This window comes from Methylobacterium sp. 22177, assembly GCF_052045615.1.
Lineage (GTDB): Bacteria > Pseudomonadota > Alphaproteobacteria > Rhizobiales > Beijerinckiaceae > Methylobacterium > Methylobacterium radiotolerans.
Genome location: NZ_JBQEPK010000044.1, coordinates 1 through 43,536 on the forward strand (window position 1 = coordinate 1; position 43,536 = coordinate 43,536).

Consider the following 43,536-nt stretch of genomic DNA (forward strand, 5'->3'; position numbering starts at 1 on the left):
TGGACGATCAGGCCGAGACTGGAAAAGCCCTTGCGCATGTCGGTGTGGCCGGTGGCCAGCCAGACCCGGACATTGGCCGGCAGCGGGATCATCGGCCCTCCAGGGCATCGAGCACCCGGCGCAGCGCCGCGGCATCGACATCCCGGTCGACCTTGAGACGACGGCCGCCGCCGAGATCGATCTCGATGACACCGGTCTTGCGCCGTGCGCGACGGGGCTGGGCCGCAGCACCCGGATCATCCGACCGCGGCGCCAAAACCGCCGACGACGGCTCCGGAGTGATGGCCACGGGGACGAACACCGGAGCCTGCCCGTCCCCGCCCAGACGGCCTTGCCGAGCCTGGCGTCGCCACGTGAACAGCAGGCCCTGAGCGATCCCGTTCCGGCGGGCCACCGAACACACCGACACGCCGGCCTCGTACGAGGCTTCGACGATCCGCGCCTTGTCCTCGAACGACCAACGCCGCCGTCGTTCGATCCCCTCCAGTACCTCGACCCGCATCATCCTGACCCGCCGACCTTAACGCCAGCATTAAGGTCAGGCTTCAGCCGAGCGCGCGATGCCTCCGGGGGCGGCCTTCACCGGACGCGTACGCCCATCGACAGGTCTGAGCCAGAGCATCACGCGCCCCAGGATGGAATTGCTGGGCAGAGCAGCGCGGTTGATCTAGTTGAGCAAACTGCGACGTTCGTTCGTCAGCTGCGTGAGCGCGCAGGTCCCGACCCGCAACCAATCGACAAGGTCTTCATAGACGCGCTCTACGAGCAAGACCTGAGCCTAAAACCGAACATTGCGGCCGTGAAGCGTCGCCGACAGATACGCGAGCTCTAACGATTGTTCGACTCACAGAATGACGTGAGCGCTATGGTGAAGCAGGCAAACCGCCCTTCGCATAAGTGGGCATATGGAACACGGCGCGACAGCGAGCTGCTTTCGACCCACCTCGGTCGCTCAGTCGATTGGGATGCCATCTCGCAAGCGGACGCAACTGAGGGCAACCAGCCGTTCACTCAGGAGTAGTGGCCAAGTCATCCGTTCCCTCGTCGGCCTCATCGGCCCCATCCTGTCGCGAGAGAAAGTGCCGAATAAACTCACTTAAGGGCGGCTGGAGGCGCTGGCCGCCCAAATCCGCTGCACGGCGCGCAACCATATCCCAAAAGTGCGGGCCACCGCACGGCTCCATCGAACCGGCGCGTCAGGACGACTTTCCGAGTAGCCCCCTAATCCAAGTCATGCCACCGTTGTCCAGACGCGAGACCCAAAGAGTGTTTCCACACGACCGGGTTTCAGTTTGAAACGTGAAATCCCCACGGCTGGCGAAGCCAACAAGATACTTGGCGCCGTTGATTTCGGCCATGACAGCCGAGCCTGAATCGCCCTGGCAAACGAGGTTGTATTCGGGAACTGGTGGTTTGTCGCCCGGCGCCAGCACCAGCATGCCATCCTCGTCGATTGCCGTGTTCCGGGACTCTGGAGCGGGGACACGAAGCGCGAACTTCCGATGTGTCTGCGACCCCGACATATACATAAGGTTCAGGATCCGTCGCTGGATCAGCAGGTCGCCCGCCTTTCCCCGGAACGGACCGTATCCCTGTTCAAGATAGGCGTTCTCGGCGTAGCCGAAGCGACGGCCTGCGGGGCTTTCGTCGAGATTGGCGATACCGTCCGCATCTGGATTGGTCGCTTGCTCAATACGGATTGCTGCTAGATCTGTATCAGTGGAGTCTCCACCGCGGCTGGGTGGGAAGGCAAAGGCCTGCTCCGACACCTCCACCCGATTCAAAGCTCCTTTGGCCGTGAACAGGATGCTGAACTTGAGCCGGTGACGCAGGCAGTGCGCGGCGGTCAAAACAACTTTGTCGATCAGAAGGCCATGACAAAAAGGACCGTTTCCGATTGCCAGAACGACATTGCTGTACGGCATGAGGTCCGCCGCACGCGGCCCATCGTTCACGAGCGGAAGCAGCCCTGCTATTAGGGCTAAAGAGCCAAGCGCGCCTTGGTATTTCCATCGACCGCTGTCGAGCATGAAGAAACCTTCAATCTGCCGTCGTTAATTTCCAACGATCAAGAAAATTTGGCATTTCGCCAATATGTAGCCGCACAATGACAGTATATAATTTCGAATATGATACTATCATCGGGTTCCCGAATGTCAGAGCCGGTCATTATGAAAGTACCAGGCTTTATGATTTTATCAATCATGGCGATATCGGAATTATCTGAGTTGAAGCGCCAGAGTTTTGCAAAGCATGAAACACTGGACTTATCAGGAAGAAAACCTACGCCAAACTTAGATGTCACAAAATCCTGTTCCGATGCTATGATTTGTTGGCCATTTCGATAAGATTTGCAGTCTTGGCCTTCGGTTGCGTAGCTGCCTCTGCTACCCTGTCCTATCGCGCTCGGCAGGATAAGGCTGCGACGCCCGAGGAGGGACGGTCGGACATTAGCGGTGACAGCGGGATTATTATCCATGCGCGTCAAGTCATTAAGGCAGCTCGCCAATGCACGGTGCCGAGCTTCTAACTGCTAACTAGCCCTCCTATAACTAATAGTAAAAATCGTCCATTCCCACAAATGTTGATGTTATTTGTCTCATATATCATAATACTTAGCCCAAAATATAATTGCAACGATAGATTAATCCCTGAAATATAATGGGAGAGAACAGTTGAAATTCTCTCCCAAAATAAACGTTATCGCAAGACGGACGAATCTAAATTGTATCTAATAGGTCCTTGCGCACACAAAAGCGACAGATTAATTGGTGTTGTTGTCGCCAGGCGGCTGGTCATACCCAGGAGGCGGGGGTACATGATCAGGCGTACCGGGTTGTTGAATATCATGCCCGACTGGGAAATCACCTCCATTTCCAGGACTTGCTGGAGGAAGATCATTAGTGGGTGGAAGGTTCACTGGGGTTGGCGAAGGAGCTCCTCCGCCATCACCCGCGCCTGGATCAGGTGGTGAGTTGATATGCTGCCACCACGGATCTTCATCTTCGTCGTATGAAGCTGGCTTTACTTCCGTGTCGTGATACGACTGGTTAGCAGCGGAGACGTTCGAATGGCTGTTTGTCTGGGCTGCCGACGAACCATCAGTCTTCCCTGTGCTCGATAAGCTCAAAAGAGCATCGCCCTGTTGCGGGGATAGTGTTGTCGAATTTCTTGGATCCGCCGACTGTGTGTTCGGAGAAATCTTAGCGTCATCCGATGAATTGTTGTCGGATCTGGTTGCGGTATATGAAACGATGCGGGCTTGAGATGTGTATGTCGGAGCGATGGAAACACTCATTAGGCAACTCCCATGTAAGCGACTCAATGTAATCGAGTCTTTTTTCGAAAACTTTCTTTCATAATCGGGCGAATTCACAAACTGATCAGATTATCTTGATTTCACCAGTGTGCATCGGCATCGAACGCGGACCCACCCGCTCGGTAGACCTAAATTGATAGATCAACTTGCTTTTTGGGCGGGACGGTGGGGTCCTATTGGAAGCCGATCGGCGTCGAACGGGTGCCCACCTTCAGAGCGGGAATTGACCCTAGTTGAATGACTTAAGTCGGTATTGAATGTGGGGTCCGCTTGCACGCCGATCCACACCGCGCCGGTCCGACCGGCGAACCCGACAGCGCGCCTTCCGGCGCATGAGCGATCCCCCACGCAAACGCCCGTGCCAAGCAAGCCAAGCCCGTACCGCACTATCCTAGCGCTTATGGGGGAGGGGAGGGCGCTGCGATCAGCGAGAGTGCCCTCCCCTGTTGCTTCGGCCGAGGAGGCAGGTAATTTGCTCAAAGCGGGAGGTGATATTATAGATTAGGGACGACATAATAGCGTATTACCACGATAATATGATGTGGTTCCATAATGTTTGTTATGCGAATTACAGTATCGTAGATAACAAAGTTCGTATAATCTGCGAGAGTCATTCCCGCGGCAAGGGGCTCGGCCGATCTCCGATAATTTAGTTCGCCTCCCCTCCCCTACGCGCGATCCGGCACTGCTACGGGCGCCGAGTCAGCTACAGTCTGCCATGCCGGAAACCGTTTGATCCATTCGGCCCACAAAACGTAAACCCTAGACCGTAACCGCATATGCTGTTCAAGCGTATAAATCGCGTGCCGAATTTTGCTCGGAGCGTACAAAATGCCCAGGATGGATTTTTGATGTCGAACCGGCGAAGGGCGCGAAGATACGCTCCGATCGGAGGCCGGCTTCGCCGAGGCAGCCGCCATCTTCGGCGGCCGTGTTGAAGAGTATCAGAATACCAGGGTCGACGAGAACCTCCGCGCCTAGGGCGTCTCTGCAACGGGTTCACAGCGCGCACGGGCCGGCCTGCGGAGGATCACTGCCAAATGCTCAACGGCATGCTCTGGATCCTGCGTAGGATCGTGCGTACCGGTGCGCCCTGGGAGGATCTGCCGGCCCGCTACGGGGCGGCCGGAACCGTGTCGAGCCGGTTCTACCGCCGGCGCGAGGCCGGCGTGTCCGACCGGGTGCTGCAGCGCCCGCAGGCGCAGGCGGACGCCCGCGGCGCCGTGGACTGGGATCCGCGCTGCGTGGACGCACGGTGGTGCGCCCACCAGTACGCCGCCGGGGCACGCCGGTCCAGCGCCATCGGGAGGTGACGGCACGGTCGAGGTCGTCGACGAGGCGCTCGCGCGCAGTCAGGGCGGCTTCTCCACCGAGAAGCGGGCTGCCAACGACCTCGACATGGTCACCCTCGCCATGATCATGCTTCGGCTCACATGAGTTTGCGGAGTTGCCCCAGTATCCTGTGGCCGTGAGGACCCGGGCGCGTCCGCGGATCGACGGCTTGCTGGCGATGCCGTTGGCTGGATGCAGAGTCGGTCCGGTCAGCGGCCGCTCTGCCGCCCTCCGCTCAACCAACGTCTGATAACCCTTTCTTATCAGACGTAGCGTTACGCTCAGGTTCGATTGAGGGAGAGAGCCATGACGCTGCCCGCTACGCTTGCTGCCCGCGCCCGCGCGTTTGCCGACGAGGCGCTCTCGGAAAATTCCCGCCGGGCCTACCGCGCCGACTGGCAGCACTACGCGGATTGGTGCCGCACCCACGATCTCGAGCCCCTGCCCGCGGGACCCGAGCAGGTGGCGAGCTATCTCACCTCGATGGCCGAGACTCACAAGCGCGCCACGATCGAGCGCCGGCTCGTCACGATTGGTCAGGCGCACAAGCTCCAAGGGTTGCCGTGGATCCCGGCCCATCCGGCCGTGCGGGCAGCCCTGCGCGGAATGTTCCGGCGCTACGGTCGGCCGAAGAAGCAGGCCGCCGCGCTCGGCGTGCCCGAGACCCTCCAGATCGTCGCCGCCTGTGAAGGCACGGTTGCGGCTCTTCGTGATCGCGCGCTGTTCCTGATGAGCTTCGCCGGAGCGTTCCGGCGCTCCGAGATCGCGCGGATCCGCTTCGAGGACGTCGCCTTCCGCGAAGGTGCGGTCGACGTGTTCCTGCCCCAGTCGAAAGGCGATCAGGAGGGCGAGGGCACGATCGTGACCGTCCTGGCCGGCGAGAACGTCGCGACGTGTCCCGTCGCGGCGCTTCGGCGTTGGCTAAAGGCGGCGCCCACCGAGAACCATATCTTCCGCGCTGTCCGAGCCGACGGAACCGTGATGGAAGCGGGTCTTCATCCGGATTCGATCGGACGTATCGTTCAGAAACGCGCCGCCGAGGCCGGCCTCGTTGCTGGGCCCCGCGAGCGCATCTCAGCACACGGGTTCCGCGCGGGCTTCATCACCGAGGCTTACAGACGCGGATCACGGGACGAGGAGATCATGAGCCATTCGCGGCATCGGGATCTCAAGACGATGCGTGGATACGTTCGCAGAGCCAAGCTTTCCGACGCTCATCCCGGTCGCAACCTAGGCCTCTGAAGGGGACCCGCCGGCGCTGCGACGTTACAGCCGCTGGTCCGATCGATCGAAGTCCATCTCGACCGTTTGGAGCCGTTGCCGACGCTTCTGAAATCCTACCCGGGTCGGCCGGTCCGCGAATTCGACATGCACCAGGGGCAGATCCTCCGCATCCCGAGCTCAATCTGCCGCTGTCGATCCTGACTGGGCGCTCGGAAGGTCCGCTGAGTGGCGGTCTGATTCGCGCCAACGACCGGAGCTGGCCGAAAGCGGAATGGCGACTTGCCGGTGGGGCGCTTGAAAAGCAGACGGCCTTCTCTCGACCCAGCTACGCCGAACGGTGTCGGTCTGCTTCGGTGATGCTGGGCGCCTTTCGCGCGGGTGGCGGATCATCGGGTGCTTTTCGATCCGGCGCGCTGCCGTCCCCGCGACGAGCCAAGTGCCGATCCATGGTCGTCAAGAACGTGGTGGGCGATGAGCATCGGCTTCGGGTTGGATGGCCAAGCCGGCGACGCAAGAAGGGCTTTGCCGACCGGGCCGATCGCATCGTTCCTGGAAGTCGGTTGCATCCGGGGCTTCTCCGGAACACTGCCCTACGTGCCGCAACAGAGTGATCACATGGTGGTGCTCTGCGCCGATCCGTTCCTCCGCTCCTCTATCTTTGAGAGCGACATCGAAGGGACGATCGAGAATGCGACAGGTGAAGGTCAGGCTGATGGAGCCGGGTCTGCGCCCCCGGCGGACACGCTTGGAAATCCCCGGCTGGGCGGGCGATCCCGAGCCTCGCACGGACGGATCGCAGGAGTATGCTTGGCACTGCATCCCATTCTCGGAGGCGGCCAAAGGCGGGATCGAGCTGTTCTACCCCTACGACGCCGAGTTGCGCGTCAGCACGCGGGACGGAACGCTGGTTTTTGAGGGCGAATTCGCCGAGCCCGGCGAGCCGGGGCTGCAATGGCCGCCGTTCCGGAGCTTCGGCGACGCCTACTACACGTATCAGATCCTCATCGACCTGAAGGTTGAGGAGGGTTGGGCGATCAAGACCGAGACCCACCCGCGGTTCTACACTGACCGGACCGGGACCGTGCCGGTCGCCGTGCCGGCCCTCATCCGGCACTGGTGGCCGATGATGTACTTCATGGTGTTCAAGGCCCCGGACGAGGGCTGTACGCACATCTTCCGGAAGGACGAGCCCTTCATGCAGGTCTCCGTCGTCCCGGCCGAGGCTAATTTCGAGCTCGTGCCGATGTCCGAGGAGGAGGCGGCCGAGCGCGAACTGCAATCGCGGCGCATCTACGCCAGCCGCGAGACGCTGGCGGCGGACTCGCAGTGGACCTCTGCGACTCACACCGTGTTCGACGGCACCTACCGGCGCATCCTGGGCGCGGCTAAGAGCCCGCGGTGAAGCCGGGCGGGGTGGAAACCATCCACCCCGCCGTGGCGGGCTTAGTATCCGTACGGCACGTAGTAGCCGTGATGGTGATGGTGATGGTGGTGATGATGATGGTACCGCCGGTAGTACCGGTGATGGTGATGATGGTGATGATGGTGGTGGTAAAACGGCGGGTAGAAGCCGTGATGGTGGTGATGATGATAGTAGTATTGCGCCTGCTGGACCGTGGCCTCGCCCTCGGAGGCAGCCGGTAGCAGTTCGGCCTTCGCCGCGGCCTCGTCGGACTGCTTGAGGAGCGCCACCGCGTCGGGGATGGGCTTGAGCAGGTCGGCGTAGCTTTCGAAGCGCATGGCCGCATCGAGGTTGGCCGGGGCAGGCATCGCTGCCTGCGCCGGGTTGGCCGCCGCGAGTAGGGTGGCGGCCCCGATCAGGCCAGCGACTGTCTTGTCCATCGACGAGATCCTTTCTTGAACGGCGCGGCCCGCCTCCGAGGAAGCGCAGACGGAAGCGCCGCCAGAAACACCACCCGCCGGAAGGCCGTTCCGGCTTTCCCTGGGCCAGGCAATCACTTCTCCGGCATGAGCATCGAAGTGCTTGCCGATCCTCGCTATTGCCGATTCCGATATTTGATGAAATGAAATTTAGTCGATTGTCTGCGTCTTCAGTTGCCGCATCGCGCGTGTCGACGGCATTGCATCGTCGATGCAACGAAGCAGCGCGTTCCTGCCGCTCTTCGAGGAGACGACGATGACGAGACGATGGCGATGGGCCTTGCTGATTCAACTTGCGGTCATGCCTGCCGCCTTCGCCCAGCAGCCCGCCGCATCACCGGACGCGCCGGCATCCTTCGTCGAATCCACGGACGCCGCCCACCGGCACTGTTCCGGCTCCTGCCTGAAGACCGGCGCCTTGCAGTGGTTCTGCCGGCCCGATCAGACCTGCTCGCTCGACTGCGCGACCGCCCCTCCGAAGATGCACTGCCACGATCCGAAACGGTAGTCAGACGGCCTTGCCGACCAGGCTCCCGATGCCCGCCGTGACGGCCATGGCCAGCACGCCCCAGAAGGTCACCCGAGCCGTGGCCCGGGCGATGGGAGCGCCGCCCGCCTTGGCGCCGAGGGCCCCGAGTACCGCCAGGAACACCAGCGAGGCCCCGGACACGGTGTAGACCGCGAGGTTGCCGGGCGAGAGCGCTGCCGTCGCCAGCGGCAACGCCGCGCCGGCCGAGAAGGTCGCCGCCGAGGTCAGCGCCGCCTGGACCGGGCGGGCCGTCGTGACCTCCGAGATGCCGAGCTCGTCCCGGGCGTGGGCGCCGAGCGCGTCCTTGGCCATCAATTGCTCGGCGACCTGGAGGGCCAGCGCATGGTCGAGGCCACGGTCGACGTAGATCCGTGCCAGTTCCTCCCGCTCGGCGGCGGGGTCGTCGCTGAGTTCCTGACGCTCCCGTGCGAGGTCGGCCTGCTCGGTGTCGGCTTGGGAACTGACCGAGACGTATTCGCCGGCCGCCATCGACATCGCGCCCGCCACGAGGCCGGCGCTGCCGGCGACGAGGATCTCGCTGGTCTGGGCGGCCGAGGCCGCCACCCCGACGATCAGGCTGGCGGTGGAGACGAGGCCGTCGTTGGCGCCGAGCACGGCGGCGCGCAGCCAGCCGACACGGTCGATCAGGTGCCGCTCTTTGTGGACGGGTCGCATCGTCGTCAGGATCTCCGGGGCAGCATGCGACGCAGGACGGCGTCGTGCCAGAGGTAGTGGTGCACGAGGGCTGCGACCGCATGGAACAGGGCGAGCGCCATCAGCAGGTTGGCGGCGAGCCCGTGCCAGTGCGTGAGCGAGCGCCGCCATTCCGGATCGCCGAGTTGCGGCAGGCTGACCGGACCGAGGGAGACGCCCCGCACGAAGGCGTTGGCGATGCCGAGGCCGACGATGACCAGCAACAAGACATACAGCGCGGCGTGGGTCGCCTTGGCTAGGCGATGCAAGGGCCCGGGATCTTCCACCGGCAGGTCGCGCCCCCCGGCCCGTCGCCAAACCAGGAAGGCCAGTACCAGGCCGGTGAGGACGAAGCCCAAGTCGAAATGTGCCGACCAGATGCCGGAGCGCAGGGCCCCCTTTGGGACGAGGTCTTCGAGGAGGGTCCCGACCAGCCAAAGGCCGACGACGAGCAAGGCGGTCAGCCAATGCAGCGCGATGGTGCCGCCGTCGTATCGCGCCGTCGGTCGCATCGTGTCGCTCAGTGCCGTCATGGTCGAGGTCCTGCCTATGCCGGTGATGCTGCGGGGGGATGACGGTCGCCGACTGCCGGACGCACCGGGGCGATGGCGCGCCGGCCCTTGGCGCTGATGAACCAGAGCCCCTCGGGGTCCCGGCTCGACAGCCTCGGCCGAATCAGCCCACGCTCCCGCAGGGACCGGACCGTGCGCATCTCCCACGGCTTGGGCGAGACGAGCGGTCCCTCGCGGTCGAGCCGGAGCAGCATGGCCCGCTGGCCGGGCGTGAGGGGCGGCTGGGGCGCCGTTCGATCCCGCGGAAACATCGCCTGTTTAGAATTAATATAAACTACGCGCGGGTCAAGTGAGACCCCGCGCCTCGCGGCACGGGGTCGGCTCGCATCAGGGCTTGGCGGGAGCCTGGGCCGGGGCCTGCTGGCCCTGCAGGTCGATCGGCTTGTTGTCGTTGAGGTCCCAGCCGGTGTTCGGGTCGGTCTGCGTCCGCTGGAGCTGGGCGCGCATCTGCCACTGGTACTTGGCGATGCCGTGCTCGACCTCCTGCAACAGGTTGGAGGTGGTCGGGTCGACGTCCTCGGTCGTCTTGATCGCCGCGTGCACCTCCTCGCCGACGCGCTTGTAGGCGTTGGTAAACCACACGAGGATCTGGGCGTCGTCGAGGAAGCCGCCCGGGATCTCTGGGACGCCCGAGGTCTTCACGATGGTGTTCGCCCGCCCATCCGCGGACACGCCGACGGCCAGCAGCCGCTCGGCGATGGTGTCGGCATACTTGGACAGGCCCTCGTAGTGCTCCTGCAGCAGCAGGTGCAGCGGGTAGTACAGGGTCCCGGACGCGTTCCAGTGGGCCTGCTTGGTCTGGAGCTGGAGTTGCTGCAACTCGGTCAGGGTCTGCTGCAGGGCGGCGACGTCCTTCTTCATGCCGTCCTCGCCGGCGCCGAGGTCGATGACCGGCTGGCGGCTGACCTCGTTCGTCGGGAAGGCCCCGAGGGGCTGGCGGCTCGTCACCTGCGTCTGCGAGGACTGGCGCACGCCGTCGGTCTTGGTGCCGGAAGGCTGGGAAGTCGCGGGCGGGGTCGCGGTGGTCTCCTGGGCGACTTGCATGCGCGCCAGAATCTGGGTGGCGGACGGAGCGGTCACCTTCGCGGGGCTTGAGACGGCCGGGGCAACCTCACGGGCAAGGGCTGGAGAGAGCGCCGTCGAGGCCAGCAGGAGCGTGACCGAGAGGGCGTGGATCGGACGGGTCATTGTAAGCCTTGGGAACACTGCTTGGGGGAAGCCCGGCACGCCTTCGGGCGTTCGGGAGGCCAATCAGGGACGAACGCGGCGTTCCCCTCGTTCCGGGATGAACCCGAATTTACGAACCGGAGATTCCCGCCCCGCTTGCGGCCGAGGGCGGTCTCGGGCACCTCCTGCGGCAGCATCGGATCGCTTTTCGAAGGCCACTGATTGCTAGGCCGCATCGTCAGGCGCGCTGCCGAGCGGCTTCTTGGGAGGGGGGCGAACCGGTCATGTCCACGCGGCGCTACGAGGTGCGGCTGGCCACCCGTGACGGGCGCCGGGTCCTGACGGCACGGGCGGAGCGCGACGTCGCGTTGATGGCCGAGTCGGTGATGAGGCGTTACGGCGACGACATCCTCGACGTGGGGTTCTCGGTGGCGGCCCCCGACCCGGCGGCGAGCCGGCGGATCGCCCTCTACCTCTCGACGCTAATTCACGAACTCGACCCGGTCTGAGGTCTGCATCGTCTCCACCTTGAAACGATGTATGACGCACCCCTCAGGGTCACGTCGCAATGACGTGGTACCTCCCACCGTTGGAAGTTCAAAGAGCGGCCCCTTCGGCCAGGGGTCGGGATCATCGTCCGTTTTTGCAGAGCATTCGCGGGGGAGCGGTCGCGCAGCTCAGGGCACAGGACTGCGCGGGGCCGCAGAACCATTGCAGGCTTCCGCTCTTCAGGCATGCGCCGCCGCAATTCCGATAGGGCGCGTCGACTGGCTCGACGACGGATGCGGCCACAGGAGAGGACGTCATCGCGGGTTGCGCAAGGACCGGGGTCGCGATGGACACGAAGGCGAATAACGCCAGTATCGCTCGCTTCATCGCCTTAGACATCCTTTGCCGTCTCAATGGATTACGGCAAGGCGGCCGAGGTCGGCCCGTTCCTCTATGAATGGGAATTTAGCGATATCGCTCTGCCGGCACCTGAGCCCGCCTGCGGCCCGTTTCTCGACAGGGGCACTGGTTGCAGCCGTCGGCACGACGGCGAATGCCCGGGAACGGGCGCGTGCTTGGATGACGGGACCGGGCCGTGCCGGTGACATTGTCGGCGACGTGCTGGGCGCCGCCCTAACCGACGCCCATGGGTCCGTTGATGACGCATCTGACCCTGCGGGCGAGCTCCAGGCGCTTGTAGGGCTTGTTGATGATCTCAATCTCGGTGCCGCCGGCGTCAGTCCTTTCCAGCGAGCCCTCGGCGTAGCCCGTCGCGAGGAAGACTTTGAAACTGGCGCAGGTTAGCCGGGCGGCATCTTCCATGTCCGCTTCCGAGGTGCTGCCGAACCTCAACAGACGACCGGGTTGGGCGCGAAGCCGAACGTCCGGTTCTGCGCGCGTTGACGATCCGTCATGACGCAGTCTGGCCGGAAGCAGCTCGCCTGCTTCGGAGCAGATCCGACACACCACATTCCGGGACCATACATCTAGAGCGGCATCCGATCATATTGGATCATATGCGTCGTAGCCTCCGGCGGCGAGATAGCGGCGGCATTCGGCTGGCGTGAAGCGTCTGAAGGCTCGTCGGATCGTGTCCCAGAGGTCGCTGATCGTGCGAGCGGCCTCGGCACGAAGAATGGCCTTGAGCTTGGCGAAGGCGCGTTCGATCGGGTTGAAGTCGGGGGAATAGGCCGGGAGGTAGAGCAGACTCGCTCCCGCTGCCTCAATGCACTCGCGGATGCCGCTGACCTTGTGGGCGGGCAGGTTGTCGAGCACGACCGTGTCGCCGGGCCTGAGGGCTGGGACGAGGGTTTGTTCGACATAGCCACGGAAGCGAGCGCCAGTCATCGGTCCATCGAAGAGTGCGGTGGCTGTCAGGCCGCTGGTGCGCAGACCGGCAGTGACCGTGATGGTTTTCCAGTGGCCGAACGGCACCGCGACCCGGCAGCGTTCGCCGCGCGGGGCTCGCCCATAGCGGCGGACCATCTTCGTGTTGGTGGCGGTCTCGTCGAGGAACACGAGCTTGTCCGGGTCGAGATCGAGCTGGCCGTCGAACCAGGACAGGCGCGCGGCCTTCACGTCTTCCCTCTCCTGCTCGGCGGCGTGGCCGGTGTTTTTTTGCGCGTGATGCCATGGCGCTTGAAGAAGCGGGACAGGCTGCTGACCCCAACCCGCAGCCCCAGTTCGGCCAGACGGTCGCGCAACTCATGCAGGAACAGCTCGGGCTGCGCTTCGTAGGTCTGCCGGATCAGGTCGGCCTGTGCCTCGATGGTGTGCGAGCGTTGATCGCCGCCCATCGGCTTGGCCTGTGTCCGACCCTCCTGCACGAAGATCCCGTGCCAGCGCACGGCGCTGGCCGGGCTGACCTCGAAGCGCCGCGCCGCCTCCCGGCGCGAAGCCCCCGCCTCGATCGCGGCTACGACACGCTCGCGCAAATCAACGGACAGGGCAGACGCCATCGGCTCTCCTCCTCGGAAAGCCGACCATCGAATCACATCACCGTCGCGGCCGAAACCCTACACGATTCAATCCGGTCGGTGACCGCTCTAGCGCTGCTCCGCTCGCGCGAAACGGCTGGATCTCAGTAAACATCGGCCATGGAGCGGATCTCACGGCAGGATCGTCAGCGCACGGCGTCCGGGCACCCGAAACAATCGCTGCAGCTCTCGATGTCGCGAGCAGATCCGATGCCTTCTCTGTGAGCGGGCCGGCTCGCGCGGCCGGCGTCTCCCGGCTCTAGCGCTCCGGTGATGTCGCCGTAAGAGACCCGGATCTTCCGGATCGAGGCTCGGGGCGAGCATCATCCAGGGCAGGCCGGGGCCGCATCGGCTGAGAAGTCAGGCAGTGCGGATAGAGTTCGAGCTTCGCAGCATAGTCGCGCTCGACCCGATTCCGGCCAGACACCGTCTTCTGTGACGATGATGTCCGTAGGGACGTCGTGCACCTGCGGGTCCATCGACGCGCGCCCGCGCGTCGATGGACCCGCACGAGCCTCGGTGGCCTCGCCGAACGCTGTTTCAGCACCTTCGGTTCGGCGACGCGGATCGTGACATCCCGCATCACCACGACCGTCCCGGTCATCCCTCCCTGTGCGGCTTGGAGAGGCACGATGGCGGACTTCAGCGAGATCGACCGCCCATCCTCGCGGACGACCGGGACGGATGGGGGAGCGCCCGCACCATAGTGGCTCTCCCTGGTCGCCGTAGTCTTGCGGCACCCCTCGCGGCGGGGCTCGCGCGGTCGTTCGGGCATGATGAGGTCGAGCGGTCGGCTCATGGCCTCCGGCCCTCTGCTCCAGCCTGTGTCGACGCCGGTCCGGTTCCCCAAATCGCGGATACCGGGTCAGCGCGTCGTGAGCGCACTCGCGCTCGGGAAAAACAGCTCTTCGCCACCGACCTTGTAGCCCGCGATCGCCCCCTGCCCCTCCGGCGAGACAAGCCAGTCGATGAAGGCCTGCCCCTCCTTCGCCTTCACGCCGGGGTGCCTGTCGGGGTTCACCAGCATTACGCCGTAGGGGTTGAACAGGCTCGGATCCCCCTGAACCAGGATGACCAAGTCGGCGCGGTTCTTGAACGCGAGCCACGTCCCCCGGTCGGCGAGGATGTAGGCGCCGAGAGCCGAGGCCGCGTTGAGCGCGGGGCCCATGCCCTGGCCGACGTCCCGGTACCAAGGACCGCGCACGGCGGCGAGATCGACGCCGGCCTCCCTCCAGCTGCGCAACTCGGCGCTGTGGGTGCCCGAACGATCACCGCGCGACACGAACGCCGCCTTGCTGGCCGCGAGCTTGGCGAAGGCCTCGCGCACGCCCAGGCCGCGCACGCCGGCCGGATCGGAGGCCGGGCCGATCAGCACGAAATCGTTGTACATCACGTCGTACCGCCTCTTCGCGAAGCCCTCGGCGAGGAACTTGTCCTCGGCCGGACGGTCGTGGACCAGGACCACGTCGGCATCGCCGCGGCGCGCGGCGGCGAGCGCCTGGCCCGTGCCCAGAGCGACGACCTTCACGTCGATCCCGGACGTCTCCCGGAAGAGCGGGAGGATGTGCTTGAACAGGCCGGACTGCTCGGTCGAGGTCGTCGAGGCGACGACGATCGCGGTCGGTTCGGCGTCGGCCGATGGCAGGAGGCCGGCCGCGCTCAGGAGCGCGGCCAATCCCAGGGTCAGGAGGCGACGACGGAAGGGGTCCACGGCAATTCCCCGGCGAGGTAGGCCCGCGCCTCGGACGTGCGGGGCGAGAACAGGATCTGGCGGGATGGACCATGCTCGACGGCGCGGCCGGAGGCCAGCACGATCGCCGTGTCGGCGAGGCGCGCCACCTGCCCGAGATTGTGTGAGACGAGCACCACCGTGGTGCCCGCCCGCGCCATCGCGGACACCAGCCCCTCGACGATCTCGGTCGAAGCCGGGTCGAGGTTCGCGGTCGGCTCGTCGAGGAGGAGCAGGTCGGGTCCGACCGCCCAGGCGCGGGCCAGCGCCAGCCGCTGCTGCTCGCCGCCGGAGAACCGCGTCGCGGCATCGCGTGCGCGCTCCGCGAGTCGGACCCGGGCGAGCGCCTCCTGCACCCGCGCGGCGCGCGCAGGACGGGGCAGGCTTCCGAGAGCCAGCGCGACGTTCGCGGCGGCGGTCGCGCGGATCAGCGCGGGCCGCTGAAACACGAAGGCCCGCCGGTGCGGGCCGACCCGGACCGTCCCGCCGTCGGGTCGCAGGAGCCCGTCGATGACCCTGAGCGTGACGCTCTTGCCCGCTCCGTTCGGTCCGATGACCGCCGTGACGCTGCCCGAAACGACCTCCAGGCAGAGACGGTCGAGCACCGTTCGCCCGTCGAGAGACAGCGTCACGTCCTCGAGGCGGATGGCCGGCGCCGCGCTCATCCGTACACGCGCGCGGCGTGGCGGCGGAGCAAGGCCACGGCGACGTTCACCACCAGAACGAGGCCGATCAGCACGAGGCCGAGCGCCAGGGCGAGGCTGAGATCGCCCTTCTGGGTCTCCAGCGAGATCGCCGTCGTCATCGTGCGGGTATACCCGTCGATGTTGCCGCCGACGACGAGGACCGCGCCGATCTCCGAGATCGCCCGGCCGAACGCGGCGAGCGCCGCGGTCACGAGGGAGAAGCGCACGTCGTAGATCATCGCCCCGGCCTGACGCGGTGCGGAGAGCCCGAGGGAGCGCAGCTGCTCGCCGAGATGCACCCGGGCGTCGGCGACGACCTGCTGCGTCAGGGCGGCGACGAGCGGGGTCGCGAGCGTCGCCTGTGCGGCGATCATCGCGCCGGGGGTGAACAGCAGGCCGAGCGTGCCGAGCGGGCCGGAGCGGGAGAGGACGAGGTAGAGCGCGAGGCCGACGAGCACCGGCGGCAGCCCCATGAAGGCGTTCAGCAGGCCGACCGCGGCGCCGCGTCCGGGAAAGCGGGCCACAGCCAGGAACGCACCCAGGGGTATGCCGAGCACGAGGCCGATGCCGACGGCGGTGAGGCTGACACGCAGCGACAGCCACGCGATCGCCAGCACGTCGCGATCCAGGCTGAACAGGCGGGAGAGGATGTCCTGGAGCGTCTGCATCACGCGCCCGGGCCGGTCCTCAGGAACAGGACGCGGCGGATGGCGAGATCAGCCGATGAGGCCGACCTCGAGATGCAGGTTCGGCGGAATGGTCCTGTCATGCCTACCAGGGAGCGCGCGGATACCGGGTGAGCATATCGCCCGGAGCGCTTGTTGTCGTGCCGTCGGGACGTTCGAAGTGGCCATCGCCGTCCGTCGGGGATGTGAGCCCCTCTGCGGGGGAACCTGCCCGTCGGGGGCGTCGTCGGTGCCGCGCTCCGGGCGGGCCGCCCGGATTCTCGCCGACGCGGCTTCTCTCGGTACGCGAACGCGGCGCATGCCGGGTCGACCGCCGCGCCGGCCCTTGATCCTCGAACCCGGATGGCGCATCGCCGCCAGGATGATCCGAAATGCGTCCTCGGCGCTGATCCCACTTCGGGAGGCGGCGAACCTGCTCAGCGGCGAGTCTGCGCCCGTCGCCCCCGCGACCGTTCCGCTCGAAGCGGCGCTCGGATGCATCGCCGCGGGAGCGGTCGTCGCGCGCTCCGCCGTGCCCGCGGCCATGACGGCGGTGCGAGACGGATTCGCGGTCGAGGCCGCTGCGGTGGGAGGCGCGTCGGCCTACGCGCCGATCTTCCTGGCGCAGCCACCGCCATGGGTCGAGGCGGGACAGCCGCTGCCTTCCGGCACCGACGCCGTATTGCCCCCGGAGGGATACGCGGACGGGACGGTCGTCGCGGACATCGCCACGCGGGAAGGCGTGTGCGGGGCGGGCGACGACGTCGCTGACAACGCGAGGCTGATCGAGGCGGGCACCCGGATCGAGCCGCTTCACCTGCTCGTCCTGGAGGCGGCCGGCCTGGAGACGATAGACGTCCGTCAGCCACTCTTGCGCGTCGTCACCGCGGGGACGTCGAGCCTCGATACCGTGTCGCCCCTGCTCAGGCGTCTGATCGCGCGGGCAGGCGGGGTGACCGAGGCGGTTCGCGCCCGGGGAGTCGAGGACATCGTCGCGGCCATCCGCGGCGGCACGGCGGACGCGGTGCTGGTGGTCGGGGGAAGCGGCTTCGGCCGCTCGGACCATAGCGCGGCGGCCCTCGGCCTCGCCGGAGAAGTCCGCGCGCACGGCATCGCGTTGCGGCCCGGGGAAACCACCGCCGTCGGCTCCGCAGCCGGCAGGCCGGTTCTTCTGGTGCCCGGGCGTCCCGAGGCGGCGCTCGCCGCGTTCTTGGCACTGGGCCGTCCTCTCATCGCGAGGCTCGCCGGCGCGCAGGACCGCTGGCCTCGGCGGCATGTCCTCGTACGGAAGATCGTCTCGTCGATCGGTCTGTCCGAGGTCGTCTTCGTCCGGAGCGGGTCCGAGGGCGTCGAGCCGCTCGGCGGAGCCGGGCTTCCGCTCGCTCGGTTGGTGCAGGCGGACGGGATCGTCGTGGTCGAGCCGGAGAGCGAAGGCTTCCGGGCTGGCGAGGAGGCAGAGGTTTGGGCCCTGTGAGCGGCGACGCAGACCGTGACGAGGCGGCGGATTTCGCCGCGCGTCTCGCCGCGGCCTCGAGCCAGGAGCAGTTTCTCAGGGTGATGAGCCGGGACGACGCGCTCGCGGCGTTCCGGGCGGCGGTCCCGCACACGCGCCTGCCGTCCGAGACGCTGCCCTTGGAGGAAGCGCTCGGGCGCGTGCTCGCCCGCGACGTCGCCTCGCCCATGGACGTTCCGCCCTTCGACCGTTCCCTGGTCGACGGATTCGCCCTGCGCGCGGCCGACACGGAAGGAGCCGGGCCGGCGAGCCCGCGGCGTCTCGCGCTGAACCGCGAGATCCTCGCCTGCGGTGTCGCGCCGACGGTCGTCGTTCAGCCCGGAACGGCGACGCCGATCTCCACCGGCGGCATGATCCCGCGCGGCGCCGACGCCGTGGTGATGGTCGAGCACTCGGAGTTCGACGCCCGGAGCCTCGCCGTCGACATTCTGACCGCCGTTCGGCCGGCGCAGTTCGTGGGATATGCCGGGGCCGACATGGCACGCGGCGAGACGGTGCTGCGCGAGGGCACGCGGATCACCGCCCGCGAGATCGGCATGCTGGCGGCGTGCGGCCTTCCGGCCGTCGACGTCACCCGACGCCCGCGCGTCGCCGTCCTCTCCACGGGGGACGAGCTGGTCGCACCGGGCGAGCCCCTGCCCGAAGGCGCGATCTACGACTCGAACGGCGCGATCGTCGCGGCCGCGGTGACCGAGAACGGCGGGGAACCGGTCCGGCTCGGGATCGTGCGCGACGACGCCGCCGTCCTGGAGGCAGCCCTCCACTCCGCCCTCCGGGACAGCGACCTCGTCGTGCTCTCGGGGGGCACGTCCAAAGGGACCGGCGACGTCTCCCACCGGGTGCTGTCCCGCCTCGGCGAGCCGGGCATCCTGTTCCACGGCGTAGCGCTCAAGCCGGGGAAGCCGCTCTGCGTGGCGGTGGCTCAGGGAAGGCCGATCATCGTCCTGCCGGGATTCCCCACCTCCGCGATGTTCACCTTCCACGACTTCGTCGTTCCCTTCGTGCGGGCGCTCGCCGGGCTGCCGCCGCGGGAGGACGAGACGATCGCGGCGCGCGTGTCCCAGCGGGTGCCCTCCGAACTCGGCCGCACCGAGTTCGTGATGACCTCCCTCGCCCACGGTCCCGAGGGGACGATCGCCCTGCCGCTGCCGAAGGGCTCAGGTTCGGTCACGGCGTTCTCGCAAGCGGACGGCTTCTTCGCGGTTCCCGCCGCGCGCGCCGGCGTCGAGGCCGGAGAGGGCGTCGCCGTGGTCCGCCTGGGCGCCGGCGTTCGGGCGCCCGACCTGACGATCGTCGGCAGCCATTGCATCGGTCTGGACCGGGTGGTCGGCCTGCTCGCCGAGCGCGGCTACCGCGCCCGAACCATCTGGGTCGGGTCGGCCGGCGGTCTCGCCGCCCTGCGGCGCGGCGAATGCGACGTCGCCGCCATGCACCTCTTCGATCCCGAGACGGGCCGGTACAATGCCCCGTTCCTCGCCGAAGGGATGTCCCTCGCGCCCGGCTGGCGCCGCCTCCAGGGCGTCGTGTTTCGCCGCGGCGACGCCAGGTTCGAAGCCCGGAACGCCGCGGACGCGGTCGCCGCGGCGCTCGCCGACCCCGACGCCGTGATGGTCAACCGCAACGCCGGATCGGGCACGCGCCTGCTCGTGGACGGCCTGCTGGACGGTGCCCGGCCGGCGGGGTTCTGGAACCAGCCGCGCTCGCACAACGCCGTCGCCGCAGCGGTCTCGCAGGGCAGGGCGGACTGGGGCGTGGCCATAGCGAGCGTCGCGGATGCCTACGGGCTGGGCTTCCGCCCGCTGACGGAGGAGGCTTACGACCTCGCGTATCGCGCGGACGCGCGGGAGATGCCGGCGCTCGCGGCCTTCCTGAGCCTGCTGGGCGAGCCCGGGACGGCCGCCGCGCTGCGCGCTCTGGGCTTCACGCCCGCCGCGGGAGCCGCGTGACGCGCGCACCGTCGGCCGGCCTCGACGGAACGGGACGGACGATCCTGTCGCCCGCCGGGATGATCGACGCGGCCGTTTCGCGTAGGGACGCCTGCGAGGCGCTGGGGCCTCCGGCGAAGCGGCGGTGTGCGTTGGGCGAGGACACGAGCATCAGTTTGCGGATCGAGCTCGGCTCGGACACCCTGCTGGGACCCGGCAAGGCCGCCCTCCTGAGCGGCATCCGCGACACCGGCTCCATCGCCGCCGCGGGGCGACGGATGGGCATGAGCTACAAGCGAGCCTGGTACCTCATCGACACGTTGAACAAGGCGTTCCAGGAGCCGCTCGTCTCCGCGAGCAAGGGCGGCCGCCGGGGCGGCGGGGCCGTCCTGACGGGCACGGGCGACGCCATCCTCGACAGCTACCTGCGCATGGAGCGGCTCGCCTCGGAGGCCGTGGCGGGCGAACTCGACCTTCTGGCCTCGCTGATGAAGGTTGATTCCTAGGAGCGAGGCCGGGCGGAGGCGCGCCTCCGTGGGAAGCGGTCTCTCGAGGGCGGGCGTCGGCTTCGGTCTGTGCAGCCCGCTGCGTCATCGCGGGCGCAGCGAAGTGACCCAGGGCCGCGCGACATCTGTCGGCGTCGCGCCGACTGGATTGCTTCGCTGCGCTCGCAAGGACGGCACCGGGCCGATCGACCGGAAACGGTATCAGCCCGCGAGCCCGGTGTCCGGCGGCACGCCTGGGCGCGCCGCCGGAGGTCACGCCGCCTACTCGGCGGCCATGGCCGTGTGGACGGCGGAGGCCCGGGCCGCGCAGAACTTGAACTCGGGGATCTTGCCCATCGGGTCGAGCGCCGGGTTCGTCAGCAGGTTGGCCGCGGCCTCGGCGTAGCAGAACGGCATGAAGATCATGCCGACCGGCACGTCGCGGTCGGAGCGCACCTTCAGGTGGACGGCGCCGCGGCGCGTCTCCAGCTTCATCGTGTCGCCGGGCTCCAGCCCGAGCCGGTAGAGCTCCTTCGGGGCCATGAAGGCGACCGCCTCGGGCTCCAGCGCGTCGAGGACGCCGGCGCGCCGGGTCATCGATCCGGTGTGCCAGTGTTCGAGCACGCGGCCGGTCGACAGGACCATCGGGTAGTCGTCGTCCGGCAGCTCGTCCGGCGGCACCACGGCGGCCGGAACGATCTTCGCGCGCCCGCTCTCCGTGGGGAAGCCGGCGTAGAAGATGATCTCGTTGCCGGGCTTGTCCGGCGCGTCGACCGGGTAGGTCACGGCGCCCTCGCGCTCCAGGCGCTCCCAGGTGATATTGTTGAACGACGGCATCACCATGGCCATCTCGCGGAAGATGTCGGCCGGACCGCCGTAGTTCCAGGGCAGGCCGAGGCGCTTCCCCAGTTCCTGGATGATCCACCAATCCTGCCGCGCGTCGCCCGGCGGGGACACCACCGGCTGCGAGATCTGCACGCGACGGTCGGTGTTGGTGAAGGTGCCGGCCTTCTCGGCGAAGGCGGAGGCCGGCAGCACCACGTCGGCGTGGAAGGCGGTCTCCGTCAGGAACAGGTCCTGCACGACGAGGTGGTCGAGCATCGCCAGGGCGTGCCGGGCGTGGTTCAGGTCGGGGTCGGACATCGCCGGGTTCTCGCCCTCGACGAACATGCCCTTGATCTCGCCGGCGTGGATCGCCCGCATGATCTCGACGACGGTGAGGCCCCTCTGCGGGTCGAGCTTCTGACCCCAGAACTCCTCGAACATCTCCCGCACCGCGGCCTTCTCGACCGACTGGTAGTCCGGGTAGACCATCGGGATCAGGCCGGCGTCGGACGCGCCCTGGACGTTGTTCTGGCCGCGCAGCGGATGCAGGCCGGTGCCGGGGCGCCCGATCTGACCCGTGACGAGGGCGAGCGCGATCAGGCAGCGCGAGTTGTCGGTGCCGTGGACGTGCTGGCTGATGCCCATGCCCCAGAAGATGATCGAGGACTTGGCGCGGGCGTAGAGCCGGGCGACCTCGCGCAGCGTCTCCGCGTCGATGCCGCAGACCGAGGCCATCTTCTCCGGCGTGAACTCGACGATCTTCTCCTTCAGCGCCTCGAAGTTCTCCGTGTACCCCGCGATGTACTGCTCGTCGTAGAGCTCCTCCTCGATGATCACGTTGAGCATCGCGTTGAGCATCGCCACGTCCGAGCCGGGCTTGAACGCGAGGTGCTTGTAGGCGTGCCGCGACAGCACCTGCCGGCGCGGGTCCATGACGATCAGCTTGGCGCCGCGCTGCTTCACGGCGTTCTTGAGGAAGGTCGCCGCCACCGGGTGGTTCACGGTCGGGTTGGCGCCGATCACGATGATGACCTCGGCGTCGAGCGCCGCCGAGAACGGCGCCGACACGGCGCCCGAGTTCAGGCCTTCCATGAGGGCCGCCACCGACGAGGCGTGGCACAGCCGGGTGCAGTGGTCGACGTTGTTCGAGCCGAACCCGAGCCGCACCAGCTTCTGGAAGAGGTAGGCCTCCTCGTTCGAGCCCTTCGCCGAGCCGAAGCCGGCGAGCGCCTTGCGGCCGTGCGTGTCGCGGACCGTCTTGAGGCCCCCAGCGGCGCGGTCGAGCGCCTCCTCCCAGGTCGCCTCGCGGAAGTGCGTCCACGGGTTGGCCGGGTCGACCTGATCGTTGGCGTCCTTCGGGACGTTGTCCAGGCGGATCAGCGGCGCCGTCAGGCGGTGGGGGTGGTGGACGTAATCGAAGCCGAAGCGCCCCTTCACGCAGAGCCGGTTGTGGTTGGCCGGACCGTTCACGCCCTCGGCGTAGACGATCTTCTCGTCCTTCACCTTGTAGGAGACTTGGCAGCCGACGCCGCAATAGGGGCACAGCGAGGTCACCTCGCGGTCGGGGTAGACCGTCCGGGTCTTGTGCTCGGCGTCGAGGTAGGCGGACGGCATCAGCGCGCCGGTCGGGCAGGCCTGGACGCACTCGCCGCAGGCCACGCAGGTCGAGCCGCCCATCGGGTCGTCGAAGTCGAACACGACCTTGGCGCCGGCCGAGCGGTAGGCCATGCCGATGACGTCGTTGACCTGGACCTCGCGGCAGGCTCGGACGCAGAGGTTGCACTGGATGCAGGCGTCGAGATTGACGCTCATGGCCGGGTGGCTGAAGTCGCCGGTCCAGCGCTCGGCCGCGGGGAAGCGGCTCTCGGACACGTCGAGGAAGTCGGCCTGCACCCAGAAATGCGAGGTCGGGTCGTGCGAGGTCGCGCGCTCGGGCTGGTCGGCCACGAGCAGCTCGAGCACCATGGCGCGGGCCTTGGTGGCGCGCTCGGTCGCGGACTTGACCTTCATGCCGACGGCCGGCGTGCGCTTGCACGAGGCGGCCAGCACGCGCTCGCCCTCGATCTCGACCATGCAGGCGCGGCAGTTGCCGTCCGGGCGGTAGCCGGGCTCGGGCTTGTGGCAGAGGTGCGGGATGTGGGTGCCGAGGCGCTTGGCGACGGCCCAGATCGTCTCGCCGGGGGCGGCCTCGACCTGCTGTCCGTCGAGCTCGAACGCGATGGTCGGGGGGGCGGTCGGCCGCCCCTTCAGATCGTGCAGACCCGACGGCTCAGGGGCCGCTTGGCCGCCCGCCTTCGCCCCTTCCGAGTAGGAGCCGCCGGCCCCCGGCTTCGGGCCCGACGCGGGCCCGCCCGCATCCTGCAGCCCGTCGGCCCGGATCTCGGGCTTCTCGGTCTCGTCGCCGCGCTGTTCGGGGGCGTTGCTCATGCGGCCGCTCCTGGCTCGGACATCGGGATAGGGTTCGCCGGCACCATCGGTTGCCTCACTCGGCAGCCGCGGCGCGGGGGGCGGGGAACAGGTCCGGGAAGTACTTGATGACGCTGCTGAGCGGGTTCGAGGCGGCTTGGCCGAGGCCGCAGATCGAGGCGTCCCGCATGCACTGGGACAGCTCGCCCAGGAGCTCGGTGTCCCAGACGCCCTGCTCCATCAGGATGCGGGCCTTCTGGGTCCCCGAACGGCAGGGGGTGCACTGCCCGCAGCTCTCGTCCTCGAAGAACCTCATCAGGTTCAACGCGGCGCCGCGCACATCGTCCCGGTCCGACAGGATCACGACGGCGGCAGAGCCGATGAAGCAGCCGTACTTCTCCAGGGTCCCGAAATCGAGCGGGATGTCGTTCATCGACGCCGGCAGGATGCCGCCCGACGCGCCGCCCGGCAGGTAGGCCGCGAAGGTGTGGCCGTCGGCCATGCCGCCGCAATACTCGTCGATGAGCTCCTGGATGGTGAGGCCGGCCGGGGCGAGCTTCACCCCCGGCTCTTTCACGCGTCCCGAGACCGAGTAGGAGCGCAGGCCGACGCGGTCGTTGCGGCCGTGGCTCTTCCACCAGTCGCCGCCCCGCTCGATCAGGTCGCGGACCCAGAACAGCGTCTCGATGTTGTTGATCAGCGTCGGACGGTTGAACAGGCCGACCTGGAACGGGAACGGCGGCTTGTGCCGCGGCAACCCGCGCTTGCCCTCGAGGGACTCGATCAGCGAGGATTCCTCGCCGCAGATATAGGCGCCGGCGCCGCGGCGCAGGTGGATGCGCGGGCCGCCCTCGGGGAGCTTCGCGATCTCGCGCGTCAGGATCTCGCGGGAGATGGGGTACTCGTCCCGCAGGTAGATATACACCTCCGGCGCCTCGACGACGTGGGCGCCGATCAGCATGCCTTCGAGGAAGCGGTGCGGGTCGGTGTTGAGGTAGAGCTGGTCCTTGAAGGTGCCGGGCTCGCCCTCGTCCCCGTTGACCGCCATCAGCCGGGGCCCGGGCTCGCCGCGCACCGAGCGCCACTTGCGCCCCGTCGGGAAGCCCGCGCCGCCGAGGCCGCGCAGTCCGCCATCGTCGAGCACCTTCAGGATGTCGTCGACCGGAAGGTCCCCGCTGCGGAGCCGATCCAGGGTCGCGTACCCGCCGGCGGCCCGATAGGCGTCGTAATCCACGTAGTCCGGGACATGGGCGTGTGTGTCGCCGGCCTCGACCGCGGCCCTCACGGAGGCGAGGTCGGCCTTGTGCAGGAAGTTGTGCCCGACCTCGACGGCGGGCGCGTGGTCGCACAGGCCGACGCAGGGCGCGCGCACGACGCGGACGGCGTCGGAGGCGAGTTCCCGCTGGAGCGTCTCCAGCAACTCGTCGGCGCCGAACATCGCGCAGGTGATGCTGTCGCAGACCCGGACGGTCAGCCTCGGGATGGCGGCGTCACCCTCCTTCACCACGTCGAAATGCGCGTAGAAGGTCGCGGTCTCGAAGACCTCGGCGAAGGCCAGGGCCATCTCGTCGGCCAGCGCCGCCAAGTGCTCGGCGCTGATCTGGCCGAAGGTGTCCTGGATCAGGTGGAGGTGCTCGATGAGCAGGTCGCGCTGGCGCGAGCGGGAGCCGAGAAGCTCCTCGATCTCGACCTTCGCCCGCGGCTCGACCTGGCGACCCTTGGGTACGCTGCGCGCCTTGTTTCGCCCCCGGCCGGGATGCGAGAAGTTTCTGACGGTCCCCGGTGCCTCACTCATGCGATATCTGATTTCCAACTGCTGGGGCGGTTAGTCGCGGCGTCCTGACGGTCGGGGCTTACTGGCCGCCGAAGGCCCGAAGCGGCTGGCCGGCCTCGGACCGATGTTCCATCGCGACGGCTCCCGTCGCCGCGTCCAGGGAGGTGATCCTGGGCCCGACGACGGAGCGAAGCTCGATCTCGAACGCGTCGAGGGTGGCGTTCAGGCGGTCCATCAGGGACTTCGAGGCGTCCGCGGTCGAGGAAGCGATCGTCCCCGCGAGCGCGTCGCGAACGCGGTCCGCGAGCTCCTGCGTGAGCGGCGGCTTCGCGTCGGCGCAGTAGGCGTCCGTCACGATGGCGGCCCAGTCCGCCGCAGAGGATGCGTCGCTCATGCTCATGCCTGCGCGATCAAGGGAAGGTCGGAGTCGTGCATGGCGTGCCCGTTCGGGTCCGTTGGCGTGGCGTTCGCTCGTGGCATACCAAATGGCAGCCGTTATAGCGGAGGTGTTATATCGTTTTTGAAGTCGTTTCAATTTGCGTGAGGCGGGGTCACGCGCCCCGACGGCGTGGCTGACGCTTGCTCTGAGACATCGTGCGGGGCAGTGGAAACGTCGCGAGGGAGGCGGTCAGAGGTGTCCGGCATGCGCGTGATCGGACTTGCCGGGTGGAGCGGGGCTGGCAAGACCACCCTGCTGGTTCGGGCCATCCCCGTGCTCGTCGCCCGCGGCGTGAAGGTGGCGACCCTCAAGCATGCCCACCACGACTTCGACACAGACTGGCCCGGGAAGGACTCGTACGAGCACCGCAGGGCGGGGGCGGTCGAGGTGCTCGTGTCGTCGGGCCGCCGGTGGGCCCAGGTCCACGAGCTGCGGGACGAGGCGGAAGCGACCCTGGCTCAGCTCCTGCGGCGGATCAGCCCCTGCGACCTCATCGTCGTGGAAGGCTACAAGCGGGAGCCGATCCCCAAGCTCGAGGTCCATCGCGCCGAGAACGGCCGCCCGCCCCTCCATCCTCTGGACCCCACCATCGTGGGCATCGCGAGCGACGTCGGATTTCCGGCCTCGGGCATTCCCGTCGTAGATTTGAACGACCCGGAGGCGGTGACGGGGCTGATGCTCGACGTCGCCGTTCCCTTCGAAGACGTCCTCGGGAGGCTCTAGCCGGATGGCCCAGCTCAGCGACGACTGCTTCGCGTTCGGCGGCCCCCTGATGACCATCGAGGACGCGCACGCCCTGTTCGGCGAGCGGCTCGTAGCGGTCGTCGGCACCGAGGACGTTCCCGTCCAGGACGCCGACGGACGCATCCTGGCCGAGGATTGCGTCGCGCCCATCGACGTCCCGCCGTTCCCCAACTCGGCCGTCGACGGCTACGCGGTCCGTTTCGCGGACCTGCGCGCCTCCGATGCGACGGTGCTGCCGGTCGGCGCGGTCGTCGCGGCCGGCGGGTCGTCCGAGGGCGTGTCGGCGGCGGGCTCGGCTACCCGGATCTTCACCGGGGCCCCGATGCCGGCCGAGGCCGACACCGTCTTCATGCAGGAGGACGTCCACGTCCTGCCCGACGGCCGGGTGTCCTTGCCGCTCGGGCTGAAGCGCGGCGCCAACAGCCGCGACGCCGGCGAGGACGCGGCCAAGGGCTCGTCGATCATCGCGGCCGGCCGGCGTCTCCGGCCGCAGGACTTGGCTCTGGCGACCGCGGTCGGCCTGCGCACGTTGAAGGTTCGCCGCACCCTACGGGTCGGCGTGTTCTCGACGGGCAACGAGCTCGTCGAGCCGGGGGCGCCCTTGAGACCAGGCGCGATCTACGACTCGAACCGCGTCCTGCTGCTCGCGCTTCTCCGGCGGATGGGCGTCGCGGCGAGCGATCTCGGCGTCATCCGTGACGACCCGACGGCGCTCGCGGCGAGGCTCTCGGCGGCGGCCGCCGAGCACGACGTGATCCTGACTTCGGGCGGCGTGTCGACCGGTGACGAGGATCACGTGAAGACCGCCGTCGAGACCATCGGGCGCCTCGTCTTCTGGAGGCTGGGAATCAAGCCCGGGCGGCCGGTCGCGATGGGCATGATCGACGGCAAGCCGTTCCTGGGCCTCCCGGGCAACCCGGTGGCCGTCTACGTCACCCTGTTGTTCGTCGTGCGGCCGCTCCTCGCCCGGCTCGCCGGCGAGGCTTACGCGCCGCCGCGCGGGTTCACCGCCAGGGCGGCCTTCTCCTACCGGAAGCGAGCGGGCCGCAGAGAGTTCGTCAGGGTCAGCCTCGCCCGGGACGCCGACGGCACCTGGGAAGTCCGGAAGTTCCAGCGCGACGGCGCGGGCATGCTGTCATCGCTCACCGAGACCGAAGGCCTCGTGGAACTGGAGGATAACCGGACCGAGGTCGTGCCGGGCGACGTCGTGCGGTTCCATCCGCACGAAGTCCTTTGGTAGCGAGGCCGCACGCAGAGCCTCACGGGACACAGACCGCGCCCGAGCATTGCCGGGCCCGCGCCTTCGTTATATCAAATCTGCTATATCGCTTGTGATAGGCCGTGCGAGCGGCCGCTCGGTCGGCGGGCTTGGGCAACGATGTTCGATGGTGTCTGGCGGAGCCGAGCAGGCGCGGAACTTCGCCTCCTCCAGATGGGCGAGGCCGTCTCCGGGACCTACACCGCCGCCAATCCCGGCCCTGCGCAGACGCATCGAAGCCGCATCCTCGTCGGCACGGCCGAGGGCGACATCATCGGCTTCGTGACCAGCACGTCGTCGCCGCAGGAGATCACGGCCTGGACCGGGCGTCTCGTGCGCGCCGACGAGGAAACGGCCGAGGAGATCCACGCGGTCTTTCATGCCGTCGAGCGGTGTTCCAAGCCGAAGGCAGAGGACAACCCCATCGCCCTTGAGACGACCATCTTCTCAAAGGTCGAGAACGCCTGTTCATGATGGCAGGGCCGCTTCCATCCTCGATGTCATCCTGAAGAGCGGGCGGCGCGATCGAAGGGAGGAGCGGTCGGCGCGTTCATCGCCGACAACGATCGGCTTGCCGCTGCGTCCTCCAACCCGTCCTCTCGGCATCGGGTCAGCGAATGGCTGTTCGCACGTGGGGGCGTCCGCTTGCGGAACGTCTTCCAGTCCAGCGGAATGGCCGGGAGGGGCGCGAAGCTGACTGTCTGGTGCTGCGTGTGCTGCCGATCCGGCGCGCCGTAATAGGGTCGACAGCGGAACTGCTTCGGCGAAGCCCAGTTCGAAGCGGGCGGCCTCTCACCGAGCCAACGCGGTCGTAGAAGCCCGCCAAGGCAGCACCGCCACCGTAGACGTTCGTGCGCCAGCTATCCGATCACTTGGCGGCCCTGAAGGCTGCCAAGCCGATACAGCTCATCCTTTTGCGGGAGAACAACGGAGCGCGTATTGAGCGTCTCGGGGGGAACGCCATCGCGGCCCACCGCCGCCTCCGGAAGCCTGCCCTCACAAAGCTGCCTCGAGCCATCCCTCGGGTCGGGGACTCCTTCAAGTCCATGCGATGACACAGGAAACGCGCGCGACAGCGGCGAGATCGTTGCAGGTCGAGCGAACACAGCGGGTCGCAACGCGCCCCAGTTTCTGAGATGGCCGGACAGGCACCCAGTCCGCCCGCTCTTTCACCCCGGCAGATGAAGCATGGCAGCTGCCAGTGCGCGCCGCTCCGTAGGGCGGATGCGTTGGCCGCGCGCCGGGACGGTAGGGTTTGGCGCAGGGAGGCTCGCGGGCCGCGAGGTCGCCCACCGCCTCAACGCGATCCTCCCGCTCAGCAGCCTCATCCAACGGGCGGCGCCTCATGGCCCGCGTCCCGTCGCGCATCGGGTCCGCGTCGTCCGATCGTTCGAGATCGTCGTCGTCGAGGCGATGCTGAGGTGGCGAGCATCGGTGAATCCGGTCACGCGTCGGCAGGCCTTGCCACCGCCGCCTTCCAGTCCCACTTGGCGCCCGCGCCGGTTCCCGATCGGGAAGAGTTGTTCTTCACCGTCTCACCCGCCGCCTCGACGAAGGAGAGCTGGGTGGAGCGAGCCGCGAACCTGACGGCGGACGATTTTCGCGCGCTGGCCGACGCCCTGCCGCAGATGGCCTGGGTGGCCGAGCCGAACGGCGACATCATCTGGTACAACCGCCGCTGGTACGATTACACCGGCACCACCATCGAGCAGATGCGTGGATGGGGCTGGCGCGACGTCCATCACCCCGACCACGTCGAGCGCGTGGTGGGACGCATCAGCGAGGCGTTCCGGACCGGCGAGCCGTGGAAGGATACCTTCCCGCTCCGCGGCGCCGACGGTGAGTACCGCTGGTTCCTGTCGCTGGCACAACCCCATCGCGGATCCGACGGACGCATCCTGCGCTGGTTCGGGACCAACACCGACATCACCGAGCGCAAGGGCTTGGAGCGCCGGCTCGCCCGTCACGCCATCGACCTGCGCCGCTCGAACGAGGAACTGGAGCAGTTCGCCTACGTCGCCTCCCACGACCTGAAGGCGCCCCTGCGCGGCATCGAGAACCTCGTCGGGTGGATCGAGGAGGATCTGGAAGGCTCGCTGACCGGCGACGTGCAAACGAACATGGAGCTCCTCAAGAGCCGCGTGCGTCGGCTGGACAGCCTCCTCGACGACCTCTTGGCCTACTCCAGGGCGGGAAGGGCGGACGCGACCATGGACACGGTCGACACCCGGGCGCTGGTCGGGGAGCTCGCCGTCCTGGTCAGCCCACCCGAGGGCTTCACCATCTCGGCAGACGCCTCCCTGCCGACGATACAGGCCCCCCGGGCGCCCCTCACCCAGGCCTTGCAGAACCTGATCGGCAACGCCATCAAGCACCACGACCGGCCGGCCGAAGGGCACATCCGGGTGGAGGCCAAACCCTCGGGGGGCGCGGTCGAGTTCGTCGTGACCGACGACGGGCCGGGCATCCCCGAGCAGTTCCGCGAACGCGTGTTCGGCATGTTCCAGACGCTCAAGCCCCGCGACGAGGTCGAGGGCAGCGGCATGGGGCTCGCCATCGTGCGCAAGCTGGTCGACCGGCAGGGCGGCAAGGTCTGGCTCGCGGACGGCTCCGACGGGCGTGGCCTGGCGGTGCATTTCACGTGGCCGCTCGACGGCGGGAAGGGGCGGACGGATGGGTTCGACGGTTAACATCCTGCTGGTCGACGACGACGAGGTCGACGTCCAGGGACTCAAGCGCGCCTTTAAGAAGAGCAAGATCGGCAACCCGATCACGGTCGCCCGCGACGGCATCGAGGCCCTGGAGATCCTGCGCGGCGAGAACGGGCGCGAGCGCCTGCCCAAGCCGCACCTGGTCCTGCTCGACCTGAACATGCCGCGCATGAACGGCATCGAGTTCCTGGAGGCGGTGCGCGCCGACGAGGACCTGCGCTCGGCGGTGGTGTTCATGATCACCACGTCGAAGGCCGACGAGGACCGGATGCGCGCCTACGGGCACAACGTCGCCGGCTACATCGTCAAGCGCGACCCGGCCAACACCTTCATGGAGGCGGTCGCGCTGCTGGAGCATTACTGGAAGGTCGTGGAGTTCCCGGCGTAGCCGCCCCCGTGACGACCCCGACCCGCATCCTGCTGATCGACGACGACGCGGTCGACCGGGCGGCCGTGCGCCGGGCGCTGGCCAAGTCCGGGCTCAAGCACTCGCTGACAGAGGCGCCGGGAGGCGACGAGGGCCTGCGCCTCGCCGCGGAGGAAACCTTCGACTGCGTGCTGCTCGACTACCGGCTGCCGGGCATCGACACGTTCGCGCTGCTCAGGACGCTGCTGGCGGCCGAGGGGCAGGCGCGGGCGGTGCTGATGCTGACCGGCGAGGCCGACCCGGACCTCGCGACCCGGCTGATGCGGGCGGGGGCGCTGGACTACCTCGACAAGGCCGAGGTCACGCCTTCCGGCCTGGCCCGTGCGATCCGCTACGCCGAGGCCCGACAAGCCTTCCAGGCGGAGCTCGCCGCGGCGCGGCGCGAGGCGGAGGCGAAGTCGCTCGAACTCGACACGCTGAACCGGCAGAAGTCCCTCCTGTTCTCGATCATCGCCCACGACCTGCGCAATCCGTTCCAGGCGCTGCTCGGCCTGTCCGAGGTGCTGGGCAAGGCCGTCGCGGCGCGCGACCCCGCGTCCGTGGAACGTCGGGCGAAGGGCATCCACGAGGCGGCGACGCAGGCCTATGACCTGCTCGAAAGCCTGTTCTCCTGGGCGAGCCTGCAGATGGACACGATGGCGGTGGCCCTGACCGACGTCGGTCTCGACGCCTTGGCGGCCGAGGTGATGCAGGGTGCGTCCGAGGCTGCCGCCGATAAGGGCATCGGCCTGGTGGTAACGTGCGACCGGGTCGTCGTTCGGGCACAGCGGGACATGCTCGCCACGGTGCTGCGCAACCTCGTGAGCAACGCGGTCAAGTTCACGCTGCCGGGCGGAACCGTCACGGTGGCCGGTCGGCGCGACGGCGACGAGGTCGAGATCTCGGTGACCGACACCGGCATCGGCATGCCGCCGGGCAAGGTCGATGACCTGTTCCGCCTGGACAGGCGGACGACGACGAACGGCACGGCGGGTGAGCGTGGGAGCGGGCTCGGCCTGTTGCTCTGTAGGGACCTCGTCGAGCGCCAGGGGGGCGTGCTGACCGTGACGAGCGCCATCGACCGGGGAACCACCTTCCGATTTCGGCTGCCGGCCCCCGTCGTGTCGGGGCCGATCCCGTCCGTCGCGGCGCTCACCTGACCCGCCGGCGCGCACCGTCCGTTGTCCGTCGGCGTTAGTCGAGGCGATCGACGGCTGAAATCCCGTGCCGCGGCGGTCACTTCGCCGCCAGTTGTCAGATATCGGACATCTTCGCGCCCGGAAGTCCGCTACTGGACAATTCGGCCGCCCCAGCCCGGACCGCTCTCGTGACTGCCCGAAAATCGTCTTCCATCGACGGCAACCTGCTGCTCGAAGCCCTCAACGCGGCCGACCGCGCCTTGCTGGCCCCGCACGTCGAGCGTCGCGAGGTCAGTCGCGGCGACGTGCTGTTTCGCGCCGGCGACGACGTCAGCCACGTCACTTTCCCCGCGCAACGCTGCGTCGTGACCCTGGTGGTGCCGCTCATCGACGGGAAGTCGGTCGAGACCGCGACGATAGGCCGAGAAGGCGCCATGGGCGGCGTCGTCAGCCACGGCTACCTGCCGGCGTTCGGGCAGGCGGTGGTCCAGGTTGGCGGGCCCGTCATCCGGATCGATGCCGCGCGTCTGTCCGCGGCCAAGCACGCCTCCAAGGGCATCCGCGACCTGTTCGTGCGCTACGCCGACTGCCTGCTCGCCCAGGTGCTGCAGTCGGTGGCCTGCAACGCCGCCCATACCATCGAGCGGCGTTGCCTGCGTTGGCTCCTGACCCTGCAGGACCGGATCGGCACCGCCGAACTGCCGGTCACCCACGAGCTCCTCGCCGACATGCTCGGCGTGAGACGAGCGTACCTGACCGAAGTCCTCGGCCGCATGCAGCGCGAAGGGCTGATCGGCATCGGACACGGGCGCATCACGCTGCCGGACCGCGCCCGCGCCGAGGCCGGAGCCTGCGAGTGCCATGCCACCGTGCGGCGGCACTTCGAGGAAGTGATGGGCGCCGTTTACGCGCCCGGCGGGCGGATCATCGCCGTCGACGTCGCCGAGCCCGAGAGACTCCGGCCGCCATCGACGGTCGTGCGGGAGGGGAGCCCGTGAACCAAGTCATGCCTGTCGCCCGGATCGAGGAGGACGCGCGGCTTCTCGCGCTCGCGGCGTTCGGCATCCTCGATACGCCGCCCGAACGCGGCTTCGACGACATCGTCCACCTCGCCCGCCAGCTCTGCGCCGCGCCAGTGGCCTTGATCAGCCTGCTCGACCGAGACCGGCAATGGTTCAAGGCTCGCGCCGGCTTCCCGCCCTGCGAGACCGACCTCGACCGCTCGGTGTGCAAGTTCGTCCTCGCCGAAACGGGCGTGCTGCAGATCCCGGACCTGACGCTCGACCCGCGCACGCTCGGCAACCCCTTGGTGACCGGCGAGCCGCACCTGCGCTTCTATGCCGGCGCGCCGCTGCGAAGCCCCGGAGGCGAAGTCCTGGGAAGCCTCTGCGTTATCGACCACGCACCCCGCCCGGGAGGGCTGACACCGGCCCAGGTCGAGAATCTTGAGCGCCTCGCGCGACAGGTGGTGGACCAGCTGGTGCTCCGCCGCGCCCTGGCCGAGCGCGACCGGGGCGAGCGCCAGCGTACGGCCATCGCCGAGACCCTCGCCGCGGTCGTGGCGACCGGCGGCGATCTCGACGCGAGTTTCAGGGCGGTCCTGGCCGGCGCCATGCGTGCCGTGCCGGCAGCGGAGGCCGGCGCGGTCGAAATGCGCGACGGCGACGACTTGGTCTATCGCGCCGTCACCGCCGACCTGACGCCGCATCTCGGCCTCCGCTTCCCGGTCCAGGGGAGCCTCGCCGGGGCCTGCCTCAGGGAGGGCATCCCGCTCCTCCTCCCGGACGTCCTCCGAGACCCGCGGGCGAAGCGGGACGTGCTGGAGAGCTCGCGCCTGCGCTCCTGCCTCCTCGTCCCGGTGCGCCGCGGCGGCACCATGGTCGGCGTCCTGAAGCTGCAGTCGAGCCGGCCCGCCGCCTTCTCGGAGGACGACCTCAAGGCCGCCACGGTCTTCGCCGCGACGGTCGCCACGGGCCTGGCCGAGGCGGGCGAGGTCGCCGCCAGGAGCGAGGCTTCGCGGACCGAGTACCGTCGCCGGGCCGTGTTCGACAGCGCGCATGACTACGCCATCATCGTCTTGGACCTCGAAGGCCGCGTCACCGACTGGAACTCCGGCGCGACGCGCATCCTGGGCTGGCGCTCCGAGGAGATGTGCGGCAAGCCTGCCGACGCGTTCTTCACGCCCGAGGACCGGCGTGACGGCATCCCCGACAAGGAGATGCGGTCCGCCATGGAGAACGGCCGCGGCATCGACGAGCGTTGGCATCTGCGCCGCGACGGCGAGCGCTTCTGGGCGAACGGCGAGATGATGGCGCTGCGCGACGAGGACGGCGCCGCCATCGGCTTCGTGAAGATCCTGCGCGACCGGACCGAGCAGAAGGAAGCCGTCGCCCGGCTGGAGGAGAGCCGGGAGCGCTACCGGCTCGTCGCGCGGGCGACCAACGACGCGATCTGGGACTGGGACCTGGCGACGAACCACGTCCTGTGGAACGAGGCCCTCAACGAAGCCTACGGCCATGCCTCCGGCGCGGTCGAGCCGACCGGCGAATGGTGGATCGCGCACATCCATCCCGAGGACCGAGCCCGCATCGATTCCGCCATCCGCGCGGTCATCGACGGCGCGGGGACGGCCTGGACCGAAGAGTATCGCTTCCTGCGCGCCGACGGCTCCTACGCCCACGTGCTCGACCGCGGCTACGTCATCCGCGACGCCGAAGGACGCGCGAGGCGCATGATCGGCGCGATGCTCGACCTGAGCGAACGCAAGCAGGCGGAGGACGCGCTGCGGGAGAGCGAGCGCCGGTTCGCCCTGGAACGCGGCCTGCTCCACGCGGTCTTCCAGCAGGCGCCGGTCGGGATCTCCATAGCGGGCGCCACGGCGGAGGTGCCGTCGGTCATCAATGCCAGGGCCGAGGAACTCCTCGGGCACGGGCTCGGGACCGAGGGCGACGCCCGCTACGTCTCATATGGCGCGCAGCATCCCGACGGGCGCCGCTACGAGCCGGGTGACTATCCGACCTTGCGGGCCCTGCGTCACGGCGAGACCGTGCGAGCCGAGGAGATGCATTATCGCAACGCCGCTACCGGCCTCGTCCGGCCTCTGGAGGTGTCGAGTGGTCCCGTGCGGGACGCGGACGGTACGATCCAGGCCGCCGTGACCGTGTTGGTCGACGTCGAGGACCAGCGCCGGGCGGAGGCGGAGGCGCGCAAGCTCGCCGCCCTCGTCGAGCAGTCGCGTGACTTCATCGGCCTCGCCGCACCCGACGGAACGGTCGACTTCGTCAACGAAGCCGGCCGCCGGCTTGTCGGGCTGCCCGATCTTGCCGCCCGGACCAACCGCATCCTCGACTACTTCGTGCCGGGGGAGCACGACCGGATCCTCGCGGATGTCCTTCCCGCGGCCGAGCGCGACGGGTTCTGGGAGGGCGAGCTGCACTTCCGCAACTTCGCCACCGGCGCGGGCGTACCCGTGCACTACAACATCTTCCAGGTCCGCGACCGCAATGGCGAGTTGCTCGGCTACGGCACGGTCACCCGCGATCTGACGGAGCAGCACCGTGCGCGGCAGGCCCTGCAAGCGAGTGAGGCGTCGCTTCGGGCGGTCCTCGATACCGTGCCGGTGGGCATCCTGTTCGCGGAAGCGCCCTCGGGTCGCATCGTCGGCGGCAACCGCCGGCTGGAGGAGATCTTCCGTCACCCGGTGCTGCCATCGCCGAACGCCGAGAGCTACGGGGAGTGGGTCGCCTTCCACGAGGACGGACGGCGCGTCGAGCCCAACGAGTACCCGTTGAGCCGGATCATCCGCGAGGGTGCCGAACACGCGGCGCTCGAATGCCACTACCAGCGCGGCGACGGGACCCGGGTCTGGATCGAGATCGTCGGCGTGCCGATGCGCGACGAGAGCGGCACGATCGTCGGCGCTGTCGTGGCGGTCGCCGACATCGACGCTCGCCATCGGGCCGAGGAACGGCAGGACCTGCTCAACCAGGAACTCTCGCACCGCATGAAGAACCTGCTGGCGATGGTGCAGGCCATCGCCGCCTCGACGCTGCGCGGCGCGGCCGACATGGACACGGCGCGCGAGGTCCTCGGCAGCCGGCTGGTCGCCCTCGGTAAGGCGCATGACGTGCTCCTCGGCGGCGCCGCCGAGAGCGCCTCTCTGGCGGCTGTGGTCCGGGAGGGCGTCGGCGTGCAGGAATCGGCGGGGCGCCGCGTCGCCTTCGTGGGTCCGGACGTCGAGATCGGCGGAAAGGCCGTCCTGTCCCTCGCCTTGACCCTGCACGAGCTGACCACCAACGCGGTCAAGTACGGCGCGCTATCGGTGCCTGACGGGACCGTCACGGTCGAGGCCGCCCTGGTCGGGCCGGCAGCGGCGCCGCGCCTGCGCATCGCCTGGACCGAGCGCGGCGGCCCGCCGGTCGTGCCGCCGGCTCGTAAGGGCTTCGGGTCGCGCCTGATCGAGCGCGGCCTGACGGCACAGGTCAGCGCCAGCCTCGCACTCGACTACCGTCCCGAGGGGGTGAGCTGCGTCATAGAGGCCGCGCTCACCGATTTTCAGGCCACCGGCTGAGGATGCGGCGCAACGGAGGGCGGCCCCGACCGTTGCCGCGCGCCACGACCGTTTGCCCGACCCCGACGACGGCCCTGGTAGTCCGGGACGAGATGCTGTTCCGGCTGGAGGTTTGCGACCACCCCGAAGCCGGGAGCTGCGAGGTGGTCGAGGCCGGGAACGCCGCACCGGCGCTCGAACGGCTGGACGGCGCGGTCGCCCTGACGGTCACCGACGGCCGCATGCCGGGTTCCGTGGATGGCCTCGCCCCCGCGCGCGAGGTGGTCCTCCGCCGCCCGGACGCGGCCCTGGTCGCGGTCTCGGCGCAGATGACCCCGCGACCGGGCGACCTGCCGGGAGGCGTCCCGTCCGTCGCCCGCCCGTTCCTGGAAAGCCACCTGCGCGAGGCGGTCCTGCGCGTCGCGGCCAGGCGGGCCGGCCGCATCCCGGCCCTGCGCGACGCCCTGCGGCAACGAGCGGCGCTAACGTTCGGGTAAAGGGATTGAACGAGGTGGAAAGCGGCGGCCGAGGGCGCATCCGCCGGAAACTGTGCGCGTTGACGTCCGCCGCTCGACAGGCGCACCCCGGGGATCTCACCATGCAATCTGACACGCCGCGCCCGGGAGGCGAGCCTCCGCCGCCCATCGGCGATCCGCCCCCCGGTCCGGTCAACGCTCCATGACCGCGCGGTACACATCTCGCCGGTATCCCGCCCGCCGGGCCGGAGCCGCTCACCACAACCAATGCGTCTTCTGACCCGTCGCGAGCGATGCGGCCGGAACCTGTCGAGCGATCATGCACCTACCCCTACCGGACCCGGGAACGCTGTCCCGCGAGGAACTGGAAGCCGAGGTTCGGCGCCTGCGCGGGCACTCGGCCTCCCTCGCGCAGATGTTCGAGCAGGCCCCGAGCTTCGTCGCCCTGCTCAGCGGGCCCGAGCACCGTTTCACGCTGACGAACGCGGCCTACCAGCGCATGGTCGACGGTCGCGACGTGGCCGGCCGCACCGTCGCCGAGGCGCTGCCGGAGGCCGCCGCTCAGGGCTACGTCGACCTGCTCGACGAGGTGTTCCGTAGCGGCCGAGCCCACCGGGCGACCGGCGCGAGGCTCGACCTCCAACCCGACCCGGGCGGCCCGGCCACGGAGCGCTACTTCGACTTCGTCTACCAGCCGGTCGCTGGCGCGGACGGTCGGGTCGCGGGCATCTTCGTCGAGGGCCACGACGTCACGGAGCGCACACGCGCCGAGGTCGCTCTGCGCGAGAACGAGGCGCGCTACCGGACCCTGTTCGAGAGCATCGAGGTCGGGTTCTGCATCATCGAGATCAGGTTCGAGGGCGCGTGCGCCGTCGACTACCGCATCGTCGAAGCCAACCCTGCCTTCGTGCGGCAGACTGGCGCCGACGTTGCCGGCAAGTGGGTGAGCGAGTTCGCGCCGAACCTGGAGCGACACTGGTTCGACACCTACGGGCGCGTCGCCCTGACCGGGGAGCCCGCGCACTTCGAGCACTTCGCAGAGGTGTTCGGGCGCTGGTTCGACGTGCGCGCCTTGCGGACCGGCGATGCCGCGGCGAACCGGGTCGCCGTCTTCTTCTCGGATATCACCGAGCGGCGCCGGGTCGAAGAGCGCGCCGAAGCCGGCGAGCGGGAACTCCGCCTGATCGCGGACGCCCTGCCGGTGCTCATCGCCTTCATCGGCGCGGACCACGTCTACCGGTTCGCCAACGAGGCCTATGACGACTGGTTCTTCGTCCCGGCCGGGCAGATCGTCGGTCGGGATGTCAGGGACTTGCTCGGGCCGGACGCGTACTCGGCACGCCGACCCTTCATCGACCGGGCTCTCGGCGGTGAGCCGGTCACCTTCGAGATGGACTGGCCGCATCGCGACGGGCGCCACCGGGTCGCCGAGATCCGCTACCTCCCGCGCCGGGACGCCGGCGGCCGCGTCGACGGCTTCCATGTTTTCGTGCAGGACGTGACCGTTCGGGCGCAGACCGAGGCCGACCTCGCCCGCCAGGTCGCCGCCCGGACCGCCGAACGCGACCAGATCTGGCAGGCGTCGTCCGACCTGCTCTGCGTGGCCAGCCTCGACGGCTACTTCGTCAGCCTCAACCCCGCCTGGCCCCGGACCCTCGGGTGGACCGACGCCGAGATGAAGGCGCGCCCGTTCCTCGATTTCGTCCACCCCGACGACGTCGCCGCGACCGTGTCGGCAGCCGGCGGCCTGGCGCGCGGGGAGGCCCAGCTTACCTTCGAGAACCGATACCGTTGCAAGGACGGCAGCTACCTTTGGCTGTCGTGGAACGCGGTGCCGCGCGACGGGCTCATCTACTCGTCGGTGCGCGACGTGACCGAAATCAAGCGGCAGGCCGAGGCGCTGGCCAGGACCGAGGAGGCCTTGCGGCAGTCGCAGAAGATGGAGGCGGTGGGGCAACTGACCGGCGGCCTCGCGCACGACTTCAACAACCTGCTCGCCGGCATCTCCGGCTCGCTGGAACTGATGCAGACCCGCATGTCCCAGGGACGGATGGGCGACCTCGAGCGCTACATGACGGTCGCCCAGGGCGCGGCCAAGCGCGCCGCCGCCCTGACCCACCGCCTGCTCGCCTTCTCCCGGCGTCAGACTCTCGACCCCAAGCCGACCAACGTGAACCGCTTGGTCAAGGACATGGAGGAGCTGGTCCGGCGGACGGTCGGCCCATCGATCCACCTCGAGGTCGTCGGGCTCTCGGGGCTGTGGCCGGCACTGATCGATCCGGGGCAGCTGGAGAACGCGCTTCTCAACCTGTGCATCAACGCGCGTGACGCGATGCCGGATGGCGGCCGCATCACCATCGAGACCGCGAACAAGTGGATCGACGAGGCGGGTGGCCGCCAGCACGACCTGTCTCCCGGCCAGTACCTCAGCGTCTGCGTCACCGACACCGGTACCGGCATGTCGGCGGACCTCGTCGACAAAGTGTTCGAACCGTTCTTCACCACCAAGCCCACCGGCGAGGGCACGGGCCTCGGCCTGTCCATGGTCTACGGCTTCGCCCGCCAGTCCGGTGGCCAGGTGCGGATCTACTCCGAGGTCGGCGAGGGCACGACCGTCTGCCTGTACCTGCCGCGGCACTACGGCGAGGCCGACGAGGACGAGGTCGCGCGAAGGCTCGCCGAGGTGGGGCAGGCCCGCCAGGGCGAGACGGTGCTGATCGTGGACGACGAGCCTTCGGTGCGGATGCTGGTCACCGAGGTGCTGGAGGACCTGGGCTATACCGCCATCGAGGCGGCCGACAGCGTCGCCGGACTGAAGGTGCTGCAGTCGGACGTGCGCATCGATCTGCTGGTGACCGACGTCGGGCTACCCGGCGGCATGAACGGACGGCAGATGGCGGATGCCGGCCGCGAACGGCGTCCCGACCTGAAGGTGCTGTTCATCACCGGCTACGCGGAGAACGCGGTCCTCGGGAACGGCTACCTGCGCCCCGGCATGCAGGTCCTGACTAAGCCGTTCGTGCTGGAAACGCTCGCCACCCGCATCAAGGACCTCATCGCTGAGGCTTGAACCGCGCCGCCCGCCCCGTGGGTGGCGACCCGCGTCAGCGTCCGCAGGGACCGGGGCCTCGCCTCGGCGTTGCCGCATGCGACTGACCGACCGGAGCCGTCACGCTGAACCCCTTCTATGCCGCGTTCCTGCTCGCGGCGGAGGCGCAGAAGGTCGTCGCGGCCATGGAGGCCGCCGATACCCTGATGGCGGGCGCCACCACGGCGACAGCATCGCGAGTTGCGGGGCGCTCGCCGCGGACGAGACCCTCCGGTCGATGGCCTGAGCTGTCTTCGAGGACGCCCTTCGGACGGCCATCCTAAGCCCGGCCTTGGAGCGTGGCGAGAACCGTCCCGTGGCTCGAAGCAGCGATCGTGCTGGACTCACACGTCCGTCTTCTTCCTGAGGACGCCGAGGTTGAGCGGCTCCCCTCGTCGTGGCGGGGCGGCAGGCGCTGGTGCTGCGACCGTTCGAACTCGACCCGATCCCGATCCGCCTCGTCCAGGTCGGGCAGGGACCGCCCCGCTCAAGGTACGGGCGTTCCTCGACTTCGCGACACCCTCGAGAGGAGCGCTGGACTTTCGTGAGCGGATACTTCGCCGCGACGCCCGTCGACCGTTTCACGGCGCGGAAGGGTGAATTGCAGCGACACCCTGTTCTGATCCGCGCCGCGTCCCTGCATGATGGTCCCGCCATCGGTTCCGCGCGTCCGGGCCGCGGCCCGGTCAGGCGTGCCGACGTCGCTCTCAGCGGTCGCGCCGTTCGACCCGGCGGCCGTCGAGCTCGACGCGTTCCGTCCCGCCAGCCTGAGGCGCGCCACGATGCGACACGAGTACGGACATGAGGTCACCGGGCGCGGATTCGCCCGCGCGACGCGGCGGCATCTTCTCGCCGGCGGTGTGCTGGCGACGGGTGTGGGGGTGGGGGCCGCGCGGGCGGAGCTCCGCCCCGCGCAGGCCGGAGAGGTCCGCCACGGAACCGTCCGGGCCGACGGCGTGGACGTCTTCTACCGGGAGGCTGGCCGCCCGGACGCCCCGGTCCTCCTACTGCTGCACGGCTTCGCCAATTCGTCCTTCTACTTCCGGCACCTCATGCCGAAGCTGGCCGATCGCTTCCGCCTGATCGCGCCCGACCTGCCCTCCTTCGGGTTCACGCAGGTGCCGGAGGATCGCGCCTACGTCTACGACTTCGCGTCGCTGTCGCGCACGATGGGGGCGTTCGTCGACGCGCTCGGCCTCGACCGCTACATCCTCTACGCGTTCGATTACGGGGCGCCGGTCGCGTGGGATCTGGCGCTCGCCCGTCCCGACCGCGTCGCCGGTATCGTCTCCCAGAACGGCAATGCCTATCTCGACGGGCTCGGCGAGGCGGCCTGGGCGCCGCTGCGGGCGTACTGGGCGGCGCCGGACGAGACCGCCGTCGAGGCGATCCGGGCCCGCATGACCCTCGACGGCGTCAAGGCCGCCTATGTCCACGGGGTGGCCGACCCGTCCCGCATCGAGCCCGAGGCGTACACGCTCGACGCCGCCATCCTGGCGCGGCCGGGCAATGCCGACCGGCAGGTGACGCTGAAGCTCGACTACAAGCGCAATCTCGAGCGTTACCCGCTGATCCAGGCCTTCTTCCGCGCGCGCCGTCCGAAACTGCTCGCCGTCTGGGGCCGCAACGACCCGTTCTTCGTCCCGCCCGGAGCCGAGGCGTTCCGGCGCGACATCCCGGAGGCGCGCGTCACCTTCCTCGACACCGGGCATTTCGCCCTCGAGACCGACGGTGACGCGATCGCGGAGGAGATCCGGCGGGTCTTCTAAGCCAGTCCACCGCTCGGGAATGGTTCGTGCCGTCGCACGCAGTTCGCGTGCGGCCGGCCTCCTCCGGCCCGAGCGGCGATCGGCACGATCGGCTTCGGGGTGATCGGGATCCGCCGGGGGCGGCTCGGATCCGGCCGCCGAGCCGACACTATCCCCGGCCCGCTCGTGACCTTACGGTCGCGGACCTGGAGCACGGAGATCGGGCAGGTCGCGCCCGTCGTAAAGGGAGATCGCGGTGCCGCAGCCCCACTCAGCCTCGTCGGCCATGCTGTTTCACATGGTCTCCGGAGGGCCGCAGCCGGTCGCCCCGTTCAGCCACGCGGTCGAGGTCGACGGTTTCGTCTTCGTCACCGGCCAGATGCCCGACACCCCGGACAGGCCCGGCGTCCTGCCCGACGGGATCGAGGCGCAGACCCGCAACGTGATGGCCAATCTCGGTACGGTCCTGGCCGGCCTCGGTCTGGGCCTCGAGAACGTCGTCGTCGCGCGCGCCTTCCTGACGGAGTTCAAGCGCGACTACGCCGCCTTCAACGACACCTACAAGTCCTTCTTCCCGCCCGACCGGCTGCCGGCCCGGACCTGCGTGGGCACGACGGGGCTCGCCTATGACGCCCTGGTCGAGATCGACCTCATCGCCCATCGCGGCGGCGCGGCTCCGCCGTCGTCGGACGCGCGCGAGGGCTGAGCCGCGTCGCCCGCGCGGGGGACGATGTCCTGCGGGGATGCTGTTCGGCCCGGTCTCCCCGCGCTCGCCGGATCACCCGGCCGCGCGCCTCACTGGTAGCCCTTCGGGAACGGGTCGGGTTTGATCAGCTCGGGGCTGGTGTAGACGATCTCGAACTGGCCGTCGGGCTTGGCCCGGCCCACCCGGGTCTTCGACCAGAGGTGATGGTTCTCGTCGATCTTCACGTAGCCTTCGGGCGCGCCCTTGAACTCGATCCCGGGCGAGGCCGCCACCACCTTGTCGACGTCGAACGAGCCGGCCTTCTCGCAGGCCATCTTCCACAGGAACGGGCCGAGATAGGCCGCCTGCGTCACGTCGCCGATGACCGTCTTCTCGCCCCACATCTTCTTGAAGGCGGCGACGAACGCCTTGTTGTTCTCGTTCTGGATCGACTCGAAGTACTTCATGCAGGCGTAGGCCCCGGCGATGTTCTCGCCGCCGATGCCGTCGATCTCGTCCTCGGTGACCGAGATCGTCATCAGCACCTGCTTCGACAGGTCGATGCCGGCCGCCTTCAGCTGCTTGTAGAACGCCACGTTCGAGCCGCCGACCACGTCGGCGAAGATCACCTTCGGCTTGGTCAGCTTGATCTTGTTGATGACCGAGTTGAACTGCGTGTGGCCGAGGGGGAAGTACTCCTCGCCGACGACCTTGCCCTTGAGCACGGTCTCGATGTGCCTGCGGGCGATCTTGTTGGAGGTGCGCGGCCAGATGTAGTCGGAACCGATGAAGTAGAAGCTGTCGCCGCCCTTCTCCTTGTGGACCCAGTCGAGGCCGGCGAGGATCTGCTGGGTGGCCTCCTGGCCCGTGTAGAAGACGTTCTTCGACTGCTCCAGGCCCTCGTAGAAGGTCGGGTAGTAGAGGAGGCCGTTGTACTGCTCGAAGACCGGCAGCACCGCCTTGCGCGACGCCGAGGTCCAGCAGCCCATCACGGCGGCGCAGTGGTCGTTGACGAGGAGCTTCTTGGCCTTCTCGGCGAAGGTCGGCCAGTCGGAGGCGCCGTCCTCCTGGATGATCTTGATCTTGCGGCCGAGCACGCCGCC

34 protein-coding genes and 2 pseudogenes are annotated in these 43,536 nt (G+C 68.4%); 20 read left to right on the plus strand and 16 right to left on the minus strand.

Annotated features, from left to right (window positions below; all coding sequences use genetic code 11):
• Positions 1-88: 88 nt before the first annotated feature.
• Positions 89-505: an IS66-like element accessory protein TnpA gene (gene tnpA, locus ACTJK8_RS26735; RefSeq protein WP_070998920.1), complete on the minus strand. Its 417-nt coding sequence runs from the start codon at positions 503-505 to the stop codon at positions 89-91.
• A gap of 691 nt (positions 506-1,196) precedes the next feature.
• On the minus strand, positions 1,197-2,030 hold the full coding sequence (locus tag ACTJK8_RS26740; protein WP_440762797.1) for a trypsin-like serine protease: 834 nt from the start codon (positions 2,028-2,030) through the stop codon (positions 1,197-1,199).
• A gap of 2,296 nt (positions 2,031-4,326) precedes the next feature.
• Between ACTJK8_RS26740 and ACTJK8_RS26745 the strand changes: the two are divergent.
• From ACTJK8_RS26745 to ACTJK8_RS26755, 3 genes and pseudogenes are all read left to right on the plus strand, one after another.
• Positions 4,327-4,693, plus strand: a pseudogene (locus ACTJK8_RS26745) (transposase); the annotation flags it as partial.
• Positions 4,694-4,957: 264 nt separating this feature from the next.
• Positions 4,958-5,893, plus strand: a complete 936-nt coding sequence (locus ACTJK8_RS26750) for a site-specific integrase (protein ID WP_012329856.1) — start codon at positions 4,958-4,960, stop codon at positions 5,891-5,893.
• Between the two features lie 670 nt (positions 5,894-6,563).
• The gene (locus tag ACTJK8_RS26755) at positions 6,564-7,277 is read left to right on the plus strand and encodes a hypothetical protein (protein WP_440762798.1); all 714 of its coding nucleotides are present in this window, start codon (positions 6,564-6,566) and stop codon (positions 7,275-7,277) included.
• Between the two features lie 41 nt (positions 7,278-7,318).
• On the opposite strand, the gene ACTJK8_RS26760 is transcribed toward ACTJK8_RS26755, so the two are convergent.
• Entirely contained in the window at positions 7,319-7,717 is a 399-nt protein-coding gene (locus ACTJK8_RS26760; protein ID WP_440762799.1) for a hypothetical protein, read from the minus strand.
• Between the two features lie 295 nt (positions 7,718-8,012).
• On the opposite strand from ACTJK8_RS26760, the gene ACTJK8_RS26765 reads away from it, so the two are divergent.
• Entirely contained in the window at positions 8,013-8,264 is a 252-nt protein-coding gene (locus tag ACTJK8_RS26765) for a hypothetical protein (RefSeq protein ID WP_440762800.1), read from the plus strand.
• Here the strand turns inward: ACTJK8_RS26765 and ACTJK8_RS26770 are convergent, their stop codons facing one another.
• The 3 genes from ACTJK8_RS26770 to ACTJK8_RS26780 all read right to left on the minus strand — a co-directional run bounded on the left by ACTJK8_RS26770 (position 8,265) and on the right by ACTJK8_RS26780 (position 10,738).
• Positions 8,265-8,960, minus strand: coding sequence for a VIT1/CCC1 transporter family protein (locus ACTJK8_RS26770; RefSeq protein WP_440762801.1), 696 nt, complete (start codon positions 8,958-8,960; stop codon positions 8,265-8,267).
• Positions 8,961-8,965: 5 nt separating this feature from the next.
• A complete protein-coding gene (locus tag ACTJK8_RS26775) occupies positions 8,966-9,511 on the minus strand; it encodes a cytochrome b (protein ID WP_440762802.1) in 546 nt (181 codons plus the stop codon).
• 366 nt (positions 9,512-9,877) lie between these two features.
• On the minus strand, positions 9,878-10,738 hold the full coding sequence (locus ACTJK8_RS26780; RefSeq protein ID WP_440762803.1) for a Dps family protein: 861 nt from the start codon (positions 10,736-10,738) through the stop codon (positions 9,878-9,880).
• A gap of 263 nt (positions 10,739-11,001) precedes the next feature.
• Between ACTJK8_RS26780 and ACTJK8_RS26785 the strand changes: the two genes are divergently transcribed.
• Complete coding sequence (locus ACTJK8_RS26785; RefSeq protein ID WP_440762804.1) at positions 11,002-11,226, plus strand: hypothetical protein; 225 nt, start codon at positions 11,002-11,004, stop codon at positions 11,224-11,226.
• 613 nt (positions 11,227-11,839) lie between these two features.
• Here ACTJK8_RS26785 and ACTJK8_RS26790 read toward each other — a convergent pair.
• The 5 genes from ACTJK8_RS26790 to ACTJK8_RS26810 form a co-directional block, all read right to left on the minus strand.
• The gene (locus ACTJK8_RS26790) at positions 11,840-12,028 is read right to left on the minus strand and encodes a hypothetical protein (RefSeq protein ID WP_440762810.1); all 189 of its coding nucleotides are present in this window, start codon (positions 12,026-12,028) and stop codon (positions 11,840-11,842) included.
• Between the two features lie 180 nt (positions 12,029-12,208).
• A protein-coding gene (locus ACTJK8_RS26795; protein WP_440762805.1) for an IS630 family transposase occupies positions 12,209-13,164 on the minus strand; the annotation gives its coding sequence in 2 pieces (ribosomal slippage) (positions 12,209-12,825 and positions 12,825-13,164; 957 coding nt in all).
• An 883-nt stretch (positions 13,165-14,047) separates the two neighbouring features.
• Positions 14,048-14,893 (minus strand): substrate-binding domain-containing protein, encoded by an 846-nt coding sequence (locus ACTJK8_RS26800; RefSeq protein ID WP_440762806.1) that lies wholly within the window; start codon positions 14,891-14,893, stop codon positions 14,048-14,050.
• A complete protein-coding gene (locus ACTJK8_RS26805; protein WP_012329876.1) occupies positions 14,866-15,576 on the minus strand; it encodes an ATP-binding cassette domain-containing protein in 711 nt (236 codons plus the stop codon). The genes ACTJK8_RS26800 and ACTJK8_RS26805 overlap by 28 nt, the downstream gene beginning before the upstream one ends.
• Complete coding sequence (locus ACTJK8_RS26810; protein ID WP_041372974.1) at positions 15,573-16,268, minus strand: ABC transporter permease; 696 nt, start codon at positions 16,266-16,268, stop codon at positions 15,573-15,575. The genes ACTJK8_RS26805 and ACTJK8_RS26810 overlap by 4 nt, the downstream gene beginning before the upstream one ends.
• A 376-nt stretch (positions 16,269-16,644) precedes the next feature.
• Between ACTJK8_RS26810 and ACTJK8_RS26815 the strand changes: the two genes are divergently transcribed.
• From ACTJK8_RS26815 to ACTJK8_RS26825, 3 genes are all read left to right on the plus strand, one after another.
• Complete coding sequence (locus ACTJK8_RS26815) at positions 16,645-17,736, plus strand: molybdopterin-binding protein (protein ID WP_440762809.1); 1,092 nt, start codon at positions 16,645-16,647, stop codon at positions 17,734-17,736.
• Positions 17,733-19,721 carry a molybdopterin biosynthesis protein gene (locus ACTJK8_RS26820; RefSeq protein ID WP_041372976.1) on the plus strand — a complete coding sequence of 663 codons (1,989 nt, stop codon included), beginning with the start codon at positions 17,733-17,735 and terminating at the stop codon, positions 19,719-19,721. Before ACTJK8_RS26815 ends, ACTJK8_RS26820 begins: the two co-directional genes overlap by 4 nt.
• A 155-nt stretch (positions 19,722-19,876) precedes the next feature.
• The gene (locus ACTJK8_RS26825) at positions 19,877-20,206 is read left to right on the plus strand and encodes a winged helix-turn-helix domain-containing protein (RefSeq protein WP_024827492.1); all 330 of its coding nucleotides are present in this window, start codon (positions 19,877-19,879) and stop codon (positions 20,204-20,206) included.
• Between the two features lie 261 nt (positions 20,207-20,467).
• Here the strand turns inward: ACTJK8_RS26825 and fdhF are convergent, their stop codons facing one another.
• The 3 genes from fdhF to ACTJK8_RS26840 are packed head-to-tail and all read right to left on the minus strand — an operon-like array spanning position 20,468 to position 25,584.
• Positions 20,468-23,437, minus strand: a complete 2,970-nt coding sequence (gene fdhF / locus ACTJK8_RS26830; protein ID WP_012329881.1) for a formate dehydrogenase subunit alpha — start codon at positions 23,435-23,437, stop codon at positions 20,468-20,470.
• Between the two features lie 55 nt (positions 23,438-23,492).
• Positions 23,493-25,211, minus strand: a complete 1,719-nt coding sequence (locus ACTJK8_RS26835; protein ID WP_012329882.1) for an NAD(P)H-dependent oxidoreductase subunit E — start codon at positions 25,209-25,211, stop codon at positions 23,493-23,495.
• 58 nt (positions 25,212-25,269) lie between these two features.
• Positions 25,270-25,584, minus strand: a complete 315-nt coding sequence (locus tag ACTJK8_RS26840) for a hypothetical protein (RefSeq protein ID WP_012329883.1) — start codon at positions 25,582-25,584, stop codon at positions 25,270-25,272.
• A gap of 249 nt (positions 25,585-25,833) precedes the next feature.
• Here ACTJK8_RS26840 and mobB point away from each other — a divergent pair, with 249 nt between their 5' ends.
• The 3 genes from mobB to ACTJK8_RS26855 all read left to right on the plus strand — a co-directional run bounded on the left by mobB (position 25,834) and on the right by ACTJK8_RS26855 (position 28,105).
• Positions 25,834-26,352, plus strand: coding sequence for a molybdopterin-guanine dinucleotide biosynthesis protein B (mobB, locus tag ACTJK8_RS26845; RefSeq protein WP_012329884.1), 519 nt, complete (start codon positions 25,834-25,836; stop codon positions 26,350-26,352).
• Positions 26,353-26,356: 4 nt separating this feature from the next.
• Complete coding sequence (locus ACTJK8_RS26850; RefSeq protein ID WP_440762807.1) at positions 26,357-27,613, plus strand: molybdopterin molybdotransferase MoeA; 1,257 nt, start codon at positions 26,357-26,359, stop codon at positions 27,611-27,613.
• A gap of 138 nt (positions 27,614-27,751) precedes the next feature.
• Complete coding sequence (locus ACTJK8_RS26855; protein WP_076729952.1) at positions 27,752-28,105, plus strand: avidin/streptavidin family protein; 354 nt, start codon at positions 27,752-27,754, stop codon at positions 28,103-28,105.
• 564 nt (positions 28,106-28,669) lie between these two features.
• Here ACTJK8_RS26855 and ACTJK8_RS26860 read toward each other — a convergent pair.
• A pseudogene (locus ACTJK8_RS26860) lies at positions 28,670-28,779 on the minus strand (IS5/IS1182 family transposase); the annotation flags it as partial.
• Positions 28,780-29,196: 417 nt separating this feature from the next.
• On the opposite strand from ACTJK8_RS26860, the gene ACTJK8_RS26865 reads away from it, so the two are divergent.
• The 9 genes from ACTJK8_RS26865 (at position 29,197) to ACTJK8_RS26905 (ending at position 42,454) form a co-directional block, all read left to right on the plus strand.
• Complete coding sequence (locus tag ACTJK8_RS26865; protein ID WP_041373065.1) at positions 29,197-30,321, plus strand: sensor histidine kinase; 1,125 nt, start codon at positions 29,197-29,199, stop codon at positions 30,319-30,321.
• Entirely contained in the window at positions 30,305-30,730 is a 426-nt protein-coding gene (locus tag ACTJK8_RS26870) for a response regulator (RefSeq protein ID WP_012329888.1), read from the plus strand. The genes ACTJK8_RS26865 and ACTJK8_RS26870 overlap by 17 nt, the downstream gene beginning before the upstream one ends.
• A gap of 8 nt (positions 30,731-30,738) precedes the next feature.
• Positions 30,739-31,908 carry a hybrid sensor histidine kinase/response regulator gene (locus ACTJK8_RS26875; RefSeq protein WP_012329889.1) on the plus strand — a complete coding sequence of 390 codons (1,170 nt, stop codon included), beginning with the start codon at positions 30,739-30,741 and terminating at the stop codon, positions 31,906-31,908.
• Between the two features lie 167 nt (positions 31,909-32,075).
• Positions 32,076-32,885 carry a Crp/Fnr family transcriptional regulator gene (locus tag ACTJK8_RS26880; protein WP_012329890.1) on the plus strand — a complete coding sequence of 270 codons (810 nt, stop codon included), beginning with the start codon at positions 32,076-32,078 and terminating at the stop codon, positions 32,883-32,885.
• A gap of 8 nt (positions 32,886-32,893) precedes the next feature.
• Positions 32,894-36,457: a PAS domain S-box protein gene (locus tag ACTJK8_RS26885; protein WP_051516199.1), complete on the plus strand. Its 3,564-nt coding sequence runs from the start codon at positions 32,894-32,896 to the stop codon at positions 36,455-36,457.
• A 92-nt stretch (positions 36,458-36,549) separates the two neighbouring features.
• A complete protein-coding gene (locus tag ACTJK8_RS26890) occupies positions 36,550-36,933 on the plus strand; it encodes a hypothetical protein (RefSeq protein WP_012329892.1) in 384 nt (127 codons plus the stop codon).
• A 298-nt stretch (positions 36,934-37,231) separates the two neighbouring features.
• Entirely contained in the window at positions 37,232-39,982 is a 2,751-nt protein-coding gene (locus ACTJK8_RS26895; RefSeq protein ID WP_012329893.1) for a hybrid sensor histidine kinase/response regulator, read from the plus strand.
• 800 nt (positions 39,983-40,782) lie between these two features.
• A complete protein-coding gene (locus ACTJK8_RS26900) occupies positions 40,783-41,769 on the plus strand; it encodes an alpha/beta fold hydrolase (RefSeq protein ID WP_043074997.1) in 987 nt (328 codons plus the stop codon).
• A 265-nt stretch (positions 41,770-42,034) separates the two neighbouring features.
• The gene (locus ACTJK8_RS26905) at positions 42,035-42,454 is read left to right on the plus strand and encodes a RidA family protein (protein ID WP_024827482.1); all 420 of its coding nucleotides are present in this window, start codon (positions 42,035-42,037) and stop codon (positions 42,452-42,454) included.
• 89 nt (positions 42,455-42,543) lie between these two features.
• Here ACTJK8_RS26905 and ACTJK8_RS26910 read toward each other — a convergent pair.
• The coding region (locus ACTJK8_RS26910; RefSeq protein ID WP_440762808.1) for a transporter substrate-binding protein at positions 42,544-43,536 on the minus strand (993 nt) is incomplete at its 5' end.

Coding starts and splice junctions, on each gene's coding strand:
- tnpA (WP_070998920.1), bottom strand. CDS start 505: ATGATGCGGGTCGAGGTACTGGAGGGGATCGAACGACGGCGGCGTTGG.
- ACTJK8_RS26740 (WP_440762797.1), bottom strand. CDS start 2,030: ATGCTCGACAGCGGTCGATGGAAATACCAAGGCGCGCTTGGCTCTTTA.
- ACTJK8_RS26750 (WP_012329856.1), top strand. CDS start 4,958: ATGACGCTGCCCGCTACGCTTGCTGCCCGCGCCCGCGCGTTTGCCGAC.
- ACTJK8_RS26755 (WP_440762798.1), top strand. CDS start 6,564: ATGCGACAGGTGAAGGTCAGGCTGATGGAGCCGGGTCTGCGCCCCCGG.
- ACTJK8_RS26760 (WP_440762799.1), bottom strand. CDS start 7,717: ATGGACAAGACAGTCGCTGGCCTGATCGGGGCCGCCACCCTACTCGCG.
- ACTJK8_RS26765 (WP_440762800.1), top strand. CDS start 8,013: ATGACGAGACGATGGCGATGGGCCTTGCTGATTCAACTTGCGGTCATG.
- ACTJK8_RS26770 (WP_440762801.1), bottom strand. CDS start 8,960: ATGCGACCCGTCCACAAAGAGCGGCACCTGATCGACCGTGTCGGCTGG.
- ACTJK8_RS26775 (WP_440762802.1), bottom strand. CDS start 9,511: ATGACGGCACTGAGCGACACGATGCGACCGACGGCGCGATACGACGGC.
- ACTJK8_RS26780 (WP_440762803.1), bottom strand. CDS start 10,738: ATGACCCGTCCGATCCACGCCCTCTCGGTCACGCTCCTGCTGGCCTCG.
- ACTJK8_RS26785 (WP_440762804.1), top strand. CDS start 11,002: ATGTCCACGCGGCGCTACGAGGTGCGGCTGGCCACCCGTGACGGGCGC.
- ACTJK8_RS26790 (WP_440762810.1), bottom strand. CDS start 12,028: ATGGAAGATGCCGCCCGGCTAACCTGCGCCAGTTTCAAAGTCTTCCTC.
- ACTJK8_RS26805 (WP_012329876.1), bottom strand. CDS start 15,576: ATGAGCGCGGCGCCGGCCATCCGCCTCGAGGACGTGACGCTGTCTCTC.
- ACTJK8_RS26815 (WP_440762809.1), top strand. CDS start 16,645: ATGATCCGAAATGCGTCCTCGGCGCTGATCCCACTTCGGGAGGCGGCG.
- fdhF (WP_012329881.1), bottom strand. CDS start 23,437: ATGAGCAACGCCCCCGAACAGCGCGGCGACGAGACCGAGAAGCCCGAG.
- ACTJK8_RS26835 (WP_012329882.1), bottom strand. CDS start 25,211: ATGAGTGAGGCACCGGGGACCGTCAGAAACTTCTCGCATCCCGGCCGG.
- ACTJK8_RS26840 (WP_012329883.1), bottom strand. CDS start 25,584: ATGAGCGACGCATCCTCTGCGGCGGACTGGGCCGCCATCGTGACGGAC.
- mobB (WP_012329884.1), top strand. CDS start 25,834: ATGCGCGTGATCGGACTTGCCGGGTGGAGCGGGGCTGGCAAGACCACC.
- ACTJK8_RS26850 (WP_440762807.1), top strand. CDS start 26,357: ATGGCCCAGCTCAGCGACGACTGCTTCGCGTTCGGCGGCCCCCTGATG.
- ACTJK8_RS26855 (WP_076729952.1), top strand. CDS start 27,752: ATGTTCGATGGTGTCTGGCGGAGCCGAGCAGGCGCGGAACTTCGCCTC.
- ACTJK8_RS26870 (WP_012329888.1), top strand. CDS start 30,305: ATGGGTTCGACGGTTAACATCCTGCTGGTCGACGACGACGAGGTCGAC.
- ACTJK8_RS26885 (WP_051516199.1), top strand. CDS start 32,894: ATGCCTGTCGCCCGGATCGAGGAGGACGCGCGGCTTCTCGCGCTCGCG.
- ACTJK8_RS26890 (WP_012329892.1), top strand. CDS start 36,550: ATGCTGTTCCGGCTGGAGGTTTGCGACCACCCCGAAGCCGGGAGCTGC.
- ACTJK8_RS26895 (WP_012329893.1), top strand. CDS start 37,232: ATGCACCTACCCCTACCGGACCCGGGAACGCTGTCCCGCGAGGAACTG.
- ACTJK8_RS26900 (WP_043074997.1), top strand. CDS start 40,783: ATGCGACACGAGTACGGACATGAGGTCACCGGGCGCGGATTCGCCCGC.
- ACTJK8_RS26905 (WP_024827482.1), top strand. CDS start 42,035: ATGCTGTTTCACATGGTCTCCGGAGGGCCGCAGCCGGTCGCCCCGTTC.